Source organism: Sporosarcina sp. CAU 1771 (assembly GCF_054482775.1).
In genome coordinates this window covers 1-57,671 of record NZ_JBTLRN010000014.1, presented here as the reverse complement: position 1 = coordinate 57,671, position 57,671 = coordinate 1, and the positions used below count along the sequence as shown (strand labels likewise).

Genomic DNA, 57,671 nt, shown 5'->3' with positions numbered 1-57,671 from the left:
TCCCATTTTTCGCTTTCGTAATTGGCTCATAAGCCTCGTAATTATGTGTAAAGTAAAGAAGTGCTTTGCGTCCAACTGGTTCAGGAAGCGATTCCTCCATTATATTTGCTGCAAAAACCATTTCCCTAGATTCTTTTAACAAGTTGATTGATTTTGCAGTGGTATCTTCCGGAAGATAATTAATAATTAGTGGAAATAGAAAAAGGAATAGAATGAGCGAGCTCCAAATTTGCAACGTTTTTTTCATATGGTATCCCCCCGTTCCCAAATTATATGCAATGGAAACCGGGTCAATAACCATCTTTTCAACTTTTACGACGGAGTTTTAATTTCTTTTAATTTTATGAATCCATTCTGTTAATGACTTTGATAGATTTTCTGCATAAAGGCCGACCCATGCATCAATGTCTTTCGGTGAAATAAACGTTCGAAGTTCATGGGTAGTTAATACTTCTTCAAAAAGTTGAATCCGGTCTTCATGAGGCCAGGCTGCCCAATCCCCAAAAATAGGTAGCAACTTCGATCGATCTGCCTCTTTATCCTCTGAACGAAGCCATGGCGTCACAGAAAGTCGGGAAGAAGGATTTTCTTGTTCACTTATTTTAGACGCAATATATCCAAACATCTTATCGATCGCGTCAGCAATTAATACAGGACCATCAACAACTGTCGGAATACCAATCGCAATTACCGGCATACCCAATGTCTCTTGTGAAACTTCTTTTCGGCTGTTCCCTACTCCAGACCCTGGATGAATACCCGTATTGGTAAGTTGAATGGTTTTGCACAATCTTGATGAGTCTCTTGCAGCAAGGGCATCAATAACTATAAGTAAATCGGGTTTAATTTCGTTTGCAACGGCTTTTACGAAATCTGCGGTTTCAAGCCCTGTCTGAATTGTTACACCTGGAGCATATACGAACACTTCACTACCGTCATCGGAATAATAGTCCGGAACAACATTCCGCAGAATGTCCATTGTGATCGGTCCAACTGCATCTGGCGTGACATCGCGGTTTCCTAGCCCTATAAATAGAATTTTACCCTTTGCAACGTTTGGCAATTCCTGAACCATCTCTTCTAACCTTTCAATCAATTCAAGCGATAACTCCCCTAACCCTTCATCATCATCAGGTGTTAGTGTCGGAACCGTTAATGTTACATACATGCCTTGTTTTTTCCCTATCTTTTTTTCCCCTTCTTCATTTATCGTTACCTTAGTTATAATTACTCTACCTTTCCTCTCCTCTTCGAAACGAACGCCCTCTTCTGACTTCAATCGGTTTTTTTCTGAAGCCGTCCGATGCCGTACCATTTCCTCGCTTTCTTCAACTAAATCTGTTCTGTAAAAATCATATTTTTTCATACAATCACCTCATTAAGAAGTTTGTCCGTTGAATCGACAAACTATTCAAGTTCAATCGAGGTGGATCAAACATCTACGAACTCTAATTTGATTTACTTCTTTTTTATGCATTCAGCTCTTTTATTCTTGCATTCACCCCATTTTTTTGCTAAAATTATTCTTGTTATGAATGAGGTATCCTGTGTATTTAAGAAACACTCGTGCTTTACCTGAAACTGGAGGTGAATGATTTGCCAAACATTAAATCTGCGATTAAAAGAGTAAAACAAAACGCGGCTAAAAACGTTCAAAATTCTCATGTTAAAGCAACTATGCGTACAGCTGTACGTAAGGCTGAAACTGCAATTGAAAATAAAGACGAAAACGCTTCAGCACTACTTAAAGCAGCAATTAAACAAACTGATACTGCTGCACGTAAAGGCCTTATCCACAAAAATACTGCATCACGTCAAAAAGCTCGTCTTACTAAAAAGGCGTTGTAATTTGATTGCCAAAAGACCGTCCGAGAATCTCGGACGGTCTTTTGCTATCTTATCGACGAATTTCTACGCTGCCTTGCATAAAAAACAATTCTAAAATCCGCTCTCTTTTTCCACTTGAAGACTTTAATTTATAATCTATCGTAGCCAATTCATTGAGAACCGTTAACAAACGTTCTTCACTCGGCACTTTTTTGTTATCCATCATTAATTTCACACGGTATGGATGAACTTTCAACATTTTAGCAATTTGATGTTGCTGATACCCTTTTTTACGTAAGGACAATACATGAATCATCAATCGAATCTGCACAGAAATTAATGCCGTAAGCATGATTGGCTCCTCTCCATTTCGAAGAAGGTCATCATATATGGCTACTGAATCAGAAACATTTCCTGAAAGATACGCATCCGTTAAACTAAATACATTCATTTCAGGTGTTCTAGGAATTAGCAGATCAATTACATCCGGTGTTATTTCACCTTCACCGTTCAAATAAACTGCCATTTTTTCAATTTCATTTGCAAGACTTAAAAGTCCTTCTCCAGCGATTTTCATCAAGTACTCCGAGGACTGTTGGGAAATAAACGTCCCATTTTCCTTTGCCTCGTGTTGAATCCACGTTGATAAGTCTCTTCCCTGAAGGCGATTTGCTTCAATAACCGTAGTCACTTTATTCATTTTTTTGGTGATTCGTTTCCGTGCATCTAACTTTTCATAGGGCGCAAGAAAAACAACGGTTGCGGTTGGTGAAGGATTATCTAACCATCCTTCAAACACTTCCAAATTATGAACTACTTTTTCTTTCGCTCTGTCTTGAGCCGTCAGGAATGTTGGATTGCTTACAATGATTAATTTTCTATCCTCCAAAAATGGTAACGTATCGGCTTCTTCAATTACAATTTCAATGGGCGTTTCTTCTAAATCGAAACGAATGACAGATGTATCATCAGTAAAAGCCATCGCTTTCTTTAGACGCCCTATCGTTGAATCAAAAATATGCCCTTCTAAGCCTGTCAATAAATAAACAGGGTCAATTTTTCCTTCAGCAATTTTCTTCCAAGTTGCATTTGCCATCATTTCACCTCATTACTTCTTATAGTTCATTATACAATATGAAAATTAAACTGTTTGAACAAATTGTGTCTTTTATTTTGCTTTCTAGATAAAAAAGGGATTGCTATGGATTTATTTCTGAAAATCGCTTATACTAGAGTGGAATTAGGAGGTGTAGCAATGAATGAATTTGAACATGATGTACAATCAAAACGTAATGATTTTATCGATTCAGCTGTAGGATTTGTAGTAGCTTTTGGATTCTTCTCTTTAATCTTTGTTGTTGCTACAGTAATCGACGTCGTAGCTGGCTAATTTTAGTAGCTAGACCCGGACATGCGGTTCCCGATTTGGGAATGCATGTCTTTTTTTTATTATCCAATCTTTGATGCACCTCTTATTGCGTCATAGTCGAAATAGAGTACGCGCCCTGCTCTACCTTTATCGTAATTGATCCATACTCCGCTGTCGACATCGTTGGTAAGTTAAGGCGATCAAACCTCTCCATAACTTCTTCATGTGGATGCCCATACATATTTCCTCGACCAGCTGAAAAAATAGTCAATTCTGGATGGAGTTTGTTGATAAATGACTCTGTACTCGAAGTTTTACTTCCGTGATGTCCGGCCTTTAGGATAATCCTTCCGAAATCTACATCCGTATATTTATTTATAAAATTTATTTCTGCCTCTTTTTCCATATCTCCAGTAAATAAGAAGTTCAGTTCTGGAGTCATCATAAATAAGGCAAGGGACCGATCATTTAATGAAAACATCCCTTCTTGCGGACTGACATAGGCAAATTTAAAAATGCCTTCTTCCCATGAAACTTCGTCTCTCATCCCATAGATGGGAACAACTTTGCTTGTTGCAATTTTAAGTACCTCATCCATCTCGCTTTCTGTCTCGCTACCGGGCGTTATATGAATTTCCTTAACTCGCAACTCCTCAAGAACTTCATCCGCTCCCTCAATATGGTCTGCATGAGGATGCGTAAGTATTAGTTTATCAACTTTCGTAATCCCTTGACCTTTTAGAAACGGCACAACGATATTTCTTCCAACTTCAAATCGTTTCATAGGACTTTTCCAATCATTTTCAAAGAAATCGACCGTTCCACCTGTATCGATGACATAAACAGCTTTTCGAAACGGAAGTTCAATAACAATACTATCTCCTTGCCCAACATCTAAATACGTTACTTGCAATGAGTTGTTTGTATACGGAAGGAATTGAATAACTAGTGCGGGGACAAGAAGAAAAGGGAGACAATATTTTAATGCCACCCCCTCCTCATATTTCACAAAAAAATAAAGAACACCGGCAACGGCAAACGTAGCTTCAATTGGACCTAATTTTCCCGGTGTCCATAATTGGTAAGGGAGTTCAGATAACCAAACAGTCGCGACTCGGATTATTTCTCGGAAAGGAACATAAATAGCAAACATTAAATCAGCCAATGGAACGAAAGCCCATGTCGTTGCGAGTAAAAGTATATTTACAGGTAAAATGATGATTGAGTAAAGAGGAACAAAAAGGATGTTTACAAAGAAAGAAGAAAGGGAGAGTTCGTAAAAATGAATAAGTAAAACGGGGTATAATGCTAATTGGCTTATCGCTGTAACATGAAAGGAAATACCAATAAACGACTTAGATTTCGCTAAGATTTTCGAAGATAAAACAAGTGCTAGTGCTGCTAAATAGGATAATTGAAAGCCTGGTTGAAAGACGATATATGGATGTAAAAAAATAAATACAATTGCACTAACTGCGAGGGCATTATCCAGCCTTATCTTCCTTCCACCTAACGACAACAACAAAGCCATTACCGCCACTGAAACCGCACGCCATACAGAAGGTGCTCCACCTACAACAACCGCATATAAGGGCATCAGTGTGATTAGGAGCAGGTCGACACTCCCTCTCCTTATTTGTAACCTCAACAAGAATTCACGCATCATAACGATTAAAAGGCCAACATGAAGCCCTGAAATCGCAAATAAATGAGTTATGCCGAGCCTCCTGTATATACTAGACTCTTCCTCATCCAACCCGCTTCGATCTCCAAGTAACAATGCTTTCGCTTCGGTTACAAGCGATGGTGGAAACTTAGTTTCAATATGCGTAGTTAGTTTACCTCGTTGTTCAGATAGACGAATACTTAAATTTGTATGTTCTTTTATACTTAGTAAAGTCTCCGCTTCAAACACACCCGAAGCACCATTCATTTTCAAATACTTGTTCATATCAAATGCATATTTATGTGAAGGATTTACAGATTCTTTTATACTTCCGGAATAAGTAAATACAGTTGAAGAAAAACGAAGTGCAATGTACTTGGTTTTTTCGTTTTCATCTTTAAACGTATAACTCGTGTAATAAATCTTATCATCAGAGGTGTTCACGAAACCTTTTATACGATTGCCATCTATTTTTGGGTTTTCGGTCCAAGAAAAGGTAACTTCAGTTGGACCCGGCGAAGAAACGACAGGAAGAGCTGAGGTGAAATAAAAAAAAGAAATGCATGTAGCACTAACTGCGAGGATAGGAGTGAGGGAATCATCTTTTCGTTTGAAATATATAGGGAGTAGGATTAGATTAATGAGCAACAGCCATACGGAACCGTATGCAGCAAATGCAGATACGGTAACCGAAATAGCTATATAGACAAGCTGAATGCGAGAAATCATTTTCCAAATAAGCTATTCACCCTTTCCTTTAAAGGATCAAGTTCTTCTTCGGTGGCTCCTAAATGTATCATCGACTGTAACATATCATTGAATAGATCCATTTTTTTTGAACCAGAAAAATCAACTTTTCCTTCATCAAATGGTATATGTTGAACGGAAATTCCCGACTGTGCAAAAAGCTTCATTGCATATTCATCATTTTTATAATCAGTTGCATAAATTACATGCTGTATTCCTGCTTGAATAATTGCTTTCGAACATTGCAAACAAGGAAAATGAGTTACATATAGTGTTGAACCTGATACGGGTATTCCGTACTTTGAACATTGCAACAATGAATTCATCTCTGCGTGAATTGTACGCACACAGTGATTACCTACGACGTAGCAACCGTGGTCTATACAGTGATCTCCGCCTGAAATCGAACCATTGTAGCCTCCTGCAATTATTCGGTTGTCTCTAACAATCGTTGCACCTACCGCAAGTCTTGTACACGTACTTCGTAACGCTAAGAGATGACATTGTGCCATAAAAAACTGATCCCAAGTTATTCGCTCCATATGTATGCCTCCATAATAATTTTAACGTTTGATTAGTCGAGCTTAATTAGATGTTCTAGTTTATCAAATGTCTTTTGACCAATTCCTGATATGTTCATCAAATCAGATGTTGACTTGAATAGCCCATTTTCATCTCGGTAGGCTAAAATAGCCGATGCCTTGGCCGGTCCTATACCCGGGATTGTCGTTAACTGTGAAAGGTCTGCCGAATTGATATTGACTTTTCCGTCATCTTTAGAAGCAGATTCACCTTGGAGAAAACTTGAATTCTCTTCGGGCATTTCTTCTCCCTCAATAGGCACGTAAATAACCAATTCATCGACCACTTTTGCAGCGTGATTCAATAAACGAGAATCGGCATCAGGTAAATAACCACCGGAAGCAGCAATCACATCAATTATGCGATCTCCCTCTTGCATTGAATAAACGCCAGGATGTCGAACAGCCCCCTTGACATCAACGATAATGACACTGGGAATTTCTTCGATTGGTATAATTTCTTCGGGTTCTTCAATTAATTCTGGAAATAGGGTTACGTCGCCACTAACACTACTTGAAGTGCTAGCTTGCTCACGGGGAATGAACAAAAATACGACTAGTGTAGCGATTGCTACGATGGGGATAACAATTTTTTGCCAATGACTGGATACAAATGAAAGAAACAGAGCGTTCACCCTCACTTTAGCGGGCATCCATATGGAGTCTCATTAACTATATATGAACAACCGCTTATTGAAAAGGGTTATTTTCGAACTTGAAAGAATACTCTTTCACTTTCCTCATGGGGCGGCTCATCTTCCCAATCGGCAAAAATCCGTTCAATTGAATAACCAATTGTTTCTAAGATTTCTATATACTCATGTACTGAAAATGTTCGTTGGTAATGAACTTCGTCAAAACGAGTATATAACCCATCTATATTTTGAACAAAAAAAGCAAGTTCGGAGTAAACCGAATGGGGTTCATCGCCTTCTTCGGTTTCCCAAATATAAGCTATGCCTCCATTATCGAACGTAAAGGGACTTTCCATAAATATTTCATCCATTTTAAATGTAGAGTGAACATCGAATAAAAGGACGCCGCCCAGCGTAAGTGATTGATAGATTTTCGTTAACGCTGCTATGACTTCCCCACGTTCAATAACATAGTTTAACGAATCTATCGCAATAACAGCAACGTCTAATTCCTCGAAACCTTCTAAATCTTGCATAGGTTGCTCGATAAAAGATATCGGTAGAGAAAGTGAAGTTGCCCGCTTCCTTGCGACTTCAATCATATCAGGAGAAATATCCAAGCCCGTTACGATTCCACCCATTTTTGCAAGTTTGACGGATAGTAGACCCGTTCCACACCCGATATCTAAAACTTTTTTACCACTAAGTCCACCCGCAGCCAGATTTAGTAATTCCGCGTAGGTATCATATGGAATATCCGTCATCAGCTCATCGTAGACGGAAGCGAAGTCAGAATACGCTTGTTTCATTCTTCTTCCGAAACCTCAAGAAGTGGTGCATCGCCCCAGTGTTTTTCGAGATTGTAGTAACCGCGCTCATCTTTATGGAATACATGAACAACAACGTCTCCCATATCGACTAAAATCCAACGTCCTGAATCGAAACCTTCTAATCTTTTTACAGCAAATCCTGCTTTCGACGCCTGGTCGGCAACCTCTCTAGCAATGGATTGAACTTGTCTTTCAGAATTTGCGTGACAAATGATAAATTGATCGGCAATTATTGAAATGCCCTCCATATTTAGTACAACGATATCTTCAGCTCTTTTATCATCTGCCGCATTATATGCTAACGTAAGTAGTGATGTTGTCATTAGTAAAATCTTCCTCTCTTATTTAACGTGCTCATTATAACAGTCAATGGAATCCGGGAATACCGGCCTCTTTTTTGAAACTAGAAATTGCACCGACTGATAAATGCAAGCTTCCATTGCCAAATCTATATTTTCATTGGCAATTGTTCGTAATTGATGGACGTTTGGAAAACTCCGACCTGGTTCAATCATGTCTGCAATGTATATTAATTTCTCAAGCTGAGACATACCTTCTCGCCCAGTCGTATGATAACGAATGGCATTGAGTATCTCCTCATCTTTTACACCAAATTCATCGCGTGCAAGAATTGCACCAACCGGGCCATGCCACAATTCATGATGAAAGGAAAGGAGTCGATTGTCAACTTTTTCTTGCATTAAAGTTGTGCGTAGTAATTCTTTGTCCATATATTTAGCTATATCATGAAATACTGCAGCAAGAATCGCTTTATCGACTGGAAGCCGATGTTTTTTCGCTAAAACTTCAGCAGTATCTACCACCCGAAGGACATGTTCGTATCTTTTTACCGGCATACGATTCGCAATCTCACTTTTTAGTTGCGTTAGATCCATAAAGACCCTCCTTACGAATAAACGATTCGACAAGGTTTGGAACTAAAAGTTGTACCGTCTTTCCATCCTTAAACCGTTTGCGAACTAAAGTTGATGATAAATCAATTTGTGGAATATCGATAAAGATAAACGGATACGTTGACTCCCCTTTATAACCGGGACGATTCACACCTACAAAGTTAACAAGGTTAACGAGTTCATCAATCTTGTACCAAGCCGGAAGTGAATCAATCATATCTCCGCCGATAATAAAATAGATGTCAACTTCAGGTTCGATTAAAGTAAGTCGTTTCATCGAATCATACGTGTAGGAAACACCACCTCGATCTACTTCAAAGGAACTCACTGCAAGTCCATCTAAGCCTTCTACAGCAAGCTCTACCATTTGTAGCCTCTGCTCTGCTGTTGCATCACCAGAAGCAGCTTTATGAGGGGGATTCGCGGTAGGCATCAACCAGACCTCATCTAGTCCCAATTCATGCCTTACCTCGCTAGCTATAATTAAATGACCTATATGTGGAGGGTTGAACGTTCCACCTAGAATGCCAATTTTTTTCATTTACTATTCCCCTCACCCATTGTTCAGCGTCTCTTCTTTATGGCAGTTCAATTCTCTTTTTCTCAACAGACTCTTTATATAGAACAATAATACTGCCAATTACTTGAACTACGTGAATTCCTTCTTGTTTTTCAAGCGCGCGTGCAATATCATTTTTATCTTCCGCACAATTTTGTAATATATTCACTTTTATTAATTCTTTCGCCTCTAATGCTTCCTCAATTTGTAGGATTACTGCTTCAGTTAATCCATTCTTTCCTATTTGAAATAGGGGTTGCAATTGGTTCGCTTTGCTGCGAAGAAATCTTTTCTGTTTACCTGTTAACATAAGAACCTCCAAGTTTTACTGTCATTTTTCCGATCATTTTTTCTGTATCTGGTCGAACACCTGTCCACTTTTCAAAGGCAATCGCACCTTGATGTACCAACATTCCAATTCCGTTCATTGTCCGGGCTTCACTTTTCTTTGCCTTTAAGAGCAATTCAGTCTCTAGTGGATTGTAAATAATATCTGCAACAATTGTTCCAGGTTGAATGTTTTCAGTCGCAATTGGCGTCCCTTTTTGCGCAAACTCCATCCCAACAGATGTTGTTTGAACGATAAGTTTAAATTCCGCAAGCGATTTTTCTGCTTCTTCTATAGAGACAACGGAAGAGTTAGGCAACCCAACAGCAATTTGTTGCGCTCTTTCAATTGTACGATTAGCAAATGCAATCGGTCCATAACCCGCCTTATCAAGTGCAAAACTAATTCCGCGGGCCGCACCACCTGCACCAACAACAACTAGTTTACCATCTTTTTCATACTCCGGAAATGTTTCCTCTAAAGAGCGTACAAAACCTTCCCCATCTGTATTAAACCCATGTAAACTTCCATCCAATTGAACGACTACCGTATTAACGGCATTCATCATTTTTGCTGATGGATCCACTTCATCTAAAAAAGGAATAATCGCAGTTTTATGTGGTACCGTTACGTTCCACCCACTGCACCCGAGTTTTTTCAAACTTGCAATTGCTTCGCCTAGCTCCTGTTCCTTCACAAGAATCGGTATATATGAGGCGTCAATTCCATTTTCGCTAAACCATGTGTCGTGCATTTCCGGTGAAATCGACTGGCCAACCGGATCTCCTATTACTGCGTACCATTTTTTCAATCCTTATTCCCCCTAGAGCAATTTATATCAGAGAAGGTCTGAGAATTACATTTACACCTCTCGGAGCATACACTGCAACGACAACATTCGGATGTTGTACAGTTATCCAACCCAATCCTGAAATGATAATATCTGTTTTAGCTTGTTTAACTGAAAACTCATGACGAACTAAAGGTGGCATTTTTTCAATTGAATTCCCTGTTGGTGGAGATAACATCCCACCAAGGTGATTTTTGTACAATTCATCGGCATTTTCCAGTTTCGTTCGATGAATTAGCAAATCATTTGAAACGTAAAGCATAAAGGAAGATCGCTTCCCAGCAATGAAGTCAAAACGGGCAAGTCCTCCAATAAATAACGATTGTTCTGCGTTTAATTGAAACACTTTAGGCTTCAATTCTTTTTTAGGAGTTATTGCTTTCAAATCACTTTCATCCAAGTGATGCGCGATTTGATGGTCATTAATAATTCCTGGTGTGTCATAAATCGCTTTGCCATCGTCTAGCGGAATATCAACAAGATCGAGTGTTGTTCCCGGAAAGTGAGATGTAGTTATTACTTCGCCTACACCTGTAGCCCCTTTAATAATACGGTTAATAAATGTTGATTTCCCAACATTTGTACACCCTACAACATACACATCTTTACCTCGTCGAACCTTATCGATTGCGACCAGTGCTTCTTCCATCCCGTGACCTTTATGAGCTGAGACTAGTAAGACATCTACCGGTTTCAACCCTAACTTCACCGATTCAGCACGCATCCAGTTTATTAATCGATTTCTATTGATCGATTTCGGTAAAAGATCTGACTTATTCCCTATTAATAAAATATCTTTATTTCCAACGAAACGATGCAAGCCTGAGATCCAACTTCCGTTGAAATCAAAGATATCTACGAGCATTACGACGATACCATCTTTCATGCCTATCCCATTTAAAATATTTAAAAAGTCATCGCCTGTTAAGGAAACAGGTTGCAATTCATTGTAATTTCTTAATCTAAAACAACGGCGACATATCAACTCTTCTTTTTCCAATGATGCCGCGGGTGCAAAACCCTCTAATTTTGGATTTTCAGTTTGAATCGTGACTCCGCACCCAATACATTTTATTTCTTCCACGTTTATTCCTCCCAAGTTATCAATCCTCGACGCTTTAAGTTGGCCATGATTTTTCTTTCAGTCATTCGATTGAATCTTGTAATCAGAGCATCGGAACTTGCCACGGGTATGACTAAAATCGTGTGCAACCCTTTCCTATTTCCACCCAATATATCCGTCAGTAGTTGGTCACCAATTACAACGGCTTCATCTTTTTTGATTCCCATTAGATCCAACGCCTTTATAAAAGGACTACGCATCGGTTTTTTCGCCCTAAAAATATATGGAATACCTAGTGGTTCACAAAATAACTTAACTCGAGGCTCGTGGTTATTCGATACGATTGTTACAAGAATACCTGCATCTTTCATCGACTGCAACCATTCAATAACTTCAGGGGTTGCATCCGGACGATCCCATTCGACAAGCGTATTATCCAAATCCGTAATGATTCCTTTAATTCCTTGTTCCTTTAATTTTTCAGGACGTATCTGAAAAACATTTTTCACATATTCAGACGGTAAAAACTTTCTTAACACACTATCCACTCCGATTTCCAACTAGATTGTAAAACTGATTATAACATAACCTTTCGAAATTAAGTTACTGACTAGGTTTACGCATTACAGACTCATTCACTCAAAAATAATCAGACCTTTCAAGCGCCTGTCCGACTCGTTTATCGGTGATAGGACAGGACCCGACCGCATATGCTGTCATACAACGACAAAGGAGGTGGCCCACCAATGAGCGGGTTTGTCATGTCAATTGTTCAACTCTGGTTGGAAATCCCTGCGGTGATTGGCTATATTCGAGGGCAAGCTTTCAAACGCCCCTTATCGAAAGAAGAGGAAGCTGACTGCCTACGGAGACTTGCCGACGGAGACGAAGATGCAAAAGACGAACTTATTGAGCGTAATATGCGACTTGTTGCACATATCGTTAAAAAATTCCATCCAAAACACGAACTACTAGACGACTATATTTCAATAGGAACGATTGGTCTCATGAAAGCGGTCAATAGCTTTACCCCTGACCGTAAAACGAAACTTGCAACATATGCAGCCAGATGTATCGAGAATGAAATTCTTATGTATTTGAGAACTCAGAAAAAAGTTCAAAAAGATGTTTCCCTTTTTGATCCAATCGGAGGTGACAAAGACGGTCAATCGCTTCAAATATCGGATCTTCTGCAAACCGACGACGATGCACCTATCACAACGATCGAACATAACGAACGCAAAGAGAGGTTATACCGACATCTTGGAAAGCTGGATGGAAGAGAACTTGAAATAATCCAGAGACGCTACGGATTATTGGATGATAAGCCAATGACTCAAAAAGCAATTGCAGAGCAGCTCGACATTTCAAGAAGCTATGTTTCGAGAATTGAAAAACGAGCAATCGTTAAACTGTATCAACTATTTAAACATGAATACAATGAGTAGGAACGCGTCAATGTCTATTCTGTGGTGACGCAAAAATGAAGAGGCGTTTCCGTTTGGGTATGATCCCAATTTCGGAAACGCCATTTTGAAAGCTAAGCTAATATTCACCTACGTAAATAAGCTAATGCCTTTGCACAAAGCCCTAACTTTACTCGGAACTAACCTCACGTCCGATAACGATTGCAATTAGAGTTGATATAAGAAAAATACTGCCTAAAAGAAATATCATAGTCATAACCTCCTTAAAACAATATGTAAATGGTAATTCCATCATACCATAAAACCTTCAAAATCCGCCACATAAGAATTACATTTCCTTCAGCGAAAAGTTGTTCCGTTACAATTTCGCGATAACTCGTAGAACAATGTCTGTTGAGTGCCTTGCTGCGACTGGCAAGAATTCATCAAAACTAATGGACGATTCTTTCCCAGCAATGTCCGATAATGCTCGTATCACAACGAACGGAGTATTGAACTGATGGCATACTTGTGCAACCGCCGCAGCTTCCATTTCTGCAGCGATCATTGTTGGAAATAACTCTTTCACTTGCGCAACATAGTCTGGATCATTCATAAATGAGTCTCCTGAAGCGATTAACCCTTTCGCATATGGATGCTCCCCAATTTCCTCAACAGCTGTAAGAGCAAGTTGTACAAGCCGCTCATCTGCTTTAAATGCTGCTGGCTGTCCAGGTACTTGTCCAGGTTCATAATTAAATACAGTCACGTCAACATCATGGTGTCGAACCTCATCTGAAATGACAACGGTTCCCACTTCCAATGTTTCTAAAAAACCACCGGCTGATCCCGTGTTTAAAACCACGTCTGGTTGATAGGTTTGTAAAAGAAGAGTTGTAGCCATGGCAGCATTTACTTTACCTATGCCACTTTTAACTAAAATTACTTCATGCAACCCTATATTGCCTTTAATTAACTCACAATTTGCGATAATGTTTTCTTCAGCAGAACTAATTTCGTTGCGAAGTAACTCAACTTCTTCTTCCATTGCGCCAATAACTGCTATCCTCATCTTTTTTTGCCTCCAGCTTGTTTTAATAATCAAAATCGAGTGTTGTTAATACATCTACTTTTACTGGCCTCCATCCTTGCCCATCTATCCAATCGATATATACCCGATATTTTTCAGAAGTCCCTTTCACGTCAATGATCCCAATGGATTTACGTGGACTTCCTCCATTTTTAACTTTCCAGTAGTTTAATGAATCTTCCGATTGACCAACTGCATAGGCAATCGCTTTTTTCTTTTCCAAAAAGTCCATCGATTTCGCATTATAGCTAGAGACATGCTCTCCTGCTTGTTCTGTCCCTATCGCTTGCCAACTTGAGTTAGAAATCGTTTCAGAAACTACATCGTCATCTGTACGTTCGATTTCTACACTAGCCGAATCATCCGGTTTTTCAAGTTCTTCTTGAACCACTTCTTGATTGTCTTCGATGACTTCTGGTTCTTCTATTTCGACAGTGTCATCCTTTTCAGGTGTCTCTTTTTTGTTGTCCTGTTCAACAGAATCAGATTCCTCGTCTTGATCCACAACATCTTCATCTTCTGTAATACGATCTTCTATCTTTTTATCATTCGCTTGCTCTTCATCATCATTTCCCCAAAAAATAATGGTGGCTGTAAGAACGATTAGTAACGCAACAAGGGCGATCAAGAAATTCAAGAGTTTGTCCTTCCGTTTGCGGCCTTGTCTTCGAGTTTGTCTTGAAAAGTCCATTTCCGGTTTACTCATTTCATACTCAGCTCCTGCTTTGTCTTTTTCGGTCTTCCTATATTCATTAGGACGAGCAAAAAGTAAATTTGTTTCCTATGTAGAAAAACCGCCCTCAATTGAAGGCGGCTATCTTAGTAATCATTTAATCTCGAGAATGGTAACCGACATATCTCCACCAGGGGTATTAATTTTCACTTCTTCACCTTTTGAACGCCCCAACAGACCTTTTGCAATCGGAGAATCATTTGAAATTAACCCTTCCATCGGATTCGCCTCTGCTGAACCAACAATCGTGTATGTCTCCTCATCACCATCGGGAAGCTCTTTAAATGTAACCGTTTTCCCTAGTCGGACCTCATCTGTGTTTAGTTCATCTTCTGCGATAATTACAGAATTACGAATCATTCCTTCAAGGGATGAAATTTTACCTTCTAGAAATGCTTGATCTTCTTTCGCTGAATCGTACTCAGAGTTTTCCGATAGGTCTCCATAACTACGCGCTATTTTGATTCGTTCAACAATCTCTGGTCGTTTTACAATTTTCAAGTGGTTCAATTCTTCTTCTAGTTTTTCTTTACCTGCTGCTGTCATTGGAAACTTTTTTTCACTAATCATATCCATCGCTCCTTATTATACTAATCATAAAAATACTATGTCGCTTTGGACCTTCATATGCAACATAGCGTTTAATTTCTATTGATTTATGTCATCATCATAGTATAGTTCCGTTCCATTTTCAAGAATTGTTTTTATTTTCGTAACCATTAGATCAATTGCAACCTCATTATGACCGCCTTCAGGAATAATAATATCAGCATACCTTTTGGTCGGTTCGATGAATTGGTTATGCATTGGACGAACTACCGTTAAATATTGGTCTACGACAGAGTCTATAGACCTTTCACGCTCATTTATATCTCTCAAAATCCGACGAATTATACGTAAATCGGCGTCCGTATCGACAAATAATTTAATGTCCATTAACTCTCTAAGCCGTTCGTCTTCCAAGACTAGAATACCTTCCAAAATAATTACATCTTTTGGCTCTATCAACACAGTTTCGTCTGAACGAGTATGTATCGTATAATCATAAACTGGTTTTTCTACCGCTTGGCGATTAAGTAACATTTGTAGATGGCTAATAAGTAAATCTGTATCGAATGCTAATGGATGATCATAGTTCGTTAAAAGGCGTTGTTCAAAATTAAGATGTGATTGATCTTTATAATAAAAATCCTGCTCAATAACAACAACAGATCGCTCTTTAAACACATCATATATCGATTTCGTAACACTAGTCTTTCCTGAACCAGATCCACCAGCGATTCCAATAATGAGTGGTTTTCTAGTTTCCATTATTGACGCCTCCACAAGATTATTTCAATTAAGAAATATCAATTTCATTTTTTTGTTGCGATTAACATACCATCACCAATAGGCAACAACACCGCTTCGTAATCCGGATGCTCCATTACCCACCTAGTAAATTCTTTTATATTTCGAACCATCGTTCGACTTCGCCTAGGGATATCTAGATCTTCCTGCAAAACCATACCATTCATAAACATATTATCGCAATAAATAACTCCTCCAGGAGCAAGAACCGCTGCGTATTTCTCGAAAAAACGCATATATTGCCCTTTTGCAGCATCGATAAATATGGCATTAAAAGATTCTTTTCCTAATTGGCTCATATCTAAATCGAGTGCATCGGCTTCAATGATCTGTATGCGATCAGTTAATTCACCACGGTCAATGTAATCAACGGCTTTTTTGTATCGTTCAGAATCTCTTTCTACAGTTACAACTGAAACATTTGGAAGCCCCTTTGCCATTCGAATAGCTGAATAGCCAATCGCACTTCCTATTTCAAGAATACGCTCAGGTTTTTGAATTCGAAGTAAGCCTATTAATGCATCGATAGCGAGTCGATCCATTATAGGGACCCAATGTTTTTCAGCATAGTTTTCCATTTCTTTAATAAACAAATCTTTTTCTTCTTTATATCCATTTATATAGTTAATGTACATAGCTTTTACTATCAACTCCTGCTTTAAAAACACGCATCATTATTTTAAATACTTCTCAATGTTGCTTAAATGTTCATCATAAGTTATCGCGTAATACGGGTTCCCATCTTTTCCAGCTATAAAATAAAAGTAAGGCGTATCTTCCGGATCTAACACTGCCTCGATCGATGTTTTCCCTGAATTGGCAATCGGTCCAGGAGGCAATCCAACATTCTTATACGTATTATACGCATCATCAATTTCAAGATCCGAGAATAATGTAGTCTCTAGATGCACTTGATGAGCGTAGGCAACTGTAGGGTCTGTTTGTAGAGGCATCGCTGGGTTTTTGTCCATACGGTTGTGGAAGACACTTGCGATGGCACCACGTTCAGTCTGCGATGTCGCTTCTTTTTCAATTAATGATGCAAATGTTAATAACCAGTGCACCGACTTCCCGTCCTCCTCTAAAGTGTTTAGATGAGGTCTAACATTAGCAATTGTTGCTTCCAACATATCGCTAACAATTGTATTCAATGTCGGCTTTTCTTCATAAAAAGGATAGGTTGCAGGGAAAAGGTACCCCTCCAATGCAAACTTAATTTGTTCGCCCTTGACTTCCTCAGTTAAAAGACTCGGGTACTTAGCAATAAAGTTATCAATATTTTGTACATCTGTGACAAAATCCATAAATTCGTCTTGAGACGTGCCTGTTCTTTTTTCAACAATAACTGCAATTTCTTTCAGGTTGAGACCTTCTGGAATCGTCATCGTAAATACCGGTTCTCTGTATAGTTTACCGGTTTTTAAAGTCTGGATCAGTTCATCCATTGTCATTGCTTTCGTTAAATCATATGTACCCGCTTGAAAATCAGATTCATTATTAAATTTGGCGTAGTATTTGAATAGTTTAGCGTCTTTAATAATTCCATTTTCCTCAAGTTTCGAAGAGATTGTATTCAAGCCTGAACCAATCGGAATTTCCACTACTGTAACTTCTTCTGAATTTGGATCTACCGGCTGTAAACCTTCTGTGATGTACTTATAAGCAGATCTTCCACCAATTAAACCTACAATAAGAACGATTAATGTGATAACAAAAACGATTCGACGAACAATTTTTACTTCTTTCTTCTTTTCACGCATTCGATTAAACATTATTTGTTTTTTTCCACCTTTATCCAAGCGAAATACACCTCTTTCAAAAAAGTACTTAATAAAAAGAGCGAAAGTGCCCCATGTATAAAAGTATAAAATATCGAAGATTTAGGAGATACGTGATTTTACCCTGCTTTAATCATTATTGAAACCTTTATTACACCAATGCAATAGCGGTTAGACAATGAAAAAGACGAAATGGTTGTGCACCATTTCGTCCGTGTGCGTATTTTTTACTCTTCGTCTTCTTCTGCTAGGAATGTGTTTAACATTTCTTCGATCATTTCCCACTCTTCATCGTCTTCAATCGGCATTAGTTCGCCGTCTTGATTGTCTTCTGAAGGCATAAATGCTGATGCATGAATTTCAATTTCTTCATCGTCATCTTCTTTTTCATCGCCTAAAATATGATAAAGAACGTATGACTTGCCATACTCCTCTGATTCAAATGTAAAAATCACTTCACATACGTGCTCTGCGCCATTCTCATCTACGATTGTCATTGTTTCTTGTCCGTGGTCCATTCTATTCACCTCATCTATTTTTTAAATCAAGATACCCTTGAAGGATCATGATTGCCGCCATTTTATCAATTACGGCCTTTCTTTTCTTTCGACTTACATCTGCCTGAATCAATGTTTTCTCAGCAGCCATTGTCGTAAGTCTTTCATCCCAAAGTGTCACAGGGAGATTGAATTTCTCTTTAAGAAGTTCAGCATATTCCTCGGAAGCAATACCCCTTGGTCCTATAGTATTATTCATGTTTTTCGGATAACCGACAACAAATCCGCTCACTTCATACTCAGAGACTAGTTCGTTAATTCTTGTCATCCCAAAATTCTCGATCGATTCATCAATCTTAATCGTTTCGATACCTTGAGCAGTCCACCCAAGTGCATCACTGATTGCTACTCCGACCGTTTTAGAACCAACGTCCAAACCCATTATTCTCAACCAATTTTACCTCCGTTTTCACGGACATAAAACTTCACAAGCTCTTCAAGGATTTCATCCCTCTCCAGCTTACGGATTAGATTACGAGCATCTTCATGACGAGGAATGTATGCAGGGTCACCAGAGAGAAGATAACCAACAATTTGATTGATTGGATTGTAGCCTTTCTCGTCTAGTGCTTTGTGCACATGAAGCATAACCTGCTTCACTTCTTGTTCCATCGATTCTTCTGGAAAATTGAACTTCATCGTCTTGTCGTGTGAATCCATTAGCGATACCCCGCTTTCTTATTTCCCGGCCCACATTACCGAAAATATAACAATTTTATTATACCCGATAAGTGATATCGTATCAAATAAGCCATCCCTTAAATTTAGTGATGTGATGGGCTTAAACAGATTTTACATAATCATACACTGATTGCAGGGCATCATCAAGTTTTGCAACATTTTTCGCACCTGCCATAGCCATATCAGGTCGACCTCCGCCTTTTCCATCGCATTGCACCGCTACATGATTGACGATCTTACCTGCATGATAGTTCCCTGTTTTCAAATCTTCTGTAACTCCTGAAATGAGAAGTACTTTTCCATTTGAAGCAGCACCTAAAACAATAACACCTTTAGACACTTTTTGCTTCATTTCATCCATCATTTGACGAAGAGCATTATTGTCTTTTACATCGACACGTGCTGAAATAACCGTAACGTCTTCAATTTGCTGTGCCGTAGCAAGTAAGTCAGTCAATTGACTATTGCCAAGCTTTGAAGAAAGTGACTCATTTTCGCGTTGCAATTCTTTCATATCGGATAACACAGAACCTATTTTCGCAACCAGTTCTTTTGTATTCGACTTAACGAGTGCTGCTGCTTGCTCGAGGACTAATTCTTCCTCTTTAAAGTAACGATAAGCTCCTTTACCTGTTAACGCTTCTATACGACGTGTACCTGCGCCTATTCCAGTTTCTGAAACAAGTTTAAACAAACCGATATTTGACGTCGATTCGACATGACATCCGCCGCACAGTTCGATTGAATAGTCATTAATCGACACAACTCGAACAACATCGCCATATTTCTCACCAAACAAAGCCATGGCTCCCATTTCCTTTGCTTCTGCAATCGGTTTTTCATCAATTACAACTGAGATATCATCCCAAATTCGTTCGTTCACAAGTTGTTCAATCTTTTCCAATTCTTCTTTTGTTACTTGTCCAAAATGTGAAAAGTCAAAACGTAAACGGTCGGGGCCAACGTAGGATCCTGCCTGGTTCACATGTTCCCCAAGCACTTCTTTCAATGCTTTGTGAAGAAGATGTGTCGCCGTATGGTTTTTAACTGTTAATGTTCTATCGCCGGAGTCGACTTCTGCAATTACAGTACCTGATTTAGTTAGTTCCCCAGAACGAACAACAGCAGTGTGTAAATTTTGTCCATTTGGCGCTTTTTGAACGTGTTTGACATCTGCTAGGAATGCATCGTTTGAAATCGTTCCTTTGTCAGCTACTTGTCCACCACTTTCAGCGTAAAACGGTGTCTTATCAAGGATGAACTGAACTTCATCACCTTCCGAAGCACTTTCTACTTCATGACCGTCTTGCAATAACGTAACGATTGTTGCTTCACCCTGAAGGTTTTCATACCCGATAAATTCACTTGAAACATGAATTTCACCGAGTACACCTGATTGAACATGCATTGAGTCAACATCTTGACGAGCAGCGCGTGCACGTTTTCGTTGGCTTTCCATTTCTTCATTGAAACCTTGGCGATCCACTGTAAAACCAGCTTCTTCTGCAAATTCTTCTGTTAACTCAAACGGGAAGCCATATGTGTCATAAAGACGAAATGCTTCTTCACCCGAAACGACGGATGATTTCTGAGATTTTGCTTTTTCAAAGACACTTGATAGCAATGTCATACCATCTGAAAGTGTTTCGTGGAAACGCTCCTCTTCATTTTTGATTACTTTCATGATAAATTCATGTTTAGCAGACACTTCAGGATAAAAGTCTTCCATAATCTTTCCTGTTATTGGGACTAGATTGTACATAAATGGACGGTTAATCCCTAATTTCATCGCAAATCGTATGGCTCTACGAAGCAATCTTCTTAATACATACCCGCGACCTTCATTTGATGGAAGCGCTCCATCACCTATAGAGAATGCAACTGTACGTATATGATCTGCGATGACTTTAAATGCCATATCTTTGTCTGGGTTCTTGCCATATTTCTCGCCTGATACCGTTTCAATTTCACCAATAATCGGCATGAATAAGTCGGTATCGTAATTTGTTGGTACATCTTGAATAACAGACGCCATTCGCTCAAGACCCATTCCTGTATCAATGTTCTTTTTCGGAAGTGGTGTATACGTATGGTCTGGATTGTGATTAAATTCCGAGAATACAAGGTTCCAAATCTCTAAGTAGCGCTCATTTTCTCCACCAGGATAAAGTTCTGGATCTGAAAAATCATCCCCATATTCAGGTCCTCTATCATAGAAGATTTCTGAGTTCGGACCACTTGGACCTTCCCCGATATCCCAGAAGTTTCCTTCAAGTCGAATGATACGTTCTTCAGGAAGTTGAATTTTATCTCTCCATATTGCATAAGCTTCCTCGTCTTCTGGATGAACAGTTACCGATAAAAGCACCGGATTGAAGGCAATCCACTTTTCATTTGTAAGAAAGTCCCATGCCCGTATAATAGCTTCTTCTTTGAAGTAATCTCCGATTGAAAAGTTCCCTAACATTTCAAAGAACGTGTGGTGACGTGCTGTCTTACCAACGTTTTCGATGTCGTTTGTACGAATTGACTTTTGCGCATTCACAATACGTGGGTTTTCAGGCACAACACGACCGTCGAAATACTTTTTAAGTGTGGCTACTCCACTGTTAATCCAAAGTAGAGAAGCGTCATCGATTGGTACAAGTGGTGCAGACGGTTCGATGCTGTGGCCATTTTCTTTAAAATACTGTAAAAATAACGAACGAATTTCAGATGATGATAATTTTTTCATGTGATTTCCTCCTCTAATAAAAAACAAAAAATCCCCGCCCCATGTATACAAGGGGCGAAGATTTACTTTCGCGGTACCACCCTAATTACCAAACAAAAAATAGTTGGTATCTCTGGTTGCCTTAACGCGGCGGACGGCAGTGTTAACTGCACTCGGGAGTAGCTTTCAGCATGCATTCACGGAAACCCTTTCAGCCTAGGGGCTTCTTTCTGTACGTGTCAATATACTTACTTTCTCCGTCAACGTTTTACATTAATGATTACAAGGATTATAAGAAAATTTAGCGTTGCTGTCAATCAGAAGCTTCAAAAAATGTATAAGGTGTAATTCCATCCATTCCAATTAAGGGATCAATCGTTATAAAATTCTCTGCTGTAAGTTCATAAACAGCTGGAGTAGTTTGATTTTTCTTAGGAACACTTGTCTCCACATCTTTTTCAGCAGCAGGTTCAGAATCCGCTTCAATCTCGATAACCTCGCCATTCAAACGCTCTTTCAATGTCGTCTGTCTCGCTAATTCATCTGATCGTGAAATACCTGCTTTAAATTCCCCTGGTTCGCCGCATAAAATTAGAAAGTTCTTTGCGCGTGTAATACCTGTATACAAAAGATTTCTCTTCAACATTTTACGGTGGCCACGAACGATTGGCATGATCACAATGGGAAATTCACTGCCTTGCGATTTATGGATGGAACAGCAATAAGAAAGCGTAATTTGATTTAAGTCGCTACGTTCATAGGTTACCTCGATACCGTCATAAGAGACAACTAGTTGCTCTTTTTTATCAACGGTTTCTTTCGCTTTAAAAATCGCAATAACTTCCCCCATATCGCCATTAAACACATTACTTTCAGGTTGATTTACCAATTGAAGTACTTTATCACCAATTCGGTAAACTGTATCACCAAACGTAACTTCTTTTCGATTCGGACCTGGTGGATTAACCAATGCTTGAATCATAGTATTAAGACCATCGATTCCAGCTGGACCTCTGTACATTGGGGCCAGCACTTGTATTTCTTTAATGTGATGGCCTTTTGAAATTGCGTTTTTCACAACTTGCTCTACAACTTCAAGAATTTGGTTGCTTCCGGCCTTAACAAAGGAACGATCTGATGTTTTTGTAAATAATTCATCGGACCATTCAGAACGCTTAATCATATGAGCCATATCAATAATAGTAGATCCTGCACTCTGTCTATATATTTTCGTTAATTCAATAACGGGTATTTTCCCAGAGTCGAGCATATCCTTCAAAACTTGACCGGGTCCAACAGATGGTAGCTGATCTTGGTCACCTACAAATAATATTTGAATATCATTAGGCAGAGCTTTCAACAGTTGATGGCCTAACCACGTATCCACCATGGACATTTCATCGATGATAACGAGTCGCCCTTCGATTTCACGTTCGGTCTCCTCATCTTTTTCCTGTCCAGTAAAGCCAAGCAGCCTATGAATGGTCATTGCAGGCAATCCAGTTGATTCTGACATTCGTTTGGCGGCACGCCCGGTTGGTGCAGCTAATATAATCGGAAACTTTTCTTGTTTCTTGGCGTATTCCGCAGGATCCAACGGGAAGCCATGTAATTCAGCAAACACTTCAACAAACCCTCTAATAACAGTAGTTTTCCCAGTACCGGGTCCACCGGTAAGAATCATAGCAGGTGAATGAAGCGCCGTTTCAATTGCTGATACTTGCGTTTCAGCGTAATTTACTTCCAAACGTTCTTCTACTTCGCCTATTGCTTTCCGAATTTCAGAAACAGGAAACTGGTCATCCAGTTCATTTTCCAAAATACGGCTGATTTTTGCAGCAAACCCTAATTCAGAAAAATAAAGCGATGGCATGTAAAGTCGTTGCCCTTCTGCCGACAGCTTGCTTTCTTCTACCAATTGAATAATTGCCTCCGAAATACTATTGAACGGAATTTCTACCGATTGACTCGTTTCTAAAAGACGTTTAGCCTCTGGGAGTAGAAACTCACCTTCTAAATAGACATGTCCTTCCGATTGCACTGCTTGATTCATCGAGTGGAGAATTGCAGCCTTGATTCTAGATGGATGATCCCCTGTAATTCCTAAGTGCTTTCCTAATTCGTCCGCACGTTGAAATCCAACGCCTTCGATTTCCTCAATGAGTCGATAGGGGTTTTTAGTTAAAATAGATAAGGCTTCCTCTTTGTATGCTTGATAAATACGCATAGCAATTTGCGGGCCAAAACCCCATTCATTCAACTGGATAATTGTTCGCTCTAATCCCATATTTTGTTCAAGTACAGAGACCAGCGTTTCTTTACGTTCATCAGAAAGCCTCGGAACAGTGTCCAAAACAGATGGATCATCTAATATTTTCTGGATTGCTTCGTTTCCAAGTGTTTTTACAATCGTTTGGGCTGTTTTCATCCCAATTCCAGGAAATAAATCTCCGGATAAATAATGAATAAGTCCCGTTTCTGTGGCGGGCATTTCTTTCGCAAACGTATGTACATCAAACTGCGCACCATATGTCGGATGTTTGACTAGACGACCTGTAAATTTATAGTCATCGTCAGGGGAAAGTTGTGGAAAATTCCCCTTCACGATAATCTCCTTATCATCATACCCACTATTCGTTTCCCGAATTTTTAACTTAGCGATTGTAAAAAGATTGTCGGGATTATGGAAGATCGTCACAACAGGTCTGCCAAGCAGAAATATCTCTTCTAATTCTTCCATAGTCAACTCCCCCTTATTCGCTTTGTAAAATCATATCGTGAATATATCTCGCTTGCTCATAATCAGGCTCTAAAGTAAAAGCTTGTTTTAAATGCATTAACGCTACATCTTTTTTGTCCGTAGATACAGCATACAGGAAACCTAAATTGTAATGGGCATCCGCATTCGTTTCATCTTTTTCTATAATAAAGCGAAATTCGTTTTCAGCTTCCGTAAATAGTTCAAGATTCGCTAGACTAATTCCGAAAGACAACCTGATTTCTAAGTCCTCTGGTGAGAGTTCTGCTGCCCGCTGAAAATAAGGCAATGCCAACTTCGCCTTATCCATACGCTCTAAGCTTTTTGCAAGCATAAAATGCGCATCCGCCTGGTCTACCCCTTTACGAATCGCTTGCTCGTATAACTTAGCCGCTTCTTTATAGCGTTCATTATTAAAATAAAGGTTGGCTAGTCCGTAATAGGCAGTTCCTGCTTCAGGATCTAAAACGATGGCCTGTTGGAAAAATGGTTCTCCCTTTTCTGCGTCACCAAGCGAAGCAAAGACATTTCCTAGATTAATATAACCGACTGCATCATTTGGGACTTCCTCGATCGCTTTCATAAAGGCTTCAACAGCTTTTTCATATTCACCTTTTTGTAAAGCCGCAATTCCTACTTCATTATGTTTCATATCTTCATTCCCCTTACCCTACGTAATCAAGTTGCTTACCGTTTTTAATCACCGTATCAATCGTGCCTCCGCCTAGACATTCTGCGCCATCATAAAAGACGACCGCTTGGCCAGGAGTAATCGCACGGACAGGCTCTTCGAAATGAACGATTGCCGTATCCTCACCTGTTAATTCAACTGTGACTTCTGTGTCAGGTTGACGATAACGGAATTTCGCCGTACAAGTAAACGTTTTTTGCATTTTGCGAGCAGTTGAAAAGCTCACATCAATTGCCGTTAAACTATCGGAATAAAGAGCATCGTTATGAAAGTTTTGACCTACGAGAAGGACATTCTTTTTTAGGTCCTTTCCAATGACAAACCATGGATCTCCAGCTCCGCCAATTCCAAGACCATGCCGCTGCCCGATTGTATAATACATAAGACCGTCATGGTTCCCCATCGATTCTCCGTTCATTGTCTTCATTTCACCAGGTTGAGCAGGTAAATACTGCCCAAGAAAATCTTTAAAATTACGCTCACCAATAAAACAGATGCCTGTCGAATCTTTCTTTGTCGCGGTTGAAAGTCCTGCTTCTAAAGCCAATTCGCGAACGACATCTTTATCTAAATGACCAATCGGGAACATTACTTTTTGCAGCATGTCTTGCGTCAATTGATTGAGAAAATAGGTTTGGTCTTTATTTTCATCTTTTCCTCGATGCATTGCGACGCCGCCTTCAACAGGAACGACTTGTGCGTAATGTCCAGTTGCAAGATAATCCGCACCTAAACTCATGGCATGTTCCATAAACGCTTTAAATTTAATCTCTTTATTGCACATTACGTCAGGATTCGGCGTTCTTCCAGCTTTATATTCCTCTAGGAAATAAGTAAACACTTTATCCCAGTATTGTTTCTCGAAATTGACGGCATAATAAGGGATTCCGATATCATTACATACGTTAATCACGTCTTCATAATCTTCTGTAGCTGTACAAACACCGAACTCATCTGTGTCATCCCAATTTTTCATAAATATCCCAATCACGTCATACCCTTGTTCTTTTAACAAAAGTGCTGCTACTGACGAATCGACTCCGCCGGACATTCCAACGACGACGCGTGTTTCTGATGGTGCTTTTGTTTTATTCATAATTTTCATCCTCATTTTCGAACGATAAGTATCGCTTATTTCACAAGTCTATTGACAATTTCAGCCGTCTTCTGTGCAGCTTCTTTAATTTGATCTTGATTGAGTCCATATCCAAAACTAAATCGGACTGAATTCCGTAGTTGTGGTGCTCCATTACCGTACATTGCTAAAAGAACATGAGACGGTTCCAATGAGCCTGCAGTACACGCTGATCCACTCGAAACACATATCCCTGCCATATCTAAATTAACTAAAAAGGATTCAATGTCCGTTCCAGGGAAGCTGACGTTTATAATATGTGGCAGTTTCTCGGCATTCGTTACGTTAAATTGAAATTGAATCTCTTCTTTTTCAAAAACAGTTGATAGGATTTGTTCAAACTCTTTATATAGTAACGTATTTTCATTCATTGTACGTTCTGCGATGCTCACCGCCTCAGAAAATGCAACAAGTGCGGGAACGTTTTCGGTTCCAGCACGACGCTTTCTCTCTTGTTCACCGCCATGCGAAATGACGGCAGTTTCAATACCTTTACGCTGATATAAAAAGCCAACGCCTTTAGGTCCATTTAATTTATGAGATGAAACCGAAAGTAAATCTACCCCAAGTTTCTCTACATCCAACGGTATGATACCGTATGCTTGTACAGCGTCTGTATGAAAAATTGCTTGGTGGTCTTTTACGATTTCACCGATTTCTTGGATTGGTTGAATCGTACCTACCTCATTATTTCCAAGCATAATTGTTACAAGTATTGTCTGTTCAGTCATTGCTTCTTGAACTTGCTTCGCAGAAATTTGACCGTTTTCATTTACTTCCAAATAGGTGACATCAAATCCGTCTAATTCGAGTTGTTTACATGAATTAAGGATGGCATGATGTTCGATATTCGTTGTAATGATATGATTGCCCTTTTCTTTCATTGAAGCAGTTGTACCAAATACTGCAAGATTATCAGCCTCGGTACCTCCCGACGTGAAAATAATCTCCGTTGGTGAAGCATTAATGGACTCCGCCATCACTTTACGCGCAACGTCCAACCATTTGCGCGCTTCTCTTCCATAACTATGGATGCTAGAAGGATTTCCATAAAGGTCGCCTAAGAGAGCTGTATACTTTGAAATGACAGCTGGATGCACTGGTGTTGTCGCTGCATGATCTAAATAAATTGTTGTCATATTAAAACCCCTTTAAATGTAAGCTCTGTTAAATAATAATGTTGATAATACTTCGTACACAATAGTGCTGGAGTGAGCGCATCTAACACGTTGATTTCCGTTTCAGACCCGAAAAGCGGAAAGATAAAGTTCAATCTTTCCCTGACGCGTTCCGGAGGGCAGGCGGTGGACCAACCCGTTCGCAAAAGCCGTTCTTCGTTACGGCTTTCGCTCCCGTTGGTTGTTTCACCTGACCGGCTGTCCTCCCGGAGTCGCCGTCTTCCACTTCAATCAACTAGGAGTGTACAAATAGTATGATTGCTACACTCCTAGTACTGCAATAATCATGAAGTAAATCGACCCAGCGCAGAAGCGACAAGTGTGAGCCTCCCGTAGGAAGACCGACAGTGAACTTTCTGGCGGGCTTCCTACGGGAGGCCATCACCAATTAATGTTCATTATTTTAGCTATGCTAAAAAACGTTGACGAAGCGATATTTCCACACCTCCCACTCTACAAGAAGTGTACAAATAATTGATCAACTATCAACAGAGTTATTTAACAGAACCTAAATGTAAAACATATATCCTTCAGAATCGGAATCTGTTTCCGATTGAACTAAATCTTCAATTGTAGTTGTATCTAGTACTTCCCGAACTGCTTCAGCAATACGTTTCCACAGTTCCTTTTGAGGAATGTCGCCGTTTTCAAGTCCTTCAACAGGTTGGATTGGCCCTTCTAATATGCGAATGACATCGCCTGAAGTAATTTCAGATGGCGGCCTTGAAAGCATATAACCACCGTGTGCACCTCGCACACTTTTCACAATTCCATTATTCCGAAGTGGCGGAATTAATTGCTCTAAATAGGCTTCAGATAACGATTGTTCCAACGCTATTTGCCTAAGAGGAATCGGACCTTCACCGTACTTGCTCCCAAGTGCAACAACAACAGTTAGCCCATACCTTCCTCTTGTAGAAATTTTCATAATTCATACACCCGTCCTTTTCACCAATTGCTTCAAATTAGTATATCATAAATGCGAATGAAAACAGAAGACACCGCATTCAGCAGAAGCACATCTACGAATGACCATGGATAATTGGAATAGTAGCATCCAAAAAGAGCCTCTTCGACCATATTTCCTGGTCAAGAGGCTCTACAATTGCTCTGAAGAATCGTTTAGTCTTTCCTTAATTCAAGTTCAGCTGAACGATGACACCTTACTAAATGTTCACCCTCACTTTGTAGGAGCTCCTGCTTATTTCCACATGCTTCAACTACATACGGGCACCGTGATGCAAATCGACACCCTTTTGGAGGATCAATTGCTTTTGGCATTTCGCCTTCAAATAATGTGAGTGTAAAATCTGATTGTCCGATTGTAGGGAGTGAATTGAATAATAACTGAGTATAAGGATGCTCGGGATGATTAAAAATGGTATCTACATCTCCCATTTCCACAATTTCTCCTAAATACATGACAGCAACTCTTGTACACATATGCTTAATAACACTTAAATCATGTGAAATAAACAAATAAGTCAAGCCCTTCGATTTTTGAAGGTCTTTCAATAGATTTAAAATCTGCGCTTGAACAGACATATCGAGTGCCGATGTGGGTTCATCCAAAATAATAAACTTTGGGTCTAAGGCAATTGCACGAGCAATTCCAACCCTTTGACGTTGGCCACCACTTAACTGGTGAGGGTATCGTGAATAGAAATCTTCATTTAGACCCACTTCTACCAATAACTCTTTTGCCTTTTTCTCTTTTTCAAGCTTCGACATGGATGTGTGTGTTTCGAGTGGTTCCTCGATAATCGTCCCTATTTTCATCCGTGGGTTAACAGACCAATAGGGATCTTGAAACACCATTTGAATGTCCTTCCGGCTTTTCATTTCTTCGGTTTTATTCAAGTCAAATAAGTTTTTCCCAGTAAAATGAATCTCGCCTTCTGTCGGAGAGTAGGAACGTAAAATCGTCCGAGATAAAGTACTCTTTCCGCATCCTGATTCCCCTATAAGTCCAAAACACTCTCCATCTTTAATCGTAAAAGAAACATCATCTACTGCTTGAACATATTTCTTTTTCCCAAAAACACCGGTTTTTACTGGAAAGTACTTTTTCAACTGTTTAATTTCAAGTAAATCAGTCATTTAAAGCACCTCCTCATTTGGGAAGTAACAGGCGACTTGATGATTATTTCCCGCGTCTGTTAGTTTTGGCATTCCCTTTGTAGTACATTCTGGTTGTGCATTTGGACAACGATTTGAAAAAACACAACCCGGAAGATTACGATCTATCATTCCTTCAATTACGGGTAGTTTTTCCCTCGTTTCATGAATTCTAGGAATGGCTTCCATTAGCATTTTAGTATAGGGGTGTCTCGGACTTTTGAAGACATCTTTTGTGTGTCCTGCTTCTACAATATGCCCCCCATACATAATTGCGATTCGATCTGCAATATGAGAAACAACGCTTAAATTATGAGTGATAAACAAAATTGAAGTACCTTGCGTTTCCTTCAATTGGTTGAGTAGAAAAAGGATTTGCATTTGGATCGTTACATCTAAAGCAGTTGTTGGCTCATCAGCAATTAACAACTTCGGATTACATGCCATGGCCATTGCAATCATTACACGTTGCCTTTGTCCCCCACTTAACTCGTGGGGGTATCGCTTCAATACGCCTTTTGCATCCGGCAAACCAACGAATGTCAACACATCTATTGCTTTTTCTGTAGCAGCATCTTTTGTCATTGTTAAATGCTTACCAATCATGCGAATCATTGGTTCCCCAATTGGAAAAACTGGATTTAAAGAAGTCATAGGGTCTTGGAAAATCATTGTCATTGATTTCCCTCGAATTTTCCCCATCTTCTTTTCTGATAACTGTAGTAAATCTTCACCTTCAAATGCTATGGAGCCGTTCGTGATTTTCGCCTTTTTCGTTGGAAACAATTGCATAATAGCAGACGCAGTCATAGATTTACCTGAACCCGTTTCACCTACAAGCGCAACTGTCTCAGATCGATTGATGGATAAATGCTCCAACTCCAAAACCGTTTCCGTGCCATAACGGGTTTCAATCTCTACTTTGACGTCTTTCATATCTAGTATCGTATCCACAGTTTACTCCCCCCTTACTTTCAAATGCGCATAATACTAGGTTTCCCTCGTCACTTTTATTTTGTAAATTACGATTCACGCGTTTTTGGATCTAGGTAATCTCTAAGTCCATCACCTAAGAAATTAAATGCCATGACTGTAATAAAAATAAATAATCCTGGGAAAGTAACATACCACCAATTCGTCAAGAAAAAGTTTCGTCCGATATTAACAAGTAACCCCCACTCAGGCTGTGGTGCTTGTGCGCCCAAGCCTAAAAAACTAAGGGAAGCTGCGGTAAGAATGATCGAACCGAAATCCATAGATACTTGAACAATAACTGGCGCTAAACTGTTTGGCAAAATATGGCGGAATATGATTTTCCACGATGGGACACCTAAAGCTTTTGCTGCTTCTACAAATCCACGTTCACGCAACGAAACAACTTGCCCGCGAATCAGCCTTGTATACCACGGCCACCATGAGATTGAAATGGCTATCATCATATTTGTCAGGGACGGGCCTAGTAATGCAGCAATTGCAATTGAAAGTAGTAAAGGTGGAAAGCTTAGAAATACATCTGAAACTCGCATAATTACTTCATCTATCCATTTTCCAAAATATCCAGCTATTAAACCGAGCGGAATACCGATAGCAATTGCCAAGCCTATCGCAATTAGTCCAATTTGAAATGAGATTCTCGTTCCATATATAACTCGACTAAACAAGTCTCTTCCAAGTTCATCTGTGCCAAAAAAATGGGCCATACTAGGTGGTAGAAATTTCTTTTCTAAGTGCGTTTCCGCAATCACATCATTCGGATACGGTACAATAACCGGTGCGAATATTGCTAGAATTCCTAATACCACAATTGTCAAAAACCCAAAATAAGCAAGCTTATTTGTCTTAAAAAAGTATTGAACTTCAGTTAGAAATACGTTCCCCTTTAACATGTTCTTACGATACACTCGCTCAGTAGGCGGAGGAGGAGAAACATTTCGATTTAAATTGGTCATTTTTCATCCTCCTATTCCGCATTTACTTTTATTCTAGGATCAAGAACAGCTAAGAATAAATCTACAAATAAATTCATCATTAGATACGCCGCAGTTACAAATATTGTCACGCCCATAATTACTGGGAAATCTGAAGACAAAATAGCCTTTGACGTATACAATCCTAGGCCTGGCCATGAAAAAACAGACTCTATTAAAAATGTCGTTGTTAATGCATAAGCAAATGTTAACCCCATAGATGTGAGAGTTGGACCCATAGCGTTTTTCAATGCATATTTAAAGATTTGTATGTTTCTAGAAAATCCAAATGCTTTCGTTACTCTCATATACTCTTCACCTATCACTTCAAGCATTGAAGATCGAGTCATTCGAGTCACTACGCCTAATGGAAAAGCAGCCATCGTTAACATCGGAAGAATTGAATGGCTTAGTGCATCTTTGAAAAATATCCAGTTTCCCTGAATAATTGAATCTACCAAATGGGATCCTGTTATCCGCTCAATTGGATAAAGTAAAGAAACATCTGTAGAAACGCGCTCTGCTAATGGGAACCACCCTAGAGTTTTAAAGAAGATTAACTGCAAAATCATCGCTAGCCAAAACGCTGGTACAGATACACCAGCTATACTAATCCCCCTAGCTAAGTGATCTATCCATGTTTCTTTCTTAACGGCGGTTAAAACGCCTAATGGAATACCTACGATTAAAGCAATCAACATTCCTCCAAAGATAATTTCTAAACTCGAAGGAAGGAATATTAGAAGCTCTGATAATACTTTCTGATGGGAAGAAATCGACACTCCCCAATCCCCAGTAATTAAGCCTTTCATATAGGAGAGATATTGAAGTGGGATCGATTGATCTAACCCCAATTCAATTTTCGCTGCCGCAATTTGTTCAGCGGTGGCTCGGGGGCCAATCCACCGAGCCGCGGGTTCTGATGGCACTACACGCGCAATTATAAATGTAATCAGTGAGACACCGAATAAAACAAAAATACTTAGAAAGAGTCTTCGAAAAATAAATCGAATCATATGATTACCTACTTTTTGAATGTATTATGGAAAAACACGACATTCGGATATGCTGGATTATCTTCATAACCGCCAAAGCTCTTACTTACTACGCGCATGTATTTCTTATCAAATAAGGAAATACCCGGGACGTCTTCGACTAAAATGCTCTGTGCTTGTTTATAAAGATCGATTGCTTTTTCACGGTCAAGTCCAGCAATTTTTTGTGCTTCGTCGACTAGCTTGTCATATTCCCCGTTTGAATAATATGCAAGGTTAAATACGACTTCATCTTCTGAACCGTATAAGTTTTGCATAAACGAATATGGATCTGCATAGTCTGGCCACCAGTACATAAAGAATAAATCTTGACGTGCATTTGGATCTGTCGATTTCGATAAATCCCACTGCGCATCCCAAAGCATACCTTTTAATTCTAAATCAAAGCCGATCTTCGCAAGTTCAATTTTCATTAATTCTGCAATTTGCCTTTCATCTTCATCAGCTGAAAGGTAAGTCAGTGATAAGTCGCCTCCACTTACACCTGCTTCTTCTAATAATTCTTTTGCCTTCTCTAAATCATACGTATATTGAGGTAGCGTATTATCATGACCCCAAAGTCCTTTTGGAATCGTACCGAACGACTGTGTCACGGTATTTCCTAGTACACCTTCAATAATACTGTCGTAAGGAATCGCATAGGCAAGCGCCTGACGAACTTTTGGATTTGAAAATGGTTCTTTTTCAGTATTTAAAAGCATAATCAGTTGTTGGAAACTTTCTGTCTCAACGACAGATACTTCATCGTTGCCACTCAATGATTTTATTAACTCATTTGGCATTTGCTGTACAAAGTCTAAATCACCATTTTGAACCATTTGCAAACGTGTATTTGCTTCAGGTATTGCTTTAAATACTACCTTTTGGTAATTCTCTTCTTTCCAACCGCCCCAATACTCGTTAAATGAATCTAGGATTAATTGACTTCCACGCTCCCATTTCTCTGGTAAATAAGCGCCTGTCCCAGCAGAGTTCCCTTCATTGAACCACTCTTCTCCACCATTTTCCTCAGCATATTTCGCATCAAAAATAAAAGAAGCATAACCTGATGCTACAATCGTGTCCAATGGAGCTGGGTAACTTAATTTAAACTCGAGCGTATATGCATCTGTTGCTGTAATTTGTTCAACAGAATCCCAAATGAATGCTGCACCCTTGCCTCTCTCGATTGTTCGTTCAAAAGATTCTTTTGCAGATTCTGCTGTCATTTCATTGCCTGTATGGAACTTAACTCCTTCTTTTAATTTAAATGTCCAAGTAAGTCCATCTTCAGAAACCTCATATGTCTCCGCTAGAATCGGATCAAAGGATTCTGTTTTTGAGTCGTATCTAAGCAATGTTTCATACATATTGTTCATCGCAACAATTTCATTCGAGTAACTGTCACTCGGATCCCAAAATACCATGACTTCATCGTGGGCACCATAAATCGCCACTCCGCCTTTTGCACTCGCTTCTGTTCCACCATCTTCAGTACCTTTCTCATCCGTATCAGTTGAGCTGTCTTTATTACAAGCAGCAAGTAGCAACACCAAACTTAGTAACGTTAGTAATGTCCATAGTCTATTCATTTTCATTTCCCATAACCTCCTTATTTTCTTGTAATGTTAAATAAATGCTACGATCAAAGCCAATGTATTCTGGTCCATAAAGCGATAAGCCCTTTTCAGTTTCCCACATTTTTGGTGCAGGAAATGTTAGGACTGCAACCTTCATACCTTCTTTGCAGGATGGGTTTAAGATTGGCAAACCGTCTTCTAAGTTGATGACGCTTATTAGTTCAGGGATGATCGCAATAATTTCACCATTTGAGCGGGCGTACATAAATTCATTTCGGAACCAAATCGTTAACAACTCCCCACCTTCAAAGGAAGTAATGTTAATTTCTCCTTCTATAAATCCACCAACATCCTCCCAATTCGCTGAAGTGATGATTCCTTCAATCAACTGATTTCCCTTCCCAACTTTAATCATTGAATCTACCGGTGAAACTCCTCGGCTATTCGCCTCTCTTAACGCTCTACCCATCTGTTCAGAGTTTAAGATTGTATTCGCAATGACAGATTCTTTAAGAACTTTACCATCGACCGGATGATCACATATACCTGCAAAATTCCCAGATGAAATAGCAAAACTACGTGCATGTTCTTCCGCTCGATCGTGATTTCCCACTGCCTCTACTAGAAGTACCTCACCGTATTGATTGGATAACGCGAAAGGGGCAATCGACACATCGTGTAAATTGAATGTTGTATGAGATAGTTCAGGAACTGCCCTTCCAGCTGGGTCCGCGTCAATTAGAGGGATGTCTAGGATTGCAGCCACTTCCATTGCCCACGCTATATTTGCACCAAGTTCAGTCGCGATAACTGCATTTAACTTTTTTCCTAAATGTCTTTCCAATGTCAAGGCGGCAATAGTGGAGACGTGCTTAGTCGACAGTGTTAGATTAGCTAATTTTTCAGTTACTTCTTTTTTTGCTGGCGCCACAGAACCAACATAATAAGGAGATGCAACAAACCAGTCATCTTCAACTTCTTCTAAAGATATAATGTTAACATGCTTACCATTTCGGTAAATATTTTGAACAAGTTTGAGACCTGCTTCAAAATCGCCGCCCCCACCTGTTCCATAAACACTTGCACCGTACAGGATGTCTTCTGCTTCTTGCTGCGTTAACATTTTCAAACTAGTCATCTCCTTAGTTGTCAATCATGTGCTTCTCTTTCTTTTGTCACTTCCTGTACTTCTAGAGTTTCACCATCAATAATGAGTCCAAAAATAGTCTCTGCTTGTTGGGTCGTAATAAATTCATTTTTCACATCTGCTAGGACTAGTTCAACATCACGCTGTAAAGGATTTCCGAATCCTCCTCCGGTACCTGTTACAAGCTTCACTACATCACCTTCATTGAGTGGATAACGGGCGTAAATGCCAAAGGGTCCATCGACCTCTCCCGATTTCTTCTCGATATAAAACCGATTCGGAGACCCGTCTTCACCTTCATTCAATCCCCAAGGAGGATTTAAATGCCTTCCAAAAGTAACCGATACAAATTGATTGTCTGATAAGGCTCGGTAAGAACGAATCACACCTGCACCACCGACAAATTCACCCGCTCCAGCTCCGTCCGTGTTCAGTGAATACGTATCTACCATGACTCCGTACCTTGCTTCTGCGATTTCAACTGGAACGTTGTAGGTTTCCCCGTCTCCAATACAAAATTGTGCTCTAACTCCATCTTCTTCGTTGTTTGCTCCCCAACCGCCCAAAGACGGTTCAACAATTAAAAAAGGTTCTTTTGTATCCGGGTGCTCTCCAGATAACGTAACAGAACAAACAGAGAGAAAATGACCTGCCCCGAGTTTTTTAGGTAGCAGATGCGCTAACGCTTTCCAAACTAAATCCGCGCCCATCGAACCACTTTCCCAGTAAACAGATGTAGGTGCTGGTCGTTCACAAGAAAATATTGAACCTGGATCAGTAATAATTTCAAGCGGGCGAAACACCCCGTCATTTATATGGTGATCTTCATTTGTGATCGCTAGGAAAACTGTACGGACATCCGAAACAAGTGTTGTATAGGAACAATTCACAGGGCCAGGAACTTGAGGATGACTCCCTCTAAAATCACATATAAATTGGTCGTCTAAAATAGAGACTTTTACCTGCACCTTAAATGGTCCGTTTCCAAGCCCGTCAAAATCAATAAAGTCTTCAGCAAAATACTCCCCGTTAGGTAAAGAACGAATGCTTTCTTTTGAAATCAGTTCACCTTGATCTAACAATAATTCTGCTGTATATTGAACTGTTTCTTTTCCATATTTATCACAAAGTTCTTGATATCTTTTTGCACCGATTCGTAGTGAAGCAATTTGTGCCCATAGATCGCTTATCGACAGATCTGGGAAACGTACATTTGCTTGAATTATTTCGATTAAAGGCTGATTTATTTTTCCAGCCTCAAACAATTTTACACAAGGAAACTGTAAACCTTCCTGATAAATCTCTGTTGCATCGTTTGTAAATGAACCAGGATCTTTTCCACCAACGTCTGTCCAATGTGCCTTATTTGAAGAGAATGCAACCAATTCACCTTCGTAATAGATAGGCATCACTAACCCGACATCCGATAGATGAGAGCCTCCACCTTTGTATGGATCGTTTATAATAATAATATCCCCTGGATGAATATCGTCTTTAAACTTTTTTACAGATTCTTGAACCATCGCACTAACCATTCCGATAAAACCTGTGACACCATTTCCCTGCGTTAACAAGTAACCTTCAGGATTTGTTAAACCCGTAGCGTAATCCAAAACTTCGTATACTATCGGACTCATCGATGTTTTTCCGAGCGTATAAAACATTTCTTCCCCAATCGAAGTTAAGGAATCTTTTACAATTTCCAGAGTGAATGGATCAAATTTTTTCTCCAATTTAAACCACCCTTTCTGTGTAAATAACTAAGTTTCCATAGACATCTACTTCAAGTTCCTGTTTTGGATATAATGGAACCGACGTCATCTGATCCTCTATAATTGCAGGACCTTTTATTTTCATCATTGGCTTCAAATTGTTTCGGTTATAAACTTCGGTCAACAACCATCCGTCTTCCTCAAAGTACACATCTCTTTCATAGTCAGCAGTAGCTTGATTGCCCTCTACATAATCAAGTTTCTTAAGTTCAGGACGCTTTATTTTCCCCAATGTTGTCAGATGAAGATTCACAATCTCCACATCTGATTCTTCTAATTTGAATGTGTAGTTTTTCTCGTGCAATGCGTGGAAGTCAGAAGTAATCTGCGTAATCGAATGACTACCCCATTCGCCCGCTGCTACAGGGACCTTTACTGTATGTTCTTGTCCCACGTATCTGGCATCTACATAACGAGAAAATACAACATGTTCTTCTTTCACGCCTTCTTGGATAAATTGTTCCTTAGCCTGTCGCTCGAGCACATTCCACTCATTATTCAACTCGCTTACATCCGATTGTCCAAGTCGCTGTAGAAAAGTTTGGATGAAATCTTGCCTTAAATCACTCATGAGCATACCCCAAGCAGAGAATACAGCCGAAGCTATAGGAACAATCACCTTTTTTATACCTAGTTCTTTCGCTAAGAATGGTGCATGCAAGGGACCACCTCCACCAAATGCGACCATAGTAAAATCACGTGGGTCATACCCTTTTCGAACAGATATCAGTTTCAGAGCGTTTAACATATTCGAATTCGCCAACCGAATAATGCCTAAAGCTGCGTCTTCTACATCCATATCAAACTTTTTCGCTATTTTCTCATTGACGATCTCTTTCATTATTTCGAGATCCACAGGATTTTCGAAATTAGCAACAGAAAGTCGACCCGTCAGTAAATTAGCATCGGTAATCGTTGGTTCACTTCCACCTCTACCATAAGCAATTGGTCCCGGATTTGCCCCCGCCGAATGAGGACCTACACGTAAGGAACCAATCGAATCAATCCATGCAATCGATCCACCACCATTTCCGATTTCCACAATGTCGACTACAGGTACTTTTAACGGATAGCCCGCACTCTTCTCTGTTTTTTCAATGTAATAGTCCGTTGTGACTCTTACGTTTCCTTTTTCAATTAAAGAACATTTTGCGGTTGTACCACCCACATCAAAAGCTATAAGATTTTCTTCTCCAAGTAGTTCACCTAGCAGCGCTGTTCCATATACTCCTGCAACTGGGCCAGACTCTACCATATTAATCGGCGCTTCTTTTGCTAAACTAAAGGTCGTTGTACCCCCGTTAGACTGCATAATGTATTTTTGTTTATTAATTTTACGATCCGTTAATTTTTGTTCAAGGCGATTGATATACGAGGATGCAATTGGTTTAACATACGAATTCATAGCAGTTGTGTTCGTTCGTTCATATTCACGCCATTCTTTCGTAATCTCGTATGAAGCTGTAATCGATACCTCAGGCCACAGTTCTTTAACAAGTTTAACTGCTTCGATTTCATGAACTGGATTTTTGTATGAATGCAAAAATACTATCGCAATCGCTTCAACTGCCTCTTTCTTAAAATCTAGGATGATTTTCTCAAGGTCTTCTTTTTTCAGACTTTGAATAATATCCCCTTTATAATTTAAGCGCTCATCTACTTCTCTTCTCAAATAACGCGGGATAATCGGTTTTGGTTTTTGATAACGTACATTGAATAAGTCCGGTCGATTTCCACGCGCTATTTCCAAAACATCACGAAAACCTTTTGTCGTAATTAGCCCTGTTTTTACGCCTTTTCTTTCTGTTAACGTATTAATAATTACTGTAGTTCCATGGATAAATGTTTCAATTTCTTGAAGTGATTCTTGACTCTTTTCAAGTACGTTCATAACACCTTCTTCAAAATTGGGTGACGTCGTATTACTTTTTGAAAAGCCAATGTCTCCTTCTTCTGTAACATAGACCAAGTCCGTGAAAGTTCCCCCAACATCCGTCGATACTCTCATCCTTTGAATCTCCCTTCAACTTCTCTAAAGTTAAAAAATAGGTGGCGTTAATACACTTAACAAAATCGTTTCCTCGTCCAAAGGATTTTCGTAATCATGTGCAATGATTGAAGGAAAGTGAATCGATTCTCCTTCACGAACAAGAAATACTTCGTCTTCGATAAAAAATTGAAGAGCACCTTTTAGCACGTAGTAAAATTCTTCTCCTGTATGAGCATAGGAAGTCTCTTTTTTTTGGTTCGGTTTCACACGAACGATTAACGGTTCTAATCTTCGACTTGAAAAATTACCACTTAAACGAGTGTAGGTCGTTTCCGAACCATCAACTTGAAATGAATTCTGATCCTCACTCTTTCGATGATACTTAGGATTTCCAAAAGGCTTTTCGAAAAAGTGATTAATATCAAGCTCAAATGCATCAGCTATTTTTTTTAAAGAAGTAACGGTTAACGAGGATGAACCTCTTTCAATCATCGATAGAAACCCGCCGGATAATTCAGTTTTTTGACTCAAATCTTTTAATGTCCAATTTCTTTCTTTACGCAACGTTTTAATTTTGCCAGATATGTTGTCCATAGGTTAATTTATGTCACCCTCTCTTCGAAGAAATTAGATATATCTAATTTATTTAACTATATCGAATACTCTATCATGAAATTAAGCTCTGTCAATACGCGTATCATGGAAGAGAGGGGCTCATCGATTCCTAAAATATGTACGTTTGTAACTAAAATAATATCTTTCTTGTGAATCTAATGATCAAAATGGACTGTTTTTTCTTTGATTCTTCAGGTGACTTCTTGCCATAAGTTAAGTTGTAACAATCACTTAACTTATGGCTCTGAATATCTCTTTCTGTATTACGAATTGTTCTGGCCCAGAGTCCCTGCAGCTTTAACTTTCACGTGAATCGAATTTCCAGGTAAATATGCAAGTGGTACATCTTCTAAATGAATAATTTTAACCGTTTCAGGAGCTGCTCCCGCATTTACTGCATCATCGATTGCACATTGCTTAGCATCTGCGATAATTTCTTCATAAGACATTGTCTCTAATGTATAAATCTTATCGGTTTCACCACTTATTTCTCCAAGTGCTGCGCCAATCGCATTTGCAACTTCAAAATGGTCCGGACGGTGCACTTCGGAGACGCCTTTTAATTTACTTGAAATCAGGATGCTTCCACCACCTACTAGAATGACAGGTACATCACCTTGACTCGTTTTCATACGATCAATTGACTCTTCAATCATTTCCATCATTTGGCGTTCAGCTTTTTTTGCCAACTCCAAATCAATAGATTCCGTTTTTGCATCATCAAAATGATACCTTCCAAGTTTGACTGCGACATCGGTAGCCGTTAATGTATCCCCGCCAAATATGATCCCTTTTTCAGTTAATTGGTATCCAACACTATCCGGACCAATCGTCAGCTCGCCCAATTTTTCACGAATTATTGTTCCTCCCCCGAGTCCAAAAGAAGATAAGTCTGGCATTCTAAAATTGGTTCGAATCTTTCCGATATCAACCGCCATTGAAGATTTTCTAGGGAACCCGTTAACTAGCACCCCAACATCAGAGGTCGTCCCACCTATATCTACAACTAAAGCATCTTCCAATCCTGACAAATGTCCGGCTCCTCGAATTGAATTCGTCGGTCCACTAGCAATCGTCAAAATTGGATATTCAAGCGCATAAGCGTTCGTCATAAGCGTTCCATCATTTTGACCAAAGTAAATTTGAGCATCGATGCCTTCACTTTCCAACGTACTCCTAAATTCACTCGCTACACTACGCACAGTTTCTTTCAAAGCTGCATTCATAATCGTCGCGTTTTCTCTTTCCAATAATCCAATGCTTCCAATTTTGTTCGATAATGAAATATAAACATTGTCCCCTAGTACGCTTTTTACAATTGAGGCAACTTTTTCTTCATGTGCTTGATTGACAGGAGAAAAAACTCCAACAATCGCAATGGAATCCACTTTTCCTTTCAATATTTCACAAACTTCATGGATTTCGTCTTCATTTATCTTTGATATTTCCCTACCATCATATTCAAATCCACCTGCTACGATATGTGTATGATTTCCAATTACCTCTATAATATCTTCTGGCCATCCAGCTAAAGGCGGAATTGAAGTTGTCGCAGGTGCACCAATTCGTATAACTCCGACTTTCGATAAGTTTTTACGTTCGACGATTGCATTTGTACAATGCGTTGTTCCTAGCATTGCATGTGTAATCCACTTCGGATTTACTTGACTTTCTTTCATTAACTTTTGAACGGAGTTGAGTATGCCCGTACTTACATCTTTCGTTGTAGCAACCTTAACTTTACTAATACAATTAAGCTGATCATCTAAAAGAACGGAGTCCGTATTTGTTCCGCCTACATCAATACCAATGCGATAATTCATTTGCGTCAAACCTCTCTTTCCTTCACAAGTTCTTCAACAATTTGATACTCATATGGATACCCAAAGTAACCTGGTCCTACCGTTTCAATTCCTTTTTTAGTTCTCCACTTTTCATTGCAAGGAAATGCGACTACAATCACTCTATCTCCGTACTTCAATCCTTCTGTAGTAATTGGCTCTCCAGTTTCTAAATCCAATACCGCTATTAAATCCGGCGTCATAGCTAGTGGCTTTCTCGTCTTTTCATCAATTGCGAGTAAATGTTCATTTTGAAAATAAAGCCTAAATAGGTTTTCCTTGTCCTCTTTAATTCCTTCAAATAGGGCCTCACCTTTTGTGAATCCATCTTGAATTCTTCTTCGAATGTCAATCGCTTTTGCTTCAAACAATTCATAGCCTTCAAGTTTTTCCAGCATTTCCTTCACTGGATTAAACCCTTTAGAATTCGATTCACGGATGATTAGCCCAACAGACTCGGCTAAGCTTAACGTATCTGGAATCGCACTTTGTTTTACATACTTTCCCTCTAAAGCATAATCACACATCTTTGCACTTCCACCCATTTGAACCGTTATAGACCTAGCAAGACGTTCAGACCATTCACCATCCACTGGATACATCAGTACGGTATTTCCTTGTGCATCTCCCATAGTTACTGCTCCAGGTGAATGTCCATCTAAGTGATAAGTAACCATTTGAGCTTCTGGGAAAGCACGACCCATTGCATCTGCATCCAACACTGGAATTCCTTTTTTAGCAGCTGCAGCAATAGGAATTAGTGAATTTACACCACCTACCTCAATAGGCATAAGTGCATCTGCTTTCCTCCCCAATATCTTTTCAAGCATTTCTAAAGCAGCAGTCAGTTCATGCTCTGAAGCAATTTTTTCAATACCTACAGTAGGCGCACCTATGGAGGATACTGGAACAACTAAGTCATCATCTTTTAGCTCATCCATCGTTATTAGTTTTACTTTTCCATATTTCTTAATTGCTTCGATGGCCATCATTTTCCCTATATAAGGATCTCCACCGCCTCCTGTACCTAAAACAGCTGCGCCTGTTGCAATATTTTCAATTTCTTCAATTCCTAAGTACCTCATTGAAAACTCTCCCTTTTACGATTTATGTAGTTGCGTATTGATTTCGAATACTATTCCAATAAATTTTCCAATTTGTTTTCAATCGGAGTTCTAATTCATCAATGTTACTTTGATAATAAAATAGCTGTATAAACAGGCCGTCCATCAAACACAAAAAACTGGATACTAAACTATCAATCGAATCACTTTTGATTTCGTCTTTGTCCATCGCATCGATAAAAATTTCCCGAAGAATCCCTTCCAAAAATTTATCTGACTTAATAAACTCTTCATGGATTTGGTCCTTCAATCCTTCTGGTGAAAACAACATAAATCGTAGGAAAAATGTTGTTTTCTCTTTCTCTCTTAAATGATACGCATACATTTCTTGAAGAATCTTAAACAGCTTCTCTTCTGCACCTACATCTGAAAGACTGTCTGCTGAATTTTTAATATGCTCAAAATGATCGTGTAAAACATCGTGTAAGGCTGTTAAAAATATGCTTTCCTTGTTTTTATAAAACGCATAGATAGAAGGAGTTTTTATTCCAACTTCATTTGCAATCATAGAAAGAGAGGTTTCCTCATAGCCTTTCATTGCAAACATTCTTAACGCTACTTCTTTAATTTCTTTCTTTCTCATCACGCACCACCTAACGAACATTAGTAAGGAGTATCTTACATCCTTTCCTGCAAGAATACAATGAAAAGTTTAAATTGTTTATTAACTGTGGTAAATCGCAAACAATCAACTATACATTCAATCCAAACAACATGTATACTAGAGGAACGGATGTACGAGGAGGAATACGTTGAGAAATGAACCATTGGCGTACCGAATGCGCCCAACAACAATTGATGAAATTGCTGGTCAGAAAGAGATCATCGGAAAAGACACGGCTCTTTATCGGCTAATAAAAAAAGGCCATGTTCCCTCCATGTTGTTATACGGAGAACCTGGCATCGGAAAAACATCGTTAGCGCATGCAATTGCAGGAACTAGCAATCTACATTTCATTGCTTTGAATGCCACTGTTTCTGGGAAAAAAGACGTTGAGGACGTTGTCGCAGAATCGAGAATTACAGGAAAAGTTCTGTTATTCCTTGATGAGATCCATCGTTTTAATAAACTTCAACAAGATACATTACTTCCCCACGTTGAAAATGGAGCGATTGTACTCATTGGCGCAACAACTGAAAATCCGTACCACGATGTCAACCCCGCAATCCGTTCAAGATGCGGTGAAATTAAACAGCTAAAACGTCTAGAACCCGAAGATTTGATTGAACTATTACATAGAGCACTTCAAGATGACGTACGTGGCCTTGGCAAAATGGATATCGATATAAGCGAGGAACAATTAACTAGAATTGCTGAAGGCGTTAATGGGGATGCGAGAAAAGCACTTAACGTACTTGAATCTGTCGTAAATGCAAGTGATGAAGTTGATGACAAGACCATTGTTGAAGACTGGTTAATCGACAATTTAATAGGGCGAGTTGGGCTGTTTGGCGATAAAAAAGGGACGCATTTTTACAACTTATTATCTGCTTTACAAAAATCAGTTCGGGGTAGCGATGTCAATGCTTCGATTTACTACCTTGCCCACCTCTTGGAAACAGGAGATCTTGTCGCAGTGTCAAGAAGATTATTGGTAATGGCCTATGAAGATGTGGGACTTGCTTCTCCAGAAGTCGGACCTCATGTTCTTGCAGCTACGGAGGCTGCGGTTCGATTAGGAATGCCTGAAGCACGCATCCCACTTGCGAATGCCGTGATTGAGATGTGCCTCGCATCGAAATCAAATTCAGCTTATTCAGCTGTCGATGCAGCCGTTCATGCCATTAACGCTGGTAAAACGGGTGACATTCCAATGCACCTCCGTGATACGCACTACGCAGGTGCAACATCACTCGGTCACGTTGGATATAAGTACCCTCATGATTCACCGCTCGGCTCGTTCGGAGGCTGGGTGGACCAACAATATTTACCGGACAAAGTAGAAGGAACCGAGTTTTACAAACCTGTTTTTGCAGGTGAAGAAGTGAAATTGGCTGCAATCTATGAAAGAATGAAAGAGTTTCGGAAGAAGTAATAAACGAACTCCGCACCCTAGTGAAATCGGGTGCGGAGTTTTTTGTCGATTATACTTGCAACTCGATCCTTTTAATTTCGGTGTCATCTTTCACAATCAATAGTCTTCAATGTAGCAAAGCAAACGAACTGCACATCCGATTTTATCGTTTCTTTACGATTTATAAATCGACGAATATAAATAAAAGGTGACCCTGGATTGGTTTTTCACCAACTTTTTGGGTCACCCTTTGATTTGCATTGCCTACTGCTGCCAAATAACATCACCAATTCCTTCAATCTCATAACCAAGGGATTGTAGTTTCTCTTTAAAATTCGCATCCTTTAAAACCGCTAACACGGTCGCAATCAAATCTTCGTTCTGGTCATTTTTCAACATAACCAAATCGTAACTTTCTTTAATTAAAGGAATGAAGTCGATGTTCGCTGCTTTTGCCACTTGTTCTATACCAATTCCAGCATCTGCCCCGCCACTTGCGACGACCGAAGCGATTGCCAAATGGCTGGTATGCTCATTTGCATATCCATTTACTTGATTCTTGGAAATGTCGTGAAGACGAAGTTGTTCATCCAATAGCACACGTGCGCCCGCACCCGATTCCCGATTCACAATCGTCACTGTTGGGTTTGCTAAATCTGCCCAACCCACTATTTTTCTCGGATTTCCTTTCGCAACGTACAATCCAGCTTGCCTGCGAATAAATCTCACTACTAGAAAAGATTTGCTCACCAGCAACTTACGGACATAAGAAACATTATATTCTTTTGTGTCTCCATCGAATAAATGGGTACTTACAATATCTGCTTTGCCCTTATACATCGAAATTAAGCTATCCAAACTTCCAACATAGGATCTAAGCGGTCGAAATTCATCTGTTCTCATTTCAAGCTGCCTCGCTAAAATATCCAAACTGCTATCTTGCCCACTAATAACAATAGAGCGAGTGGAAGGAAGTTCATTATGCGCGTCGTTGTTCCTTGGCAGCAGATTCGTTTTTACTTCCTGCCCTCGAACTTTGTAATTCTCTAATTCACTCGCATCCACGCGCATTTGTCTGCCGACACGATATGCTTGAAGTTCACCTTTTTTAATCAAATCATACACCGTTAACTTGGATACTTTTAATAAATTAGCAATTTCCTCCGTCGTATACGACTCATTGTTTAACACGTTTACACCTCGACATTCCCTAAATACTTTTGGATAATTCTATTTTATCATTTACTTCGAAAGAAATGTGAATTATAGTTAGTTATATCTAGTTATGTTTAGATATAACTAACTATAATAAAAGGTGGATTATCTTATGAAAAAGCTATACTTCTTTTCAATCTTACTCGCTTTATCGCTATCGTTAATTGGATGTACCGGTAAAAAAGAAGAAAAAGTTGAGATAATGGTTTCCGCTGCGGTAAGTTTAACAGATGCACTTAAAGATATAAAAGAGCTGTATGAAAAAGATCATGCTGTTGAATTAACTTATAATCTTCAGGGATCCGGTAGTTTAGCGCAACAAATTCAACAAGGCGCACCAGTCGATGTGTTCATCTCTGCCAATCAAAAGTGGATGGACACTCTTGAAGATGAAGAACTGATTATTACGGCTACCCGTCAAGATGTCACTGGCAATAAACTTGTACTTATTACTGGACTATCCTCAGGCATTACCTATTCTTCTGTTAAGGATATCTCCGCTGAAGATATTGCGCAAATTGCAATTGGTAATCCAGAGAGTGTGCCTGCTGGGACATATGCTGAACAAGTCTTGAAAAAGTTAAGTAAGTGGGAGGAATTGGAAGATAAACTTGTCCTTGCAAAAGATGTACGACAAGTACTGACTTATGTTGAAACAGGAAATGTCGATATCGGATTCGTCTATGAAAGTGATGCACTTTCTTCTAATAAAATTCAAATTCTTGCAACCGCTGAAGACGGCACGCATGATCCAGTGATTTACCCGGGTGCAGTCCTTGTGGATACAAAACAGGAAAAAGAAGCGACTAAATTTTTGGTTTTTATGGCATCCGAACAGGCACAAAAAATTTTAGAGAACTATGGATTCAGAAAGTAATTTGAGGTGATTTCCAGTGACTGATATGAATTTTTCTCCATTATGGCTGTCCCTTAAAACTGCAACAATCGCCACCATTATCGTATTTATCCTTGGCGTGCTCCTTGCACGACTGATTGCTCGTAACTCATTCCCGGGGAAAAGTATCGTTGAAGCAATTTTTTTATTGCCACTTGTACTTCCGCCAACTGTTGTCGGCTTCGGTTTATTATATTTATTTGGTAAAAATGGGTTTCTAGGACAACTTTTAATGAATGCATTCGATTTTCAAGTTATTTTCTCTTGGTATGCCGTCATTATCGCTGCGGTTGTCGTTTCATTTCCACTAATGTATCAAAGTGCCGCCGCAGCATTTCAACATTATGAACCCAACATCGAAAATGCAGCCTATACAATGGGCGCCTCCAAATGGAAAGTTTTTTGGACGATTTCCTTTCCGCTTGCATGGCCAGGGTTATTAGCTGGCTTAGTCTTATCGTTTGCTCGTGCACTTGGCGAATTCGGGGCAACTCTTATGCTAGCCGGTTATATTCCAAACGTAACGGATACAATTCCTCTGGCCATCTACTTTGCCGTTGAATCCGGCAATATGGAAATGGCAACATTTTGGGTTATCATTATTATCGCACTTGGGTTCAGTGCCATCCTGTGGTTGAACTGGTGGAGCAAACGAAACATGATGCGCTACTCGGAAAAACGTTAAGAAAAGAAAAAATGCCCTGGTATTCCCACGAGTCGCTAGGGACGAACTCATTATTACTAGTAGAAAAGAGGTTGCTTATGCTCTCTGTAACTATTCAAAAAAAACTGGCGCATTTTGAATTAAATGCGGAATTCACGGTTGATTCAAATGAAATTATTGTGCTTTTCGGACCTTCGGGATCTGGAAAAACAACGATACTTAATTGCATCGCAGGTCTGACAAAAGCTACTGATGGGATCATTCAGCTGAATAATCATTTATTGTTTCAAGGGAAACAAGTCAATATCCCGATCCAACATCGGAAAATTGGCTATCTTTTTCAAGACTATGCCCTCTTTCCTCACTTAACCGTTTGGAAAAATATCGCATACGGCATGAAAACAGAATCCTTTGCAAAGCAATTGATGAACGAATTACATATCGATCACTTGGCCGACCAATACCCAAACGAGATTTCTGGTGGAGAAAAACAGCGAGTAGCCATCGCACGGGCATTAGCTACTGAACCCGACCTTTTACTTTTGGATGAACCTTTTTCCGCTTTGGACGACGCGACCCGGGATCGAAGTCACGATGAACTACTTCGACTACATAAGTTATGGGAAATCCCAATCATTCTTGTCACCCATAGTCGCAGCGAAGCCGAAAAATTAGCCACCCGTATTTTATATATGGAAAAAGGTCAAGTCCACTTCAGGCCACAAGCGTTAGCAAGAAGTGTGTGAGGAAAAATAAAAGCAATCCCAAAGGTCGTCAATGACCTACGGGATTGCTTTTTTATAATTATGGACACCTATACAACATTTCGCTCTAATTTCGGGAGTCGTTTTTTCCCAACCCAATTTACAATTACAATACTTGAAATCGCAATGAGGCCACCTACAATTGATAATGCACTAGGGAACTCTTTCAACCAAAACCACGCAACAATAACAGCGACGACCGGCTCGGCATACATCATACTTGCAACCGATCCCGTATTTCCAATTGATAAGGCTATCGCCCAAGTGACGTAAGCAATGGCAGCCGGAAATATGCCTAAGTAAATTGCCGAAATGTTCGCTTCTAGTGTCGCGCCCTGAATCCCATCTAAAAGGCCAGGAAAGTAGATAAAAAAGGGAAGTGTGCCTGCCCAAGTGAAGTAGGCGGTCAACTCAATCGCATTATAACGCGCGAGTAATGGTTTTTGGAATACAAAGAAAATTGAGGTTGCAATTGCAGCCATTAAAATCAATAATGCTCCTTTTGAAATTGCAAAAGATGCTCCTTCTGATCCAATTGTAATTAGAAGAATACCGATAATACCGACCAACATCCCCAACCATGCAAAAGCACTTAAACGTTCTTTCAATAAAACAACGGCAATTAGCGCAGTAAAAATCGGTGCGGATCCGATGAGCATTCCTGCTGTTCCCGCAGAAACAGTTTCTTCCCCAAATGTAATCCCAAAATGATAGACACTGATTCCGACCCATCCTAGAAGACATATCTTTAGTATATCTTCTTTTTTTGGAAGTTTGAAACGCGTTCCAGGCCAAGCCGCATAAATAATAAAGACACTAGATGCGATTAAAAAGCGGACAAGTACTAAGTGTCCAGGTGTATATCCACCTAAAAGACCTGCGCGTATTGCCGCAAAACCAGAACCCCAAATAACGACGGTAAATAATGCTAATAAAAAGGCTTTTTTATTCATACTAATTTCCTTTCCCGTGGCTGTGATTGCAACTTGGACTTTTAAATTGCACGATTGAATTGGAATGGCATTTCGGCATAATTAAATTGCATAATACAAATATGCGTTCAGTAAAAAAGCAGTCGCATAGATCCACATCCACACGACCACTTGGTCTCACACTTTGTCTTTCACTCGTTGAATTGGAATGTCTGCAACGATATCATTCATGACCCAACTAGCACATATTAGTCCTGCAACAGACGGTACAAACGCATTCGAAGCAGGCGGCATTTCAGCCTTGCGAATAGATGCATCAGGCTTCCCGACGACTCCAACAACATCTTCTCGAATTACAATTGGACTTTCATCTGAAAACACAACGGGAACACCTTTTGTAATTCCAGCTTTACGTAATCGAACACGAATAACTTTCGCCACTGGGTCCGTGTGCGTTTTAGATATATCTGCAATTTGGAAACGAGTAGGATCCATTTTGTTTGCGGCACCCATACTTGAAATGATTTTTACATTCCGTGCAAGACATTCTTGTATAAGATGCAACTTATAACTGATCGTATCCGAAGCATCAATCACATAATCTGGTTGATAGCTAAAAAATTCTTCAGCTGTTTCATCTGTATAAAACATATGTAGTGAGATTACCTCGCACTCTTTATTGATATCTGCGATTCGCTCTTGCATAACCTCTGTTTTTGAGCGCCCAACTGTGGATAAATAAGCTACGAGTTGCCTGTTAATGTTCGTTACATCAATGTCGTCTTTATCGACAAGAATAATTCGACCAACTCCACTTCTTGCACAAGCTTCAGCTGCAAATGAACCAACGCCTCCAACACCTAGAATCGCAACAGTTGTATTTCGCATACGTTCAACGCCCTCTTGTCCGATGGCAAGTTCATTTCTTGAAAATTGGTGTAACACGTACATTCCGCCCTTCTTCTCTACAAATCCATATTTAAGATATAAAAAACCTCTCAAGCAGTTGCGCAAGAGAGGATTGATTTTAATCAAAGACGAATCCCAAATGTGCCGTCTTTGTAGTATCGTTTTGAACCCGCTCACAGCAGGTGGGTGTCCTATGCAATTCTTTTGAAGTCCCATGACAGGCGTGACATCCAAATCGCAATGCAGACTCCCGACGATATAAATGTTCGGTCAAAATGATTGTCAAATAACGAACACTTCAGGATTCGTATTACTAATAGATTACCACAGATAGTAAGCGAGTACAATGATTATATTTTTCAAATTTGGTGAAAAACTTGGTATAAATTGAATTACTTAGTGATTCTTCACTGTAACGTGGACGCCTAACTCCGCAAGCTGTTTTGAATCTACAACGTCTGGAGCTGATGTAAGTAAGCAACTCGCACTTGTTGTTTTAGGGAATGCAATTGTGTCCCTTAAATTCGTAGATCCTGAAAGAAGCATTACGATTCGGTCAAGTCCAAATGCAATTCCGCCATGTGGAGGCGTACCATATTCGAATGCGTCAAGAAGGAATCCAAACTGCTCTCTCGCTTCTTCTTCTGTAAATCCAAGCGCCTTAAACATTTTTTCTTGAACTTCACGCTCATATATACGAAGAGATCCGCCACCTAGTTCATAGCCATTGAGAACCAAATCATAGGCTTGTGCTTTGACTTTATCGATATTCGTGTCCAACTCTTCAACGCTATCCGGCATTGTAAATGGATGATGCGCTGCGTAATAACGACCATCATCCTCATTGTATTCAAATAGTGGCCATTCAGTAACCCATAGGAAATTAAATTTCGTCTCATCAATCAAGCCACGCTCATGAGCTAACTTAACGCGTAATGCACCTAAAGCGTCTGCAACTACGTTCTTTTTGTCGGCTACGAACAACAGTAGGTCCCCTGCTTCTGCACCAGCTGCGTCTTGTAACGAGGCTGCTAATTCGCCTTCAAAAAAGCGTCCGATAGGTCCTGTTAGACCTTCTTCAGTTACTTTCAACCATGCAAGTCCTTTTGCGCCGTAACGTGAAGCAAATTCTCCAAGTCCCTCATCGATATCTTTTCTTGTAAATCCATCTGCTGCATTTTTCACGTTAATTAATTTTACTTGACCGCCCGATTCAACCGTTCCACTGAAGACTTTAAACGGTGCATCTTTAACAACTTCGGAAACATCGATTAGTTCCATGCCAAATCTTGTGTCTGGCTTATCAGAACCGAAACGTGCCATTGCTTCATCATAGGGAATGCGTTTAAAAGGAAGTTCAAGTTCAACGCCTTTCACGTCTTTCATTATTTTGTGCATTAGATTTTCGTTTAACGCGATAATTTCTTCCATTGACATGAAACTCATTTCCATATCAATTTGTGTGAACTCAGGTTGACGATCTGCACGAAGATCTTCATCACGGAAGCAACGAGCAATTTGGTAGTAACGATCAAATCCAGAAACCATTAGCATCTGTTTGAATAACTGAGGTGATTGAGGCAAAGCATAAAACTCACCTTCATGCACACGGCTTGGGACGAGGTAATCACGTGCGCCTTCTGGAGTAGACTTTGTCAAAATCGGTGTTTCAACTTCTAAGAAACCTTCATCATCTAGAAAGTTACGAACGGTCTTAGTAATATCCGAACGCATTTTAAATATGCGTGCAAGTTTCGGACGACGTAAATCAAGGTATCTGTATTTCAAACGAAGTTCCTCATTAACATCTGTTTCGTCTTCAATCATGAATGGAGGCGTCTTTGATTTATTAATAATCGATACTTCGTCAACTTGAACTTCAATTGAGCCCGTTTCAATGTTTGGATTTTTTTGAGCATCTGCCCGCTCAATTACTTTTCCGGTAATAGATAAGACGAATTCGTTTCTGACGCTTTCAGCTATCGCAAGAGCTTCTTGGGACATGGATGGGTTAAATACCGTTTGAACGATACCTGTACGATCTCTTAAATCGATAAAAATAAGTCCCCCGAGATCTCTTCTAACTTGAACCCAACCTTTTAGTGTAACTGTAGTTCCTACTTGTTGTTCTGATAATTTACCGCAATAATGTGTGCGCGTCATCATTCTTCATCTACCTTCCTTTATCGTTTCACGATGCTTGAAATTTTTTCGATTAGTTCTTCTGATGCGATTTCTTCCTGTGTTCCATCTGCCATATTTTTAACCATTGCCGTATTTCCCGCTACTTCATTTTCCCCAAGGACAACGACCACTTTAGCATTCAGACGGTCTGCTGACTTCATTTGAGCTTTCATCTTCCGGTCCATATAATCCATATCCGTCCGAATACCAGCAGTTCTTAAGTTGTTTAGAATTTTGAAGCCTGTATGCTTAGCTTCGTCACCCATCGTAACAACGTATACATCAAGGCCTGGCTCCTCCTCAAATGACTTCCCTTCAGCGTTCATAGCTAAAAGAAGTCGCTCAATACTCATCGCAAACCCGATTCCAGGTGCAGAAGGACCACCAATTTCTTCAGCAAGTCCATTGTATCTGCCTCCGCCACAGAGTGTTGTGATAGCACCAAATCCTTTAGCCGTGCTCATAATTTCAAAAGCAGTATGATTATAATAATCGAGCCCACGTACTAGATTCGCGTCCACTTCGTAAGCAATTCCTAAATCATCCAAATACGTTTTTACTTGTTCAAAATAGGATGCAGAAGACTCATTTAAGTAATCTGCCAAAGACGGCGCGGATTCAATTAACGGATGCCCGCTATCTACTTTACAATCGAGAATACGAAGTGGATTTTTCTCGAGTCTGGATTTACAATCCGAACAAAATTCTTCGATATGAGGACTGAAGTGTTCTACAAGGGCATCTTTATGCGCAGCTCTACATTCCGTATCTCCAAGTGAATTTATGACGAGTTTAAAATCCGTAAGACCCGCACCCTTATATACCGCCATAGCTAGTGAAATCACTTCCGCATCAATTGCAGGGTCTGCACTGCCTATTGCTTCCGCCCCGAATTGAACAAACTGTCGGTATCGACCTGCTTGCTGACGCTCATAGCGAAACATTGGACCTGTATAAAAAAGTTTAACGGGCTGATCTGGATAGCCGAACATTTTATGTTCTACAAACGAACGAACGACAGCAGCAGTTCCTTCAGGGCGAAGTGTCATTGAACGATTGCCCTTGTCCATAAACGTGTACATTTCTTTTTGAACTACATCGGTCGTTTCTCCAACGAGACGTTGAAAAAGTTCCGTTTGCTCAAACATCGGTGTTCTTATTTCTTTGTACCGGAATGTCTCACACAATTCATTTATTATCTTTTCCGCTTGTTGCCACTTCCAAGTTTCTGACGGCAAAATATCTTGAGTTCCTCTTGGCACTTTAAAAATCATTGGTATTCTCCTTTCTATTTGTAAAAGATGTGAATTAAAATTAATTCACATCTAAAAGTCCACAAAAAAAGACCCCCATCCCTTGCCTTGGCAAGGGACGAGAGCCTTTAAGCTTCCGCGGTTCCACCCTAATTGACGCAAATAGCGCCCACTCGTATCCAAGATAACGGCTGGTACCGTTCACGCCTAGTAAAAATGTTCAGCATGAAACCTCTGTGGTGTTCTTCAATGTCCCAATCCGCGGGGTGGATTTCAGCCACGTCCTCCCCTCTCTATTCGGATTTCTATGCACATCTACTTTCCACGTCCAAGGTTCAAATGTTTATTGTTCGTTACTCATAATCTTAGTGATTGTACAAAGAAGTGTCAACCTTTTTGCGATTATTGTAGTTTTTTATCCCAATATCTTCTACAATGGAATTGAGGAGGCTGATATTTTGCAAAAACTGACAACATGGGCCATCGTTCTTATACTTATCTTTTCGACAGTTTCCATTACAACAACTTCATTTGCAAATAACCAATCCGTTACAGTCGATGCAAAGACTCTAAATGTTCGATCGGGTCCTGGGCTTACATATGCAGTCATCGGTTCCCTCAAAAGAGGTGAACGCATTCATCCCCTCGCTAAATCTGGTGATTGGATTCAAGTCGCTATGGGAAATGAAACCGGTTGGATTGCAGCATGGTTAACAAGCCCTGAAGATGAAACAGGCACTTCATCCACTACTATTCTTTCACGAGTAGACAGTTTAAACATTAGGTCTGGTCCTTCAGTCAATTCCGAAATTCTTGGAAAAATGAATGCTGGCGATAATGCCGTAATGAATGGGAAAGACGGAAACTGGGCACAAATTACTTTTAACTCCACAATTGGATGGGTCCATACCGACTATATTAATGAAGTAAATGAAAAAACAATACAAACTTCACACCAAGAAACAAGCACGAAAGCAGATGTTTTCACCGTAGCCGTTGATGCGCTGAATGTAAGAAAAGCAGCTGATTTATCTTCAAAGCAAATTGGACTTATTCATAAAAATGAAGCTTTTGAAATTAAAGCAATTGATGGAAATTGGGTACACATCCTTTTAGATAAAGGAAAAGAAGGATGGGTTTATTCTTTCCACGGGAAAATTTCATCTGAACAACAGGTTTCCAAAATTACTTCTTCAAAAAGCAATTTTGCCACAGTTCTCTCAAACGGAACGAACCTTCGAGAGGCTGCAACTACGAATTCGACAGTTGTTACTAGAGCAAATGCTGGAGAACAATTTTCGATTCTTGCAGAGGATGGAGATTGGTACGAAGTTTTGCTTTCGGAAGGAAAGTCAGCATTTGTCGCTAAATGGGTAGTTTCGTCAGATGGTGTTAAAAAAGCACCACAAACAAAAGAGTCGAAAAAAAGTGCACGTGTTCCAGGAACGTTAAACGGCCTTACAATTGTTATTGATCCTGGCCATGGCGGGAACGATCGTGGAACGACAGGTGTTCGAGGAACTGACGAAAAAGACATTACATTACTAACGTCTGAACGACTCGCCTCAAAATTAAAAGCAGCTGGCGCAAATGTTGTTTTTACCCGCGAGTCAGACAGCTATGTATCCTTACGCAAACGGGTATCAGTCAGCCATCAACATGAAGCGGATGCATTTGTAAGCGTCCATTATGATGCAAATACAAGTTCTTCGGTTTCCGGATTTACAACGTACTATACGCATGAGCGTCAACAAAAATTGGCGGAAGCAATCAATAAGGGACTATCTAAGTCAATCGCGCTTCGGAACCGCGGAGCACAACCTGGAGATTATCTTGTCCTTCGTGAAAATCGTCAAAATGCAATCCTTGTTGAACTTGGATTTTTATCAAATCCATCAGAAGAACGTACAATGACGACGGACATGTTCAGAGACCAAGCAACACTTGGAATCTATAATGGACTTCTTGAATACTTTGATACGAACTAAAGCAAAAGGACTGCCACATTTTAATTACTCCGTTCAATTGCGTGGTACAAAAAATTAAACGGTTCGTTGGGGTGATGTGTTTCCACGTCACCCTTTTTTCATTTATAAACAACGATATTGTTGATTTTCGTTCCAAACCCTAAATGCGGAAAGATATAATTCAATCTTTCCCTAACATGTTCTCGAGGGCGGACGGTGGACCAACCAATTGTTGTTTCTTCTTTACGCTGATCCTTCCGGAGTAGCCATCTTGCACTCCAATCAACTAAGTGCCTACCAAAAGTTGTTGTGCATAATCATCCCCGATTGAAGAGTTTACGATCTTGGCTGATATGATTGTAAAAGCGATAAAAACTTCTCTTTTCTGTATGCATATACAACCGGAATGGAAGTGTTCTTTGTCGCTACTTCATCTTCTAACTGTATATGATTCGTATTTATCTTTCTAATAACAAACATATTGCCTTCATACTCACCTTGGCGAAAGTTATCTAATGCAACAAAATTGAATATAAGTTTAAATGTTTCTATGTCCATTATTTCGTCTTCGATAAACTTACTAAAGATATTTGATAAAGTAAAATCATCATTACTCATCGTGTCACCTCGCATTTTCAACAAAATAGCCCGATCGTATTCTTGTAAAACGCTTTCATCAATATCGCTTAAATACCTTTATCAAATCCACTATTTTCTTCTTTTAAGTTTAGTTGATTAAATTTTCAAACCAGTTAATCAATATAGGTATCTCATTCTTATAAATTGTAGCGATTACATTTTTTCCATCTGTTACGATCAAGGAATCCAAAGGTACATTGTTTGCCTCTACGACTTCAGATATTGCACTATCTGGCCAGTTTGTTCCACATAAAAATGGTGGTTCTGCTCCGACTAGAAATCTGGAAGGGTCTTTTTCTAGCTGTGCAATCAACTCGTGATTGAGATCATAACCTACAAATTCATACACTTGATTATTTACTTCTACGTCAATTAATAATTTATATAATGATGTTCTAAACAATCTTTTTTGTTCTTTAATTTTAGGTTTAATCCTGAAGTTTACTTCATTTAGGCTCAATAGTTTAGTTTTTTCTACATGAAAAGTTGCTTGGTCTAAATTCATTGACACTTCCATAGTCTCATTCCTTTATTTATATTTTGGTATGTTTTTTATTAATAGTAGAATCTAGAAATAGTCAGTTAAAATAGTACAAGGATTAAACGAACAATTAACATAGGTACTAGTATAGGTTCATATTTTTCGCAATAATTTTCAGATCTCTAATCCCACCTTAAATATTTAATTATCAGTATATCGTTTTAGCTGTAACCACTATACTTAAAAGATAGTTATCGCACCGTTTAATATAAAGTTATATTATTAGTCGTTATCCAAATCATTAGATAAGGTTGCTTTTCTATCTTCTCTATTTGGGTCTTTCTAAGACGCCTTGACCAACTAAAGATTGATTAATTCCATCCCTAGCCGCTTTTGAAATTACTACATAAAGAACAAATGGACCATGATCGCAAGAGAAACGGATAATATATATTCCAATTAGTATTCCTTCAAACTTAAATTCTTAACGGTTCGACAAATGTATTAATTGAACGATTTAAGCACCAATTATTTGAATACCTAAAACATGAATAAATGTGTCCAGTCAAATTCCTTAAATTTAATGCTTCCAGACATTATAATCAGTTATTTTCAAGACCTTCTCTTTTTGAATCTGCTTCAAATCTTCCTTCTGTAATTCAACGTAATCACCCATATATCCTACCAATACATATTCGAAGCATATATTGTCATTATCCATCCCTTGTATTGATACAAGAAGCTTATTCAATTCAATATCCATATTCCTTTCTGTCAGACCATAAGGTACATCTATATGGACCGTCCAACAAGTGTGTTGTAAATGCTGAAGAACATCACGATCTTTCGGAAGAGGTTTATCAAAAGAAACATTGGCCGATATGTTGCTCGCCGTTGGTAAATAAGGCTTTATAAGTTGATTTCCAAAGCTAGACCAATGCTCGAATCCATAGCCATCTTCAAAATCTCCATCTCGAGAGCTGTAACCGTCAAGTAGAATTGGACACTTTATGCTAATTAACTTTGAACACTTTCGCTTTCAAACATACTGACACGATGTTTCATACGGTAACTATCATCATTTAAATTAACGACCTCAACGCGGTGAAGTAAACGATCTAAAATC

At 39.4% G+C, this 57,671-nt stretch carries 58 protein-coding genes, 1 other RNA gene and 2 other annotated features (1 of these 61 running past the window's edge); of the genes, 8 read left to right on the top strand and 51 right to left on the bottom strand.

Annotated elements, in window-relative coordinates; genetic code table 11:
- Together spoIIP and gpr are read right to left on the bottom strand one after the other, a co-directional pair.
- On the bottom strand, window positions 1-247 hold the 5' end (the start) of the coding sequence (spoIIP, locus tag ACXYMX_RS10760; protein ID WP_459044232.1) for a stage II sporulation protein P. 554 nt of this gene lie to the left of the window's left edge; 247 of the gene's 801 nt are visible here — the first part of the coding sequence; the start codon lies at window positions 245-247; its stop codon lies off the left edge, out of view.
- A gap of 78 nt (window positions 248-325) precedes the next feature.
- Window positions 326-1,366 (bottom strand): GPR endopeptidase, encoded by a 1,041-nt coding sequence (gene gpr / locus ACXYMX_RS10755; RefSeq protein WP_459044231.1) that lies wholly within the window; start codon window positions 1,364-1,366, stop codon window positions 326-328.
- A gap of 230 nt (window positions 1,367-1,596) precedes the next feature.
- Between gpr and rpsT the strand changes: the two genes are divergently transcribed.
- Window positions 1,597-1,848 (top strand): 30S ribosomal protein S20, encoded by a 252-nt coding sequence (rpsT, locus tag ACXYMX_RS10750; protein ID WP_459044230.1) that lies wholly within the window; start codon window positions 1,597-1,599, stop codon window positions 1,846-1,848.
- A 49-nt stretch (window positions 1,849-1,897) separates the two neighbouring features.
- Here the strand turns inward: rpsT and holA are convergent, their stop codons facing one another.
- Window positions 1,898-2,923, bottom strand: coding sequence for a DNA polymerase III subunit delta (holA, locus tag ACXYMX_RS10745; protein WP_459044229.1), 1,026 nt, complete (start codon window positions 2,921-2,923; stop codon window positions 1,898-1,900).
- Window positions 2,924-3,082: 159 nt separating this feature from the next.
- Between holA and ACXYMX_RS10740 the strand changes: the two genes are divergently transcribed.
- Window positions 3,083-3,217: a YqzM family protein gene (locus ACXYMX_RS10740; RefSeq protein WP_459044228.1), complete on the top strand. Its 135-nt coding sequence runs from the start codon at window positions 3,083-3,085 to the stop codon at window positions 3,215-3,217.
- 82 nt (window positions 3,218-3,299) lie between these two features.
- Here ACXYMX_RS10740 and ACXYMX_RS10735 read toward each other — a convergent pair whose 3' ends face one another.
- The 11 genes from ACXYMX_RS10735 to ACXYMX_RS10685 form a co-directional block, all read right to left on the bottom strand.
- The gene (locus ACXYMX_RS10735; RefSeq protein WP_459044227.1) at window positions 3,300-5,591 is read right to left on the bottom strand and encodes a DNA internalization-related competence protein ComEC/Rec2; all 2,292 of its coding nucleotides are present in this window, start codon (window positions 5,589-5,591) and stop codon (window positions 3,300-3,302) included.
- On the bottom strand, window positions 5,588-6,151 hold the full coding sequence (locus ACXYMX_RS10730; RefSeq protein ID WP_459044226.1) for a ComE operon protein 2: 564 nt from the start codon (window positions 6,149-6,151) through the stop codon (window positions 5,588-5,590). Before ACXYMX_RS10730 ends, ACXYMX_RS10735 begins: the two co-directional genes overlap by 4 nt.
- A 32-nt stretch (window positions 6,152-6,183) precedes the next feature.
- The gene (locus ACXYMX_RS10725; RefSeq protein ID WP_459044225.1) at window positions 6,184-6,831 is read right to left on the bottom strand and encodes a helix-hairpin-helix domain-containing protein; all 648 of its coding nucleotides are present in this window, start codon (window positions 6,829-6,831) and stop codon (window positions 6,184-6,186) included.
- A 62-nt stretch (window positions 6,832-6,893) separates the two neighbouring features.
- Window positions 6,894-7,634 carry a class I SAM-dependent DNA methyltransferase gene (locus ACXYMX_RS10720; RefSeq protein ID WP_459044224.1) on the bottom strand — a complete coding sequence of 247 codons (741 nt, stop codon included), beginning with the start codon at window positions 7,632-7,634 and terminating at the stop codon, window positions 6,894-6,896.
- Complete coding sequence (rsfS, locus tag ACXYMX_RS10715; protein WP_459044223.1) at window positions 7,631-7,978, bottom strand: ribosome silencing factor; 348 nt, start codon at window positions 7,976-7,978, stop codon at window positions 7,631-7,633. Before rsfS ends, ACXYMX_RS10720 begins: the two co-directional genes overlap by 4 nt.
- Window positions 7,979-7,996: 18 nt before the next feature.
- Entirely contained in the window at window positions 7,997-8,551 is a 555-nt protein-coding gene (gene yqeK / locus ACXYMX_RS10710; RefSeq protein WP_459044222.1) for a bis(5'-nucleosyl)-tetraphosphatase (symmetrical) YqeK, read from the bottom strand.
- Window positions 8,526-9,110, bottom strand: coding sequence for a nicotinate-nucleotide adenylyltransferase (locus ACXYMX_RS10705; RefSeq protein WP_459044221.1), 585 nt, complete (start codon window positions 9,108-9,110; stop codon window positions 8,526-8,528). The genes yqeK and ACXYMX_RS10705 overlap by 26 nt, the downstream gene beginning before the upstream one ends.
- Window positions 9,111-9,147: 37 nt before the next feature.
- Window positions 9,148-9,438: a ribosome assembly RNA-binding protein YhbY gene (gene yhbY, locus ACXYMX_RS10700; protein ID WP_459044220.1), complete on the bottom strand. Its 291-nt coding sequence runs from the start codon at window positions 9,436-9,438 to the stop codon at window positions 9,148-9,150.
- On the bottom strand, window positions 9,425-10,267 hold the full coding sequence (aroE, locus tag ACXYMX_RS10695) for a shikimate dehydrogenase (protein ID WP_459044219.1): 843 nt from the start codon (window positions 10,265-10,267) through the stop codon (window positions 9,425-9,427). Before aroE ends, yhbY begins: the two co-directional genes overlap by 14 nt.
- Before the next feature lie 22 nt (window positions 10,268-10,289).
- Window positions 10,290-11,390 carry a ribosome biogenesis GTPase YqeH gene (gene yqeH, locus ACXYMX_RS10690; protein ID WP_459044218.1) on the bottom strand — a complete coding sequence of 367 codons (1,101 nt, stop codon included), beginning with the start codon at window positions 11,388-11,390 and terminating at the stop codon, window positions 10,290-10,292.
- 2 nt (window positions 11,391-11,392) lie between these two features.
- Window positions 11,393-11,908, bottom strand: a complete 516-nt coding sequence (locus ACXYMX_RS10685; protein ID WP_459044217.1) for a YqeG family HAD IIIA-type phosphatase — start codon at window positions 11,906-11,908, stop codon at window positions 11,393-11,395.
- A gap of 207 nt (window positions 11,909-12,115) precedes the next feature.
- Here ACXYMX_RS10685 and sigK point away from each other — a divergent pair, with 207 nt between their 5' ends.
- The gene (gene sigK / locus ACXYMX_RS10680) at window positions 12,116-12,817 is read left to right on the top strand and encodes an RNA polymerase sporulation sigma factor SigK (RefSeq protein ID WP_459044216.1); all 702 of its coding nucleotides are present in this window, start codon (window positions 12,116-12,118) and stop codon (window positions 12,815-12,817) included.
- Between the two features lie 337 nt (window positions 12,818-13,154).
- Here sigK and mtnN read toward each other — a convergent pair whose 3' ends face one another.
- The 27 genes from mtnN to ACXYMX_RS10545 all read right to left on the bottom strand — a co-directional run bounded on the left by mtnN (window position 13,155) and on the right by ACXYMX_RS10545 (window position 43,210).
- Window positions 13,155-13,847, bottom strand: a complete 693-nt coding sequence (gene mtnN, locus ACXYMX_RS10675) for a 5'-methylthioadenosine/S-adenosylhomocysteine nucleosidase (protein ID WP_459044215.1) — start codon at window positions 13,845-13,847, stop codon at window positions 13,155-13,157.
- Window positions 13,848-13,869: 22 nt separating this feature from the next.
- Window positions 13,870-14,571, bottom strand: coding sequence for a YrrS family protein (locus tag ACXYMX_RS10670; RefSeq protein WP_459044214.1), 702 nt, complete (start codon window positions 14,569-14,571; stop codon window positions 13,870-13,872).
- A gap of 120 nt (window positions 14,572-14,691) precedes the next feature.
- Complete coding sequence (greA, locus tag ACXYMX_RS10665) at window positions 14,692-15,168, bottom strand: transcription elongation factor GreA (protein ID WP_459044213.1); 477 nt, start codon at window positions 15,166-15,168, stop codon at window positions 14,692-14,694.
- Window positions 15,169-15,246: 78 nt separating this feature from the next.
- Window positions 15,247-15,909, bottom strand: a complete 663-nt coding sequence (gene udk, locus ACXYMX_RS10660) for a uridine kinase (RefSeq protein ID WP_459044212.1) — start codon at window positions 15,907-15,909, stop codon at window positions 15,247-15,249.
- A gap of 44 nt (window positions 15,910-15,953) precedes the next feature.
- Window positions 15,954-16,583, bottom strand: a complete 630-nt coding sequence (locus ACXYMX_RS10655) for an O-methyltransferase (RefSeq protein ID WP_459044211.1) — start codon at window positions 16,581-16,583, stop codon at window positions 15,954-15,956.
- 39 nt (window positions 16,584-16,622) lie between these two features.
- A complete protein-coding gene (gene mltG / locus ACXYMX_RS10650; protein WP_459044210.1) occupies window positions 16,623-17,747 on the bottom strand; it encodes an endolytic transglycosylase MltG in 1,125 nt (374 codons plus the stop codon).
- Between the two features lie 206 nt (window positions 17,748-17,953).
- Window positions 17,954-18,244: a DUF1292 domain-containing protein gene (locus ACXYMX_RS10645; RefSeq protein ID WP_459044209.1), complete on the bottom strand. Its 291-nt coding sequence runs from the start codon at window positions 18,242-18,244 to the stop codon at window positions 17,954-17,956.
- A 10-nt stretch (window positions 18,245-18,254) separates the two neighbouring features.
- Window positions 18,255-18,674, bottom strand: a complete 420-nt coding sequence (ruvX, locus tag ACXYMX_RS10640; RefSeq protein WP_459044208.1) for a Holliday junction resolvase RuvX — start codon at window positions 18,672-18,674, stop codon at window positions 18,255-18,257.
- Window positions 18,671-18,943, bottom strand: a complete 273-nt coding sequence (locus ACXYMX_RS10635) for an IreB family regulatory phosphoprotein (protein ID WP_459044207.1) — start codon at window positions 18,941-18,943, stop codon at window positions 18,671-18,673. Before ACXYMX_RS10635 ends, ruvX begins: the two co-directional genes overlap by 4 nt.
- 121 nt (window positions 18,944-19,064) lie before the next feature.
- A complete protein-coding gene (alaS, locus tag ACXYMX_RS10630; protein WP_459044206.1) occupies window positions 19,065-21,698 on the bottom strand; it encodes an alanine--tRNA ligase in 2,634 nt (877 codons plus the stop codon).
- A gap of 47 nt (window positions 21,699-21,745) precedes the next feature.
- Window positions 21,746-21,950 (bottom strand) — a binding site (T-box leader).
- A gap of 40 nt (window positions 21,951-21,990) precedes the next feature.
- Window positions 21,991-24,417, bottom strand: coding sequence for an SF1B family DNA helicase RecD2 (gene recD2, locus ACXYMX_RS10625; RefSeq protein ID WP_459044205.1), 2,427 nt, complete (start codon window positions 24,415-24,417; stop codon window positions 21,991-21,993).
- A gap of 13 nt (window positions 24,418-24,430) precedes the next feature.
- Window positions 24,431-25,087 (bottom strand): tetratricopeptide repeat protein, encoded by a 657-nt coding sequence (locus tag ACXYMX_RS10620; RefSeq protein WP_459044204.1) that lies wholly within the window; start codon window positions 25,085-25,087, stop codon window positions 24,431-24,433.
- A 13-nt stretch (window positions 25,088-25,100) separates the two neighbouring features.
- On the bottom strand, window positions 25,101-26,222 hold the full coding sequence (gene mnmA, locus ACXYMX_RS10615) for a tRNA 2-thiouridine(34) synthase MnmA (protein ID WP_459044203.1): 1,122 nt from the start codon (window positions 26,220-26,222) through the stop codon (window positions 25,101-25,103).
- A gap of 35 nt (window positions 26,223-26,257) precedes the next feature.
- Window positions 26,258-27,400, bottom strand: a complete 1,143-nt coding sequence (locus ACXYMX_RS10610) for a cysteine desulfurase family protein (protein ID WP_459044202.1) — start codon at window positions 27,398-27,400, stop codon at window positions 26,258-26,260.
- A gap of 547 nt (window positions 27,401-27,947) precedes the next feature.
- On the bottom strand, window positions 27,948-28,367 hold the full coding sequence (gene cymR / locus ACXYMX_RS10605; protein WP_459044201.1) for a cysteine metabolism transcriptional regulator CymR: 420 nt from the start codon (window positions 28,365-28,367) through the stop codon (window positions 27,948-27,950).
- A 194-nt stretch (window positions 28,368-28,561) separates the two neighbouring features.
- The gene (locus tag ACXYMX_RS10600) at window positions 28,562-29,539 is read right to left on the bottom strand and encodes an ABC transporter ATP-binding protein (RefSeq protein ID WP_459044200.1); all 978 of its coding nucleotides are present in this window, start codon (window positions 29,537-29,539) and stop codon (window positions 28,562-28,564) included.
- Complete coding sequence (locus ACXYMX_RS10595) at window positions 29,540-30,511, bottom strand: ABC transporter ATP-binding protein (protein ID WP_459044199.1); 972 nt, start codon at window positions 30,509-30,511, stop codon at window positions 29,540-29,542. It lies immediately after the preceding gene.
- 68 nt (window positions 30,512-30,579) lie between these two features.
- Window positions 30,580-31,506 (bottom strand): nickel transporter permease, encoded by a 927-nt coding sequence (gene nikC / locus ACXYMX_RS10590; RefSeq protein ID WP_459044198.1) that lies wholly within the window; start codon window positions 31,504-31,506, stop codon window positions 30,580-30,582.
- Window positions 31,507-31,517: 11 nt separating this feature from the next.
- Window positions 31,518-32,540: an ABC transporter permease gene (locus ACXYMX_RS10585; protein ID WP_459044197.1), complete on the bottom strand. Its 1,023-nt coding sequence runs from the start codon at window positions 32,538-32,540 to the stop codon at window positions 31,518-31,520.
- Window positions 32,541-32,548: 8 nt separating this feature from the next.
- Window positions 32,549-34,156 (bottom strand): ABC transporter substrate-binding protein, encoded by a 1,608-nt coding sequence (locus tag ACXYMX_RS10580; RefSeq protein ID WP_459044196.1) that lies wholly within the window; start codon window positions 34,154-34,156, stop codon window positions 32,549-32,551.
- Window positions 34,143-35,261, bottom strand: a complete 1,119-nt coding sequence (locus tag ACXYMX_RS10575; protein WP_459044249.1) for a DUF917 domain-containing protein — start codon at window positions 35,259-35,261, stop codon at window positions 34,143-34,145. Before ACXYMX_RS10575 ends, ACXYMX_RS10580 begins: the two co-directional genes overlap by 14 nt.
- Window positions 35,262-35,287: 26 nt before the next feature.
- On the bottom strand, window positions 35,288-37,018 hold the full coding sequence (locus tag ACXYMX_RS10570) for a hydantoinase B/oxoprolinase family protein (protein ID WP_459044195.1): 1,731 nt from the start codon (window positions 37,016-37,018) through the stop codon (window positions 35,288-35,290).
- A 1-nt stretch (window position 37,019) separates the two neighbouring features.
- Window positions 37,020-39,065: a hydantoinase/oxoprolinase family protein gene (locus ACXYMX_RS10565; protein WP_459044194.1), complete on the bottom strand. Its 2,046-nt coding sequence runs from the start codon at window positions 39,063-39,065 to the stop codon at window positions 37,020-37,022.
- A gap of 30 nt (window positions 39,066-39,095) precedes the next feature.
- Window positions 39,096-39,641 (bottom strand): helix-turn-helix domain-containing protein, encoded by a 546-nt coding sequence (locus tag ACXYMX_RS10560; RefSeq protein ID WP_459044193.1) that lies wholly within the window; start codon window positions 39,639-39,641, stop codon window positions 39,096-39,098.
- Window positions 39,642-39,925: 284 nt separating this feature from the next.
- A complete protein-coding gene (locus tag ACXYMX_RS10555) occupies window positions 39,926-41,485 on the bottom strand; it encodes a hydantoinase/oxoprolinase N-terminal domain-containing protein (protein ID WP_459044192.1) in 1,560 nt (519 codons plus the stop codon).
- Window positions 41,486-41,490: 5 nt separating this feature from the next.
- Complete coding sequence (locus ACXYMX_RS10550; protein ID WP_459044191.1) at window positions 41,491-42,588, bottom strand: DUF917 domain-containing protein; 1,098 nt, start codon at window positions 42,586-42,588, stop codon at window positions 41,491-41,493.
- A 22-nt stretch (window positions 42,589-42,610) separates the two neighbouring features.
- Complete coding sequence (locus ACXYMX_RS10545; RefSeq protein WP_459044190.1) at window positions 42,611-43,210, bottom strand: TetR/AcrR family transcriptional regulator; 600 nt, start codon at window positions 43,208-43,210, stop codon at window positions 42,611-42,613.
- Between the two features lie 169 nt (window positions 43,211-43,379).
- On the opposite strand from ACXYMX_RS10545, the gene ACXYMX_RS10540 reads away from it, so the two are divergent.
- Complete coding sequence (locus ACXYMX_RS10540; RefSeq protein WP_459044189.1) at window positions 43,380-44,663, top strand: replication-associated recombination protein A; 1,284 nt, start codon at window positions 43,380-43,382, stop codon at window positions 44,661-44,663.
- Between the two features lie 243 nt (window positions 44,664-44,906).
- On the opposite strand, the gene ACXYMX_RS10535 is transcribed toward ACXYMX_RS10540, so the two are convergent.
- Window positions 44,907-45,833, bottom strand: coding sequence for a substrate-binding domain-containing protein (locus ACXYMX_RS10535; RefSeq protein ID WP_459044188.1), 927 nt, complete (start codon window positions 45,831-45,833; stop codon window positions 44,907-44,909).
- 136 nt (window positions 45,834-45,969) lie between these two features.
- On the opposite strand from ACXYMX_RS10535, the gene modA reads away from it, so the two are divergent.
- The 3 genes from modA to ACXYMX_RS10520 all read left to right on the top strand — a co-directional run bounded on the left by modA (window position 45,970) and on the right by ACXYMX_RS10520 (window position 48,162).
- On the top strand, window positions 45,970-46,734 hold the full coding sequence (modA, locus tag ACXYMX_RS10530; RefSeq protein ID WP_459044187.1) for a molybdate ABC transporter substrate-binding protein: 765 nt from the start codon (window positions 45,970-45,972) through the stop codon (window positions 46,732-46,734).
- 25 nt (window positions 46,735-46,759) lie between these two features.
- On the top strand, window positions 46,760-47,437 hold the full coding sequence (gene modB, locus ACXYMX_RS10525) for a molybdate ABC transporter permease subunit (protein WP_459044248.1): 678 nt from the start codon (window positions 46,760-46,762) through the stop codon (window positions 47,435-47,437).
- A 77-nt stretch (window positions 47,438-47,514) separates the two neighbouring features.
- A complete protein-coding gene (locus ACXYMX_RS10520; protein ID WP_459044247.1) occupies window positions 47,515-48,162 on the top strand; it encodes an ATP-binding cassette domain-containing protein in 648 nt (215 codons plus the stop codon).
- A 68-nt stretch (window positions 48,163-48,230) separates the two neighbouring features.
- Here the strand turns inward: ACXYMX_RS10520 and ACXYMX_RS10515 are convergent, their stop codons facing one another.
- The 5 genes from ACXYMX_RS10515 to hisS form a co-directional block, all read right to left on the bottom strand.
- Entirely contained in the window at window positions 48,231-49,133 is a 903-nt protein-coding gene (locus ACXYMX_RS10515; protein WP_459044186.1) for a DMT family transporter, read from the bottom strand.
- Window positions 49,134-49,289: 156 nt separating this feature from the next.
- A complete protein-coding gene (locus ACXYMX_RS10510) occupies window positions 49,290-50,057 on the bottom strand; it encodes a tRNA threonylcarbamoyladenosine dehydratase (protein WP_459044246.1) in 768 nt (255 codons plus the stop codon).
- Between the two features lie 92 nt (window positions 50,058-50,149).
- Window positions 50,150-50,329: non-coding RNA, 6S RNA (gene ssrS / locus ACXYMX_RS10505), on the bottom strand.
- Between the two features lie 88 nt (window positions 50,330-50,417).
- Window positions 50,418-52,187: an aspartate--tRNA ligase gene (gene aspS, locus ACXYMX_RS10500; protein ID WP_459044185.1), complete on the bottom strand. Its 1,770-nt coding sequence runs from the start codon at window positions 52,185-52,187 to the stop codon at window positions 50,418-50,420.
- Between the two features lie 17 nt (window positions 52,188-52,204).
- Complete coding sequence (gene hisS / locus ACXYMX_RS10495; RefSeq protein ID WP_459044184.1) at window positions 52,205-53,479, bottom strand: histidine--tRNA ligase; 1,275 nt, start codon at window positions 53,477-53,479, stop codon at window positions 52,205-52,207.
- A gap of 90 nt (window positions 53,480-53,569) precedes the next feature.
- Window positions 53,570-53,798: a binding site (T-box leader), on the bottom strand.
- Window positions 53,799-53,916: 118 nt separating this feature from the next.
- Here hisS and ACXYMX_RS10490 point away from each other — a divergent pair.
- Window positions 53,917-55,446 (top strand): SH3 domain-containing protein, encoded by a 1,530-nt coding sequence (locus ACXYMX_RS10490; protein ID WP_459044183.1) that lies wholly within the window; start codon window positions 53,917-53,919, stop codon window positions 55,444-55,446.
- A gap of 315 nt (window positions 55,447-55,761) precedes the next feature.
- Here the strand turns inward: ACXYMX_RS10490 and ACXYMX_RS10485 are convergent, their stop codons facing one another.
- The 4 genes from ACXYMX_RS10485 to ACXYMX_RS10470 all read right to left on the bottom strand — a co-directional run.
- Window positions 55,762-56,064, bottom strand: a complete 303-nt coding sequence (locus ACXYMX_RS10485; protein WP_459044182.1) for a hypothetical protein — start codon at window positions 56,062-56,064, stop codon at window positions 55,762-55,764.
- A gap of 88 nt (window positions 56,065-56,152) precedes the next feature.
- Window positions 56,153-56,581: a hypothetical protein gene (locus ACXYMX_RS10480; protein ID WP_459044181.1), complete on the bottom strand. Its 429-nt coding sequence runs from the start codon at window positions 56,579-56,581 to the stop codon at window positions 56,153-56,155.
- Window positions 56,582-57,125: 544 nt separating this feature from the next.
- Window positions 57,126-57,308 carry a hypothetical protein gene (locus ACXYMX_RS10475; RefSeq protein ID WP_459044180.1) on the bottom strand — a complete coding sequence of 61 codons (183 nt, stop codon included), beginning with the start codon at window positions 57,306-57,308 and terminating at the stop codon, window positions 57,126-57,128.
- A 254-nt stretch (window positions 57,309-57,562) separates the two neighbouring features.
- Window positions 57,563-57,671: ATP-binding protein (locus ACXYMX_RS10470; protein ID WP_459043586.1), on the bottom strand; the 109-nt coding region annotated here is incomplete at its 5' end.

What these genes read in the sequence shown, in the direction of transcription:
- ACXYMX_RS10670 (WP_459044214.1), bottom strand. Translation starts at nt 14,571, where the DNA reads ATGAGTAAACCGGAAATGGACTTTTCAAGACAAACTCGAAGACAAGGC.
- ACXYMX_RS10560 (WP_459044193.1), bottom strand. Translation starts at nt 39,641, where the DNA reads ATGGACAACATATCTGGCAAAATTAAAACGTTGCGTAAAGAAAGAAAT.
- sigK (WP_459044216.1), top strand. Translation starts at nt 12,116, where the DNA reads ATGAGCGGGTTTGTCATGTCAATTGTTCAACTCTGGTTGGAAATCCCT.
- ACXYMX_RS10720 (WP_459044224.1), bottom strand. Translation starts at nt 7,634, where the DNA reads ATGAAACAAGCGTATTCTGACTTCGCTTCCGTCTACGATGAGCTGATG.
- ACXYMX_RS10740 (WP_459044228.1), top strand. Translation starts at nt 3,083, where the DNA reads ATGAATGAATTTGAACATGATGTACAATCAAAACGTAATGATTTTATC.
- yhbY (WP_459044220.1), bottom strand. Translation starts at nt 9,438, where the DNA reads ATGTTAACAGGTAAACAGAAAAGATTTCTTCGCAGCAAAGCGAACCAA.
- ACXYMX_RS10730 (WP_459044226.1), bottom strand. Translation starts at nt 6,151, where the DNA reads ATGGAGCGAATAACTTGGGATCAGTTTTTTATGGCACAATGTCATCTC.
- rsfS (WP_459044223.1), bottom strand. Translation starts at nt 7,978, where the DNA reads ATGACAACATCACTACTTACGTTAGCATATAATGCGGCAGATGATAAA.
- greA (WP_459044213.1), bottom strand. Translation starts at nt 15,168, where the DNA reads ATGATTAGTGAAAAAAAGTTTCCAATGACAGCAGCAGGTAAAGAAAAA.
- aspS (WP_459044185.1), bottom strand. Translation starts at nt 52,187, where the DNA reads ATGATGACGCGCACACATTATTGCGGTAAATTATCAGAACAACAAGTA.
- ACXYMX_RS10620 (WP_459044204.1), bottom strand. Translation starts at nt 25,087, where the DNA reads ATGAAACATAATGAAGTAGGAATTGCGGCTTTACAAAAAGGTGAATAT.
- ACXYMX_RS10555 (WP_459044192.1), bottom strand. Translation starts at nt 41,485, where the DNA reads ATGAATTATCGCATTGGTATTGATGTAGGCGGAACAAATACGGACTCC.
- ACXYMX_RS10610 (WP_459044202.1), bottom strand. Translation starts at nt 27,400, where the DNA reads ATGACAACAATTTATTTAGATCATGCAGCGACAACACCAGTGCATCCA.
- ACXYMX_RS10645 (WP_459044209.1), bottom strand. Translation starts at nt 18,244, where the DNA reads ATGGACCACGGACAAGAAACAATGACAATCGTAGATGAGAATGGCGCA.
- ACXYMX_RS10705 (WP_459044221.1), bottom strand. Translation starts at nt 9,110, where the DNA reads ATGAAAAAAATTGGCATTCTAGGTGGAACGTTCAACCCTCCACATATA.
- ACXYMX_RS10565 (WP_459044194.1), bottom strand. Translation starts at nt 39,065, where the DNA reads ATGAGAGTATCGACGGATGTTGGGGGAACTTTCACGGACTTGGTCTAT.
- ACXYMX_RS10480 (WP_459044181.1), bottom strand. Translation starts at nt 56,581, where the DNA reads ATGGAAGTGTCAATGAATTTAGACCAAGCAACTTTTCATGTAGAAAAA.
- ACXYMX_RS10600 (WP_459044200.1), bottom strand. Translation starts at nt 29,539, where the DNA reads ATGACTGATTTACTTGAAATTAAACAGTTGAAAAAGTACTTTCCAGTA.
- ACXYMX_RS10585 (WP_459044197.1), bottom strand. Translation starts at nt 32,540, where the DNA reads ATGATTCGATTTATTTTTCGAAGACTCTTTCTAAGTATTTTTGTTTTA.
- ACXYMX_RS10575 (WP_459044249.1), bottom strand. Translation starts at nt 35,261, where the DNA reads ATGTTAACGCAGCAAGAAGCAGAAGACATCCTGTACGGTGCAAGTGTT.
- gpr (WP_459044231.1), bottom strand. Translation starts at nt 1,366, where the DNA reads ATGAAAAAATATGATTTTTACAGAACAGATTTAGTTGAAGAAAGCGAG.
- cymR (WP_459044201.1), bottom strand. Translation starts at nt 28,367, where the DNA reads ATGAAAATTTCTACAAGAGGAAGGTATGGGCTAACTGTTGTTGTTGCA.
- ACXYMX_RS10580 (WP_459044196.1), bottom strand. Translation starts at nt 34,156, where the DNA reads ATGAAAATGAATAGACTATGGACATTACTAACGTTACTAAGTTTGGTG.
- yqeK (WP_459044222.1), bottom strand. Translation starts at nt 8,551, where the DNA reads ATGGATCTAACGCAACTAAAAAGTGAGATTGCGAATCGTATGCCGGTA.
- recD2 (WP_459044205.1), bottom strand. Translation starts at nt 24,417, where the DNA reads ATGGAAGAATTAGAAGAGATATTTCTGCTTGGCAGACCTGTTGTGACG.
- nikC (WP_459044198.1), bottom strand. Translation starts at nt 31,506, where the DNA reads ATGACCAATTTAAATCGAAATGTTTCTCCTCCTCCGCCTACTGAGCGA.
- ACXYMX_RS10515 (WP_459044186.1), bottom strand. Translation starts at nt 49,133, where the DNA reads ATGAATAAAAAAGCCTTTTTATTAGCATTATTTACCGTCGTTATTTGG.
- modA (WP_459044187.1), top strand. Translation starts at nt 45,970, where the DNA reads ATGAAAAAGCTATACTTCTTTTCAATCTTACTCGCTTTATCGCTATCG.
- holA (WP_459044229.1), bottom strand. Translation starts at nt 2,923, where the DNA reads ATGGCAAATGCAACTTGGAAGAAAATTGCTGAAGGAAAAATTGACCCT.
- mtnN (WP_459044215.1), bottom strand. Translation starts at nt 13,847, where the DNA reads ATGAGGATAGCAGTTATTGGCGCAATGGAAGAAGAAGTTGAGTTACTT.
- ACXYMX_RS10655 (WP_459044211.1), bottom strand. Translation starts at nt 16,583, where the DNA reads ATGTACATTAACTATATAAATGGATATAAAGAAGAAAAAGATTTGTTT.
- alaS (WP_459044206.1), bottom strand. Translation starts at nt 21,698, where the DNA reads ATGAAAAAATTATCATCATCTGAAATTCGTTCGTTATTTTTACAGTAT.
- ACXYMX_RS10520 (WP_459044247.1), top strand. Translation starts at nt 47,515, where the DNA reads ATGCTCTCTGTAACTATTCAAAAAAAACTGGCGCATTTTGAATTAAAT.
- modB (WP_459044248.1), top strand. Translation starts at nt 46,760, where the DNA reads ATGAATTTTTCTCCATTATGGCTGTCCCTTAAAACTGCAACAATCGCC.
- mnmA (WP_459044203.1), bottom strand. Translation starts at nt 26,222, where the DNA reads ATGAATAAAACAAAAGCACCATCAGAAACACGCGTCGTCGTTGGAATG.
- ACXYMX_RS10735 (WP_459044227.1), bottom strand. Translation starts at nt 5,591, where the DNA reads ATGATTTCTCGCATTCAGCTTGTCTATATAGCTATTTCGGTTACCGTA.
- ACXYMX_RS10545 (WP_459044190.1), bottom strand. Translation starts at nt 43,210, where the DNA reads ATGAGAAAGAAAGAAATTAAAGAAGTAGCGTTAAGAATGTTTGCAATG.
- udk (WP_459044212.1), bottom strand. Translation starts at nt 15,909, where the DNA reads ATGGAAACTAGAAAACCACTCATTATTGGAATCGCTGGTGGATCTGGT.
- ACXYMX_RS10635 (WP_459044207.1), bottom strand. Translation starts at nt 18,943, where the DNA reads ATGGATTCACACGACAAGACGATGAAGTTCAATTTTCCAGAAGAATCG.
- hisS (WP_459044184.1), bottom strand. Translation starts at nt 53,479, where the DNA reads ATGATTTTTAAAGTGCCAAGAGGAACTCAAGATATTTTGCCGTCAGAA.
- ACXYMX_RS10550 (WP_459044191.1), bottom strand. Translation starts at nt 42,588, where the DNA reads ATGAGGTACTTAGGAATTGAAGAAATTGAAAATATTGCAACAGGCGCA.
- ACXYMX_RS10475 (WP_459044180.1), bottom strand. Translation starts at nt 57,308, where the DNA reads ATGGATATTGAATTGAATAAGCTTCTTGTATCAATACAAGGGATGGAT.